Source organism: Pseudomonas sp. ES3-33 (genome assembly GCF_000952175.1).
In the GTDB taxonomy this organism is placed as follows: Bacteria; Pseudomonadota; Gammaproteobacteria; order Pseudomonadales; family Pseudomonadaceae; genus Aquipseudomonas; species Aquipseudomonas gregormendelii.
Genome location: NZ_JZRI01000158.1, coordinates 1 through 57,671, shown reverse-complemented (window position 1 = coordinate 57,671; position 57,671 = coordinate 1). Strand labels below are relative to the sequence as shown.

Genomic DNA, 57,671 nt, shown 5'->3' with positions numbered 1-57,671 from the left:
GAGGGTTTTCTGATCGCGCGCGGCGATTTTGCTGCCACGAAAGCTGTCGTAATAGTAAGTCAGCACTTCAGCCTGGGTGCGGTCATCGATCTGCCGCGCCCACTTGAACGACACCTCCTTGCGACGTCCAGTGAAGCTGTCGTTGTTGCGGTCGGACTGGAAAGGATTGGCGTCGTACTGCGCCTGGGTCAGACCGCCGGGCATATCGGCACTGGCGTCGTAGTAATGCAGATTGAGGCTGAAATCATCCACATCGGTGGGCGCCCAATGGGTCTTGAGCATCACGTCATCGATGTCGTTGCCATTGTTGCGCTCACGGTAACCGTTGCCGTTGACGCCCGAATACAACAGCGCCACGCCCATGCCGTTGTCCGCCGTACCGCCGAAGAACGCCGTATCGATGTGCTTCCAGCCACCGTGCCGGGAGGCTTCCAGGGTGGTGCCTATCTCGGCGGACGCTTGTTCAGGGATCGCCCGGGTGACGAAGTTGATCACCCCGCCCACGTTCTGCGGTCCATAACGCACCGAGCCGGCGCCACGCACCACGTCGATGCTGTCGAGGTTGCCGGAGGAGATCGGCGCCATCGACAGTTGCGGCTGGCCATAGGGCGCGAAGGCTGCCGGTACGCCGTCAATCAACACGGTGGAGCGTGGCGACAGGCGCGACGTCAGGCCGCGCACGCCGACGTTCAGGGAAATATCGCTGCCACCGGTGCCGTTGGCATCCTGTACCTGCACGCCCGGTACCCGCTTCAACACGTCGCCGACCGTCATTGCGCCTTGCTCGACCATGGCCTCGCGACGGATCACCGTGCGTGCGCCGGCGTGGTTCTGCACCACGGCTGCATCGGCATCGCCGAGCCAATTGCCGACCACCTTGATATCCGTCACGCCGAGCTCCAGCGGCCCTTCCTGGGCGGAAGTCGGTGTGGGGGTCAGGGTCACCGAGCCTGCATCGATCTGATAATCCAGGCCGCTGCCCTGCAGCAGCTGGCGCAAGGCCTGCTCGGGGGAAAGTTTACCGTCTACGGCCGGTGCCTGTTTGCCGGCGACCAGCTCCGGGCTGAAAAAAACCTGCAGCGAAGTCTGCTGGCCCAGCTGACTCAAGGCCTGCCCCAACGGCTGCGCCTCGATGTGGATGGCGTCCGCAGCAAATGCCTGGGGCAGCGCGCAGTTGACGGCCAAGGCCAGGGCCAGCGGCAACCAGGGTGATTTTTTGTTATGGGCGATGGTTTTTTTCACGTCGAAACTTGTCCTGTGAATCGCAAGAGCATGCGTTTGTTAATGCAAACCAGTTGCAGTTGGACAAGAAGACGAAGAACTCGAAAAAAACCTGAATCTATTTTGAAATTATTTCCTGACTGCCGTCATCGAGGGTGCGCACGGCTACCGGGAGAATGCTTGGCAAGGCCTTCAACAGGGCATCGGTGTTGTCAGATTTGAACACGCTGGTCAGGCGTAGATTGGCCACTTTGTCGTTGGCGACCGTGATCGGCTTGTCACGATAACGGGAGGCTTCGGCGGCCACTTCGCTCAGGCTCGCGTTATTGAACACCAGCTTGCCGCTGCGCCAGGCGGTCAGCTGCGCTGCATCCACCGCATACGCCGCGGCGACCTTGCCCTGGAGATCGACACGGGTGCCCATGCCGGCGACGAGGTCGATGGAGGGGCTATCGGCAACGTCCCGTCCCTGGACCTTGACGGTGCCCTGCTCGACCACCACGCGGGTTTCGCCGGCGTCGCGGCGCACATCAAAACGGGTGCCTGTCACCGTGACTCTGCCACTGCCCGACTCCACCACGAACGGACGATCGGCGTCGTGCTCGACGCTGAACATCGCCTCGCCTTCGGTCAGCTCGACGGCGCGACGGTGCTGCGCAAAATGCACTTGAATACGGCTGCGACTGTTGAGGTCGATCGTCGAACCGTCCGGCAACGCCACTTGCTGACGCTCGCCCAGCGCCGTGGAGAACTCGCCAGTGTAGGTAGCCGGCTGATCCATCGTGGTGAACCAGCCCAGCCCCAGAGCCACGGCCAGCACGCTGGCGGCCACGGCATAACGCAAGATTGGCCGACGTGTGCTGCGCGCTGGCGGCACGTCACACAAGGCCTGCAGACGCGCCGCCGGCAGCAGGTCAGCCGCCGACCACATGCCTTCAAGTACCTGGAATTCATAATGGTGCTGCGGGTGCTCGGCCAACCAGGCTGCAAACTGCTGACGCTCCAGGACATCCACCACCGGCTCCTGCAAAACCACGAACCAGCGCGCCGCCTCATCGCGAACCGCCGTGGGTCCGCACGCGCAATCACGAGTATCCATCATGGAAGTTCCTGTTTGGCGGAGAATGGAAAGACGCGACCGATCATGATTGCAACCCATCCAGGCGATCGCGCAGATGCCGCAGCGTGCGGATCATATACTTTTCCACCATGTTCTTGGACAGTCCCAGGCGTTCGGCGATCTCGGCCTGGGTCAGACCTTCGATCTTCTGCCACACGAACACCTTGCGGCAATTGACCGGCAACTCGGCCAGCGCGAGTTCGATGGAATCGGCCAACTGGATCGCCTGCACGAAATGCTCCGGGTCGCCGCACGAGGACACACTGTGATCGATCGCCCCCGACTCCATGGCGCCTCGTCGATCCTCGCGACGATAGCCGTCCACTGCAATATTGCGCGCTGTCTGATGCAGATATGCACGAGGCTGCTCCACCGCCGCCGGATCCGACTCAAGCACCCGCACAAAGGTATCGTGGGCCAGATCCTCGGCCTGCTGACGATTTCTCAGGCGACGGGTCCAGGTGCCAACCAACTCTTCGTAATGCTCGAAAAAGCCGGGCCTGCGGGGCAGCTTGGGGGTCATTGCGGCGTGCTGTGGAGACGGGACGTGAATAGTAATGCTTCCTATTAAACCTAAGCAATGGATTCCCGGCCATTGCCCACGGCGGGCATGGCGAAATGGTGCCGTTGCAGGCGGGCCGTGAGGCGTTTGGCGCGACGGTGAAATGGGGCGATCGTGCAGGGTTAGCCGATCATGTTGGCGGCTGCGATCTTTTGACTTTCAATGCTGGCGCAACCACTCGATAAACAACGCAAACAGCTCTGACTGCGAACCCACCTCCAGCTTCAGATACAAATTCTTGCGATGCATGCGCACTGTCTCCGGCGATATGCCAAGTTCGCTCGCCGTGGACTTTACCGAGTGCCCCCTGAGCACCATGTGCGCCACTTCGCGCTCGCGTTCGGTCAGCACGTTGCCGCCGAAATGCTCGAAGGCCCACTGCACCCGTTGCTTGAGATTGTCTCCTGCTGCAGCATCCTGCGGCCTCTGGACGGCCGTAATCCGCTGCATGCCACGCTGGCTGAACTCACTGATGAACTCACACACCAGCGGCTCGACCGCGCGCAGCAAATTCAACTGTTCGCCCCGCAGGCATTCGCCACCGAAACCCTGGAACAGGCTCACAGAAATCTTCGTGTCATTGCCGGTATCGACAATGTAATAACTGTCTTCCGAGCACCCCGCCTTCAGGTAATAGGTGCGGTAATACTCACTGTCGAAAAAGTCATCCGGTGCGATTTCCTCCAAGTGGTAAAAGCCCTGCGCCAGGCCTTGCTCCACTGCCAGGCAGAAAGGATCAAGCAAATAACCGCCGGAGAAATAGCGATCGAGAATCGACACCTGGTACTGCTGGGCGATGCCGCGCTGATACAACAGCTGCGGTGGCCGATCGCGGTGCTCCAGGCTGATCATCACCGACTCGATACCCACCAGATGCTCCAGGGCAGACGCCAGGTCAGCCAGTGCATCAGGTGCGTCCACATGGGCAAACGCCTCGCGCATTTGCCCGTGCCATTTGTGCAGGGCCCCGAAGGGCAGTGCGATCAGCGTATCGTCGTCTGGTTTGCTCATGCCCCGCAGTCTAGCGGGTGAGCGGGTTCCTGGTAACAGCCTGTTCGACGCAATCATTGGCCCTGGTACTGCCCGCTCGCCTGGAGCTCGGCCGCCACCTCAAGAATACACTCGCGCAGGGTCTCGACGATTTCATCGACCTGGGCGCAGGTCAGGATCAACGGCGGCGACATGACATTGAGGTGCATGATCGGGCGTACCAGCAAGCCCTTCGACTGCGCCCGGGAATGAATCCTCTCGCCAATGTTGATCTCGTCGGCAAACAACGCCTTGCTGCGCTTGTCAGCCACGAACTCGACGCAGGCCATGAACTTCTGGCAGCGCACATCCCCAACCAGCGGCAGCTCGCCGAGGGTCGCCAGGCGTTCTTCCAGATACGCGCCGACTGCATCGACGTGCTCCAGCAGCTGTTCGCGCTCGATGATTTCGATGTTCTTCAGCGCTGCCGTACAGCACACCGGATGCCCGCTGTAAGTGAAACCGTGACTGAAGCAACGGCCCTTGGCCGGCTCGGCGATAACCTTCCAGATGCGCTCGGAAAAAATGCAGGCGCCCAGCGGCAGGTAAGCTGACGTCAGGCCCTTGGCGGTGGTGATGATGTCTGGTTGCACGTCGAACAGATCCCACGAGGCGAAAAACTTGCCCAGCCGTCCGAACGAGGTCACCACTTCGTCGGCGACGAACAGGATGTCGTAGCGTTGGCAGACTTCCCACATACGCTTGAGGTAGCCCTTGGGCGGAATGATCACCCCGCCCGAGCCCATGATGGGCTCGGCGAAAAAACCCGCCACCTGGTCGGCGCCGATGGCGAGGATCTTGTCTTCGAACTCCTTGACCAGGAACTCGAGGAACTGTGCCTCGTCCATGCCGTCAGGTGCGCGGTACGGATTGGGGTTGGACACGTGGTGAATACGCTCGTGGGCGTAGTCGAATTCCGGGACGCGGTCGGCGGCCTTGTTACCGATCGACATGGTCAGGGTGGTCGAGCCGTGATAAGCGTTGTAGCGAGCAATGATGTGCTTTTTTTCCGGCTTGCCACGGCAGTTCTGGTAGTACTGGATCAGCCGGTAGGCGGTGTCCACGGCGGTGGAGCCGCCCGTGGTCAGGAACACGTGGTCGAGATCGCCCGGGGCCAGGCTGGCGAGTTTCTCGCAGAGCTGGATTGCCACGTTGTTGGACATGTCGCAGAACGGGTTTGAATAGGCCAGCTGGCGCACCTGGTCGGCTATTGCCAGGGCCATTTCTTCGCGTCCCAGGCCAATGTTGGTGCACCACATGCCGCCCACTGCATCGAGAAAACGGTTGCCCTGGGTGTCGTAGATATAAGCGCCATCACCGGCGACGATGTTCAGCGAGCCCTGCTCGGCGTGTTCGTCGAACATGTGATAACCGTGCATGTAGTGGGCTTTGTCGGCCTTGACCAGCCGGGACTCTTCAGCAGCGGAAAAAATGTGTTGAGTTTGGGTAGCCATAGGAAAAACCTCGAACCGAATAGTTGAAAGCTCAAATCCCGCTTTTCACCGTGCTCCAGACTCGCGTCATCGCGCGCATGTCCTTGGCGTCCTGGGTCTTCTGTGGAAACAGCCGCGCGCGGGTCTCGTCATCGGGATAAATCGCCAGGTTGTTGCGCACTTCGGCGTTCACCAGGGGCGTGGCAGCCGCGTTGCTGTTGGCGTAGTGGATGTAATCGGTGACATCGGCCATCACCTGAGGCTGCATCAGGTAGTCGAGGAACTTGTGCGCATTGGCGACATGCGGCGCATCGGCCGGGATGTACAGGTTGTCGAACCAGATCAGCGAACCTTCCCTGGGGATGAAGTACGCCAGGTTGATCTTCAGCTTGGCCTCCTCGGCGCGCGCCATGGCCGTGGCATAGTCGCCGGACCAAGTCATGGCCATGCACACATCGCCATTGGGCAGGCTGGTCAGGTAGTTGACCGAGTCGAACTTGCGAATGAAGGGGCGCACCGACAACAGCAGTTCCTGCGCGGCCTTCAGGTCCGCCGGCGCGGCACTGCGCGGGTCGCGGCCGAGGTACTTCAGGGCCAGGGGAATCACTTCGGTCGGGGCATCCACCAGGGTCACGCCGCAGTCGGCGAAGCGCGAGACAATCTTGGGATCGAAGATCATTGCCAGCGAGCCGATCGGCGCATCCGGCATGCGCTCCCTGATCTTGTCGACGTTGTAGGTGATGCCGTTGCTGCCCCAGGTGTAGGGCGCGGAATACTGCGTGCCGGCGTCGAACCCCTGCAGGTCCTGCAGCACCTTGGGGTCAAGGTTGTTCCAGCCCGGCAATAATTTCTTGTCCAGCGGCTGGAATACTTTCGCCTGGATCAGGGGCGGCGCGAGGGACGCGTTGAGCACCACCAGGTCATAGCCGGAGTGCCCGGTGAGCAGCTTTGCCTGGACCGTTTCGTAGGCATCGAAGGTGTCGTATATGACCTTGATGCCGCTGGCTTTTTCGAAGTCGGAAAGGGTTTTCTCGCCAATGTAATCCGCCCAGTTGTACAACCGCAGCGTTTTCGCACCGTCGACTTCGGCGGCGTGCACATTGAGTGACAAAGGAACCAGGATCACACTGAACATCAACTTGAAAGCCTTGCGCATGGCAAATTCACCTTCTCAAGCGTTCTAAATGAGCGGATGCAGCCACTATTGAGCGATCAGGGCGGCGGCACCATACCCCGAATGGGTGTGTCGCCAATCTCACGGCCTTGCAACATGGCAAAAAGAAGCAGGTGCGTTGACCCGTTTTGTCATAGATCCGGTGCAGGTCCCGCGCTTAGAGTGGCCGATGCATCGAACAACAGAGTCGCTTATGAACGATCTGATCAAACAGGACCGCGACGCCGGCGTACTGACGCTGACGTTTGACCGTCCCGACAAGCTCAACGCGCTGAACAACGCCATGTACACGCAGCTCGCCGACCTGTTGCAGGCCGCAGACGAGGACCCGGCTATCGGCGTGGTCATCATCACCGGTGGCGACAACTGTTTCACCAGCGGCAATGACCTGGTGGATTTCCTGCAGTACCCGCCCACTCACCTGGACAGCCCGGCATTTCACCTGATGAAGGTGGTGACCCAGTTGCAAACGCCATTGATCGCGGCGGTGTGTGGCGCGGCCATTGGCATTGGCACGACCTTGCTGCTGCACTGCGATCAGGTGGTCGTCAGCCGTAATGCCAAGTTGCGCATGCCGTTCGTGAACATCGGCCTGTGCCCGGAATTCGGCGCCACCCTGCTGTTGCCGCGGTTGCTTGGCCACGCCCGCGCTGCTCGTTTGCTGCTGCTGGGAGAAACCCTGGGCGGCGCCGACGCCGTGCAGTGGGGCCTGGCCAACGAACTGTGCGAGGACGGCCCGCAATGCCTGACCGCCGCGCGGCAACTGGCCCGACGTCTGCTGGCGTTGCCGCAAGGTGCATTGCGCCAGTCCCGGCAATTGCTCAAGCAGGCCTCGCTGGCGGAACTGCAAGCCACGATCCGCCAGGAAAACCTGCTGTTTATCGAACGCCTGAACACCCAGGAAGCGCAAACAGCGCTGAGCGCCCTGCTCAATCGCAGCACTGAAAAGAATCCGTCGAAAGGAACACCCCCATGAACACTCCAGAAGTTTTTGTCGTCAGCGCCGCCCGCACCGCCATTGGTACTTTTGGCGGTTCGCTCAAGGACGTGCCACCGGCCGATCTGGCGACCACTGCGGTCAAGGCCGCCCTGCAACGCTCCGGCGTCGATCCGGCGCAGGTCGGCCATCTGGTGATGGGTAACGTGATCCCCACCGAAACCCGCGACGCCTACATTTCCCGTGTAGCGGCAATGAACGCCGGCATCCCCAAGGAGACGCCCGCCTACAACGTCAATCGCCTGTGCGGCTCTGGCTTGCAAGCCATCATCAGCGCGGCCCAGACGCTGCTGCTCGGCGATGCCGAAATCGCCATCGGCGCCGGTGCCGAGTCCATGAGCCGCGGGCCATACCTGCTGCCGTCAGCGCGCTGGGGTGCGCGTATGGGCAACGTGCAGGCCGTCGACTACATGCTGGGTATCCTGCATGACCCATTCCACGGCATTCATATGGGCATCACCGCCGAGAACGTCGCGGCGCGCAACGGCATTACCCGCGAAATGCAGGACGCCCTCGCCCTGGAGGATCAAAAGCGCGCAGCCTTTGCCATTGCCAACGGGTATTTCAACGAACAGATCGCGACAGTAGAAATTCAGGGGCGCAAGGAAACCATTCTGTTCAACGTCGACGAACACCCTCGGGCGACCACCCTGGAACAGCTGGCGCAGATGAAGCCGGCGTTCAAGAAGGACGGTTCGGTAACGGCGGGCAACGCTTCGGGGTTGAACGATGGCGCTGCGGCATTGGTGATGGCCACCGGGGACGCGGTGCAGCGCAACAGCCTGCGCCCGCTGGCGCGACTGGTCAGCTATGCCCATGCGGGTGTCGAGCCCGAACTCATGGGCCTGGGCCCCATCCCCGCAACGCGCCTGGCGCTCAAGCGTGCGGGGCTCTCAGTGCAGGATATGGATGTGGTCGAGGCAAACATCGCCTTCGCCGCCCAGGCTTGCGCAGTCAGTCAGGAGCTTGGCCTTGATCCGGCCAAGGTCAATCCAAATGGCTCGGGCATTGCGCTGGGGCACCCTGTAGGCGCGACGGGGGCAATTATTGCGACCAAGGCCATTCATGAGCTGCACCGCATCAACGGCCGGTATGCGCTGGTGACGATGTGCATTGGCGGCGGCCAGGGCATTGCAGCGATATTTGAGCGGGTCTAAGTACCTCTTGCACGGCTCCCACACTGCGCCCGAGCCGGGCGAATATCCAATGTGGGAGCCACTTTCTTCCCCAGTCACATCAATGTTGAATGTGCAGACGCCATCGCGGGCAAGCCCGGCTCCCACAGAGACGCGCGCCGTACGCAAATGCTGCATCCACCACCAATACCCTGTGGGAGGGAGCCTGCTCGCGATGGCAATCTCCCTGCCACATCAATGTCGAATCCGCAGACGCCATCGCGGGCAAGCCCGGCTCCCACAGTGATCTGCGCCGAACACAAATGCTGCGCCTACCACCAATCCCCTGTAGGAGCGAGCTTGCTCGCGATGGTCGTTAACGATGACACTGGTCACCTGACACCCCGCAGCGCCCTCCGGTCTTTCGCGAGCAAGCTCGCTCCTACAAAAGTCCTGACTGCCTGCTTAAGGCGTTGCTCAGTCCTGCGGCATCTTGCGAAAGCCTACCGCCAGGCGGTTCCAGCTGTTGATTGTGGTAATCGCCACAGTCAGGTCGACCATTTCCCTGGCGCTGAACTCGGCGGCCAGTTGTTCGTAGTCTTCATCCGGCGCATGGGTCTGGCTGAGCAGGGTCAGGGACTCGGTCCAGGCCAGTGCGGCGCGTTCGCGCGGGGTGAAGAACGGGGTTTCACGCCAGGCCGACAGCGTGTACAGGCGACGCTCGGCTTCGCCGCCTTTGCGCGCATCGGCGCTGTGCATGTCCAGGCAGAAGGCGCAGCCGTTGATTTGCGAGGTACGTAGCTTGACGAGTTCGATCAGGGTCTTTTCCAGCGGCAGTTTCGAGACGGCGGTTTCCAGCGCGATCATGGCTTTGAGTGCGTCTGGGGAAGCGGTGTAGAAATCGATGCGAGGTTTCATGACGGGCTCCGGGAACAAGTGAAGGTGGAGCTACGTTAAACCCGTCGGTGGGTTGCTCAAATAGCCAATATTTCAGAAGTTGGGTAGGCCATTGGTGAGTGTGCCGTGGCGGTGATGGCCTCATCGCGAGCAGGCTCGCTCCCACAGGAGGGACGGGGTGACGGGAGAAACGCGGTCAACTGTGGGAGTTAGCATCAGTACAGGCACTGAGAGCGCCAGCTAGCTTTCGCTACGGCGCCGCAGCCATTGCAGGAACCCTTTTTTCTCCACCGCCTTGGGCGTTTCCATGGTCAGGGTTCGGGCTTTGTTCAGGCGGTAATCCAGCAGCGCCGTCATGGCCTCGCTGATGTCATGGCGCGCGTCAAGGCAGGGTTTCAGGTAGTCCTTTTCGATGCGGTACAGGCTGCAGAAGGTCTTGGCGGTGAAGTCCGCCGGCAGCGCGGTATCGGAGAGTATCCCGCCTTCGCCGATTACTTCACCCGGCCCCATGCGCCCGGACTCGAACCTGACGCCATCACGGCTCAGCTCGACCGACACCACGCCGGATTCGATGATGAACAGATGATCGCTGACCTCACCCGCCGGAAGGATCAGTTCGCCGGCGCGGAAGTTCTGCAGCTTCATGTTCTGGCTGAAGGTCTCCTTTTCGTCCTGACGCAGGGTCGAGAAGATGCTCGAGCTGTCCAGCAATGCCAGTGGCCGTGACAGGCCGGCAGGCGCATTGGATTCGACGCTCGACAGCAGGCTTACACCCGAGGCCTGCAAATGGCGGAACGCCAGGTCGAACAGCAGATTGCGCACCATGCGCTTGTGCTCCATCGACGCCACGAAGCCGCTGATCTCGTACTCCACGCCGGCGGCACTGGAAACTTTGAGCGCGACGCACGGTGCCGGTTTGGCCAACAAATAGCGGCAGCCCTGCATGGCTCGCTCCAGGGCATCGATGATTTTCTGCGGGCGCGCGTGCGGGCTCAATTGCAGGCTGATGGAGACGCCAAACATGTCAGTGGGCCGGCTGAAATTGATGATCTTGGCCTTGGCCGCCAGCGAATTGGGAATCACCGCCATGCTGCCCTGGGAGGTCTGCAGGCGGGTGGCGCGCCAGTCGATGTCGGTCACCCGGCCTTCGGTGCCGTCAATGGAGATCCAGTCATCGAGTTGATAGGGTTTGGTGGTGTTGAGGACGATCCCGGAGAACACGTCGCTCAGGGTGCTTTGCAACGCCAGGCCGACGATGATCGCCAGGGCGCCGGAGGTGGCCAGTACACCCTTGACCGGCAAATCCAGCACGTAGGCCAGGGCGGCGATGATGGCGATGAGAAAAATCACTGCCCCAAGCAGATCCTGAAGCAGGCGACCGGTGTGCCCGACCCGCTGCATCATCACCGCGCCAATCAATACCGTGAGCGTGCGTGCGCCGAACAGCCACCAACCGATTTGCAAGCCGGTTGCGGCCAGGTGCAAAGGCACATTGTCGGCCCAGGGCGCCGGTTCCAGCGGGTTCAAGCCTTCGTTGAACAGCAGGACGCTGAACAGCGAAAAGATCACCAGCCGCGCCACGAGTTTCCACTGGCTGCCATTGGCACTGATCAGGCGCCACAACCCCAAATCGATGAGGATCAGGGCCAGCGCACAGAACAACGGGTGATCGGTGAGCAATGACAGCATCGAGCGGCTCCGGCAGGGACTCATTTACGCAACCATCGCACGCATTGCAGGAGCTGGCGAAGCTTGCGATCTTTGGGATCTCGAAAGATCAAAAGATCGCAGCCTTCGCCAGCTCCTGCAAGGGGCTATGGGCGCGCTTACTTGCTGTTGGTCAGGGTGTTGTAGCTGGTCATGAGGTTGCGATAGTCCGGGATGTGGTTGGAGAACAGAGTGGCCAGGCCTTCCACGTCGTTGCGCCAGTCGCGATGCAGCTCGCAGGCCAGACCGAACCAGGTCATCAACTGCGCGCCGGAGGACGACATGCGATCCCAGGCCGATTGCCGGGTCAGTTCGTTGAACGTGCCGGAAGCGTCGGTCACTACGAAAACTTCAAAGCCTTCAGCCAGGGCCGACAGCGCCGGGAACGCCACGCAGACTTCGGTCACCACACCGGCGATGATCAACTGCTTCTTGCCGGTCGCCTTGATCGCCTTGACGAAATCTTCATTATCCCAGGCGTTGATCTGGCCAGGACGAGCGATGTAGGGCGCGTCGGGGAACAGTGCCTTGAGCTCTGGCACCAGCGGGCCGTTCGGGCCGGTTTCAAAGCTGGTGGTCAGGATGGTCGGCAGCTTGAAGTACTTGGCCAGGTCGGCCAGGGCCAGCACGTTGTTCTTGAAACGATCCGGATCAATGTCGCGCACCAGCGACAGCAAGCCTGCTTGATGGTCGACCAACAGAACCGCGGCGTTATCCTTGTCGAGACGTTTGTAGGAAGTAGTCATGGGGTAATCCTCGCTATTTATCGATGCCGATCAAGCCGGCGCAGTGATTTCGGTTTTTTTGTTTAAATCGCGGTCAGGCAAGCGTAGTCACACGACCCGGCCGCGCCACAGCGGTGCAGCATTGAGTTCAACCGCTCATCCGGCCGAAGCGGCCCGATTGAAAGTCGGCAAAGGCCTGGTGGATTTCCTGCTCGCTGTTCATCACGAACGGACCCTGGCCAACGACGGGTTCGTCGATGGGCTCGCCGCTGAGCAGCAACACCACCGCGTCGCTATTGGCTTCCAGGCTGAGCTGGTGACCATCGCGGCCAAACAGAACAAGCTGGCCTTCTCGGACCCGTTCCTGGCCGTTGACCTGAACCGTGCCGCGCAACACCACCAGCGCCGTATTGCGGCCTTCGTGCAGGTCCAGGGTCAGCGGCTTGCCCGCCTTGAGGCGCAGGTCCCAGACGTCGATCGGGGTGAAGGTGCGCGCCGGGCCGGTGTGGCCGTCGAATTGCCCGGCGATCAGGCGCAGGCTGCCGGCATCGTTCTTCAGCGCGATGGCCGGGATGTCGCCGTCAAGAATCGTCTGGTAACCGGCGTCGGCCATTTTGTCCCTGGCCGGCAGGTTGACCCACAGCTGCACCATTTCCAGGGTGCCGCCGCTTTTGGCAAAGGCTTGGGAGTGAAACTCTTCGTGGAGAATCCCCGAAGCCGCAGTCATCCATTGCACATCACCCGGGCCGATTTTGCCGCCACTGCCCGTGGAGTCACGGTGTTCCACTTCGCCCTTGTAGACGATCGTCACGGTCTCGAAGCCGCGGTGCGGATGCTGACCAACGCCACGGCGCGCCGTGGTCGGGCTGAATTCAGCAGGACCGGCGTGATCCAGCAGCAGAAACGGGCTGATGTGCTTACCCAGGTTGTCGTAAGAAAACAGCGTGCGGACCGGAAAACCGTCACCGACCCAATGACCGCGCGGGCTGGTGTAAATACCGATGATGTTTTTCATGTGGCCTCCGAATCTGTGGTTTGCTGCGATGGATAAAGCTTAAAACCGAAGCCTTTGGTGCGCTAGACTGCAAAAATCAGTCATAGCGTTCTATTTGGAGAACGATGATGGAAGATCTCAACACCCTTTATTACTTCACCCAGGTGGTGGAGCATGGTGGGTTCGCTGCGGCCGGACGTGCACTGGACATGCCCAAGTCCAAGCTCAGCCGGCGCATCGCCGAGCTTGAAGAGCGCCTGGGTGTGCGCCTGCTGCATCGCACCAGCCGGCATTGTTCGCTGACCGAAATCGGCCAGGCCTATTACCAGCGTTGCCTGGCCATGCGGGTGGAAGCGGAGAGTGCTGCCGAACTGATCGAGCGCAACCGCTCCGAACCCCAGGGCCTGGTGCGCATCAGCTGCCCTACCGCCCTGCTCAACTCCTGGGTCGGGCCGATGCTGACCCGCTACATGCTCAAGTACCCGCTGGTCGAGCTGTTCATCGAAAGCACCAACCGCCGGGTCGACCTGATTCACGAGGGCTTCGACATCGCCCTGCGCGTGCGCTTCCCGCCACTGGAAAACACCGACATGGTGATGAAGGTGCTGGGCAACAGCACTCAGTGCCTGGTGGGCAGCCCGGCCTTCGCCGAACGCCTGTCATCCCCTGCCACCCCGGCGGACCTCAGCGGCTTGCCGAGCGTGCACTGGGGCGCGGCGCAGCGTGATTACCAGTGGGAGCTGTTTGGCGCAGAGGGCGCCAGCGCGTTGATCCGGCATGCGCCGCGCATGGTCACTGACGACTTGTTGGCCTTGCGCCATGCGGTGCTGGCAGGCGTCGGCGTGGCGCATTTGCCCAGCGTGGTGGTGCGCGACGACATTGCTGCCGGGCACCTGATGGAGCTGGTGCCGGGATGGGCGCCGAAGTGCGGAATCGTCCACGCGATTTTTCCGTCACGTCGCGGTTTGCTGCCGTCGGTGCGGGCGTTGATTGATTTTCTTGGGGAGGAGTTCAGTCATGCGGATATTGCTTAGGGGAAAGGCCTTCAAACCTGAGCGAGGCTGATGTCCAGGCGCTGTATGCCTGTTGCCAGGCGACGCCCATGCAGGAAGACGTTCACTCAGATCAGGCGGTTGCGCAGGGCGAAATCCCGCAGGTGGACCGCCGATTTGACGTCGAGCTTTTTAATCAGCCGCGTCTTGTAGGTGCTCACGGTCTTGTGGCTCAGGTGCAGGTTTTCGGCGATCTGCTTGTTTGATATGCCCATGGCCAGGTAGCGACAGATGGTCAGTTCACGACTGGACAGGCCATCTATCCGCTGCTTTTCACTGCATTGCGATGTACTGAGCGAAACCGAGGTCGAGAGCTGGGCAAAATAGGTGTAGCCGACCGTAACCGCGTGTATGGCCTTGTGCAAATGCTGCAAGTCATTCGACTTGGCGACGTAGGCCGCAGCACCGGCGCGAATGCATCGGTCCTGGAAGAGCATCGCCTCGTGGGCGGAAAAGACCACCACCGGGCATCGCTCGCCACTGTCGTGAAGCCTTGCCAGTACTTCCAGCCCGTCGAGCTTGGGCAGGGAAATATCCAGCACCACCACGTCCGGTTGGTGCTCGCGGACCATCGCCATGACCTCGCTACCGCAATTGGCCTCGTAAATCCGCTGAAAACCTTCCTGTTGGAGCACGATTTTGACTGCGGCGCGAACCACCGGATGATCGTCCACAATCAGTGCTGACTTCATCACAACTCCATGTACAAAACACGACGATTGAAACTACCTGACAGAAATGCCTGTCCCGACGGACGGTAGGCGACGATCGATCAGCGACATCAGGCGGCTGATCGAAGCCAGATCCGGCAGGGATGTGTGGCTGACCTGGATGTTCTGCTGATCACCGTCGGAAGTCGGCGGAAGCTCTGCACGCTGGCCTTCATAGATGAAGGCGTGGCGAACCTGGGCATTGTCACGAAAGAAATCCAGCAGGTCCAAGGCATCACCTGCCATCGAAGCGTTGATCACCACCAGGTCGAACGGCTCGCAACCGTACTCGACCAGCGTCAGCAGTTCCTCAAGGCTGTGAACCGGTGCGACCCGGTAATAGTTGAGCTGATTGAACAGCCGTTCGATTCTCATGCGCTGAAAATGCTGCTCGTCGGCAATCAGGATACGCAAGGCTTTGTTCGACAAAGTAGGCCCCCAGCAGGGTGTCAAATTCGAGATGACGCAAGGCTACGCATGCGAGACGGAGCTTTATGTAGGACTTTTCCGAAACTCCCACTCCATTTGTCAGCGCATCGCCATCAGCGACCGCCCGGGAGTTGGCCGCGCAGCTGCAACCAGGCCAGCAAATCCTCGCCACTCATGGGACGGGCAAACCAGTAGCCCTGCCCCTGAACGCAGCCGAGCGACATCAGGTGCAGGCGCTGCGCATCGGTCTCGATGCCTTCGATGACCACCGACATGCCCAGACTGTCCCCCAGCGCCAGGGTGCTGATGATGGCCGCCCGACAGCGCGGCTCATGCGCCAGGCCGCGGACGAATTCGGCGTCGAGCTTGATCTCGTTGAAAGGCATCTGGCACAGGCGCTGCAATGAAGAGAACCCGGCACCGAAGTCGTCGATGGACAGCCGGCAACCCATCATTCGCAGGCGCACCAGGTTCTCCAGGCTGGTGGCAGGGGCCTGCAGCAAACCGCTTTCGGTGAGTTCGAAGGTCAATCCGGAGCCCGGCAGGCCATGGCGGAGCAAGAGACGCCGGATGCTGGCCGTCAGTTCGCTGTCGGCCAGTTGCGTGCTTTGCAGGTTGAACGCCATGTTCAGGGTAAAACCGCGGCTTGCTGCGGCCCGCTGCAGCATCAGCGCCTGTTCCAGCTGGGCGAACAGCAGCCGGTCCATCTGCCCGTTCCGCTCCAGTATCGGCAGGTACACCGCCGGCGACAGTACGCCCCTTTGCGGGTGCAACCAGCGGCTGAGCACCTCGACGCCACAGACCTGGCCAGTGTGCAGATGGAATTTGGGCTGGTACCAGGACTGGATCTGTCCTTGAGCGAGCGCCGCGCCCACCTCCTTCTCGCTGGCCAGCAACAACGGCGTTGCCGGCGCGGATGTCACCGGCAGACGGCTCAGGTGTTTGTCTAGCAACTCGCGCAGCGCCTGGGGGTGCAGTGGTTTGCCGACATCACCCAGCAACTCAAGCCCCAGCAGGGAGACGATCTGGTGCACCGCCCGCCGCAGGTCCGCCGACAGCGAACTGCTGATGATGATCGACCTGACCTGCCCGCTGGCACCCAGGCGGCGAAAGAACTCCAGGCCGTCCATGCCTTCCATCTGCAAATCGCACAGGGCGATGTCGACCGGCCCCACCTCCTGCAGGATGGCCAGCGCCTGCGCTCCGTCGCAAGCTTCGAACACCTCGCGACAGCCTGCCTGCCGGAACATGCTCACGGCCACTGAACGTTGAAAGGCGTGGTCTTCGAGTATCAGAACGCGCGGTGCCGGGCAGGTCATGTCATCTCGACTCGTCTTGGAAGGGAAGACGATTATCCAGCGGATCATATTTAGGAAACGCCCCAAACCTTGTAGGAAATTTCCCAAGTATTGTCTGATGATGTCTGAGTGCGGTCACGCCAACCGCTGCGCCAGCCGCTCCATCGCCTGATGCAACTCGTCAACGGCCTCGGTTAATTGCGCCGGGTTCACCACCTCGCAAGCCGTTTCCAGACGCTCGCATGCGCCGATCAGCCCCTGAGCCTTGATGATTCGCGCACCGCCCTTGATGCGGTGAGCCAGGTTCGCCAGCCCCGGCACGTCGTTTTGCGTGAACAACCGCATCAACCGCGCCATATCGTCATCGTTGCTGGACGCCAGGTCATCCAGCAGGCGCTTGATGGAGGCCTCGTCGCCCCGCGTCAACTGGTGCAGCCCGGCCAAGTCAATCTCGTCCGTGAGCGGGGTGGCTGCCTGCTCGGCACTCGGGATGAGGCTCGACAGCCGGGCGCCGAGGTCCTCGAGGCTGATCGGCTTGAACAGGCAGTCATCCATTCCCGCATCCAGGCAGCGCTGCTTTTCCTCGGCTTGTGCATTGGCGGTAAATCCCAGGATGAGGCTGGGCACGAGGCCCTTGTCGCGCTCTTCCTGGCGGATCACCCGGGCCAGTTCATAGCCTGTCATGACCGGCATGTTGCAGTCGCTGATGACCACATCAAAAGGCTGGCTACGCCATGCGCGCAAACCCTGCGCGCCGTCTTCGGCATCCCGCACCCGATGGCCGAGGTAACTCAGTTGCTGGGACAGCAGCAAGCGGTTCGCCGGGTAATCGTCGACGATCAGGATACTCAACGCACGATGCGCCGGTGCCGGTGCGACCGGCACAGTCGCTGGCTCATGCCGAGGTTGCAGCGTAGGCAGATCGAGGACAACGTCAACCCGGGTGCCCTTCCCCACATGGCTGTGCAACGTCAGCTGGCCGCCCATCATTTCGCACAACGTGCGGCTGATGACCAGCCCGAGGCCCGAGCCGCTGCGCGCCGACTGGCGATTATTGCTGGCCTGGGTGAATGGGCTGAACAACCGTTGCTGATCCTCATCGCTAATGCCGATGCCAGTGTCGGCAACCTGCAGACGCAGCGTCAGGCGCTCGTCTGGACCGGGGTAAACCCTCACTTGCAGATGGACCTCGCCAGCCTCCGTGAACTTGATGGCGTTGCTCAACAAATTGGAGATGATCTGCTTGAAGCGCAGGGGGTCGACCAGCACCTCGCGATGGGCGGCGACATCCAGCTCAAGGCTCAGGCGCAGCTGTTTCTGTCGCGCCAGCCCCTCGAAAATACGCGTGACGGCGATCACCAGCTGACCCAGGTTGGCGCGCTCCGGGGCCAGGCTCAAATGCCCGGATTCAATGCGCGAGACATCCAGGATATCGCCGATCAGATCAAGCAGGCTGCGCGCTGCACCTGAGGCCACTTCGATGGCAAAACGGTCGGTCAGCCCCTGCTCGGCCTTCTTCATCGCCAGTTCCAGCATGCCGATCACGGCGTTCATTGGCGTGCGGATCTCATGGCTCATCGTGGCCAGGAAGGTGGTCTTCGCCCGGTTCGCAGTGTCGGCGTCGTCCTTGGCTTCGCGCAGCGCCTGCACCAGGCGCTGGCGCTCGCTGATATCGATCCAGCCCCCGATCAGACCACTCACTTCACCGTTACTGGCACGGTACGGCAGCATCCAGTGGTAGATGGTCAGCACGTTGGCGCCCAGGGTCAGCTGGCGATCCTGGACCTGGGGCCGGCCGTCCTTCATCACTTGCAGGTAATCTTCATGGCAGGCCGCCGCTTCCTGCACGTTCTTGAACATGCCCTCGATCACGGTCTTGCCGACCACCTCGTCGCGCTCGATGCCAAATACGTCGAGGTAACCCGAATTGCAGATCAGCAGCCGTGCCTGGCGGTCGCGCACGTAGATCGGGTGCGGCGTGCCGTCGATCAGCACGCGCATGAATTCCAGCTGATCGCTGAGGGCCACTTCCGCCTGCTTGCGTTTGGCAATCAGTTGGCGCAGGTAGGCGATCCAGCCCAGTGCCAGCAACAGCAACACGGCCGCCAGGGCGAAGCCTTGAATGATCGCCGCGCGATGCCGTAGCCAATAGCTGTCGTCCACCACCACTTCGCTGCGCCAGCGGTTGGACACTTCGTCCAGTTCCTCCGGGGGAATACTCAGCAGGGTTTTGTCGAGGATCGAATACAGTTCGCCGGCATCGCGGGCGGTCGCAAAGCCCAGGCGCGCGGAGTCGGTGCCGACCGTGCTGGTGATCCGCAGCCGGTCGCGATACTGCCGGGAAATCATGTAGCGCGCAGTGATCAGCGCGCTGACTGCAGCATCGGCCTGACCGTTGGCCACCAGGGTCATGGCGTGCTCGGCGTTGTCGGCATCGATCAATTCAATGCCCGGGTACTGCTCGATCAACTGGTCGCGCATCGGCGTGCCGCGAATCACCGCCAGGCGTTTGCCACCCATCTCGTCCAGGGTCGCGGGACTGCCGCCGGAGGTACGGCTGACCAGCACGTAAGGCGTGCTGAGGTAGGGACGGGTAAACCGCAAGGACTTCTCGCGCTCGGCGCTGGGGGTCAGGCTGATCAGCAGGTCGGCCCGGCCGGATTCGACCTGTCGGATCAGTTTGGGGACGGTGTGCAGGCGCTGAATGTCGAACTTCAACCCGGTGCGCAGCGCGACCTTGGCCAGCACATCGGCACCCAGGCCGCGAAACTTGCCGTCCTGACCGTAAAACGACACCGGCAGGAAACTCTCGTCTATGGCCACCTTGACGTGGGGATGCTGCGCCATCCAGCGCCGTTCCGCGGCGCTGAATTGCAACACTTGCAACCCGCTCATGTTCGCCCCGCCCGCACTCCAGCGTCGCTGGATGCTCACCCGCTCGCTCGCCGGAATCACCGCCAGCGCCGCATTGACGATGCGCAGCAGGCGCGGGTTGTCCCTGGTCACGGCAAAGGCGAAGTCGTTGACGTTGGTGTCGAGAAAAGCCGCCAATTGCACGTTGTTCAGGTAATTTTTGTTGATCAGGTAGTTGGCGCTGATGGAGTCGCCCAGGTAGACGTCAGCCGTGCCGAAGGCTACCGCACCGATCGCGCTCAAGGTCGAGGGATAGAGTTGCAAACGGGCGTTGGGAAAGTGCACCTTGACGGCTTCCGGCGGCAGGTAGTGGTAAAGCATCGCCACCTGTTTTCCAGCCAGGTCCGGCGTGGCGTTCTGGCTATCGCCGATGCGGGTGACGAGGGTCGGCTGGTCTTCGGCGTAGGGGCTGGACATCACCAGCTGCGGGTTCGCCGCCTCGAAGTCGTTGGACGTACCGAGCAGGTCGACTTCGCCCTGCTGGACCGCGTGCACCACATCCGCCCGGGACGGATAACGCCGCACTTCGATGCGCACCTGCAGTAGCTCGGCGAGCAATGCCGCGTAGTCGGCCGTCAGCCCTTCATAGTCACGCCCGGTGCCAGTGATGCCAAAGGGCGGGTAGTCCGGTGCCGAAGCGCCCAACACCAATATGCCCTTGTCACGCAGCCATTGCCGGTCGGGCTCATCGAGCGCCACCTGGTAGCCTTCGACCTGGGAACGCCCCAGCAACCGCAGGTTTTCCACCGGCGCTGCTGCGGCCCATACGCAATGAACGGTGCCCGACAACAGCACCACGGCCAGCCATTTACCCCATGCCCGACTCATTCACACCAACTGATTGCGCTTGGCGAAATCGGCGAGGTACACCACGGACTTCACGTTGAGTTTTTCGATCAGGCGAGTCTTGTAGGTGCTGATGGTCTTGCTGCTCAGCAGCATGGCTTCGCCGATCTCCTTATTGCTCATGCCGTTGGACAGTTGCTGCAAAATCGTCAGTTCTCGATCGGACAGGCTCTGGATCAGTTCAAGGTCAGTGGCCTGGGCATCACTGCGCCGCACTGAGCTGCTCGCCAGGTTTGGAAAGAAGGTGTAGCCGGTCAGGACGGCCTTGATGGCCCTGACCAGTTCGTCGAGGTCGTCATTTTTGGAGATATAGCCGGCGGCACCGGCCTTCATGCAACGCATGGCGTAGAAGATCGGCGATTGCGAGGTCAGTACTACGATTTTGCAATGCGGTTGGTCGGTCATGATCCGGCTGATGACTTGCAGGCCATCAAGCCTGGGCATGGCGATGTCGAGGATGATCAGGTCCGGGGCGAGTTCGCGGGCACGTTGCACGGCGTCCGCGCCGTTGCCGGCCTGGGCGATCACTTCGATATTTTCCTGCTGCAGGAGCATTGAGACTGATGCCCGAATGAACGGGTGATCGTCTACCACCATCGCTTTGACCATAGGCACCTCTGCAAGACATGACGGGCATTGTAGCGAGAGGGCGCGGCGATGGCTGCCTGATGGCGTTTTTTTTGATGGGGTACAGGGTGCAGGCGCACGCTAACCTTGCAGGAGCCCGGCCTGTAGCGATGGTGGTCGATCATTGATGTAGGAGCAAAGCTGGCTCGCGATGGCGGTGTACCCGTCAGCTCAAATGTTGAATGCCTGACAGAAATCGCGAACCAGCTTTGCTCCCACAGAGGTGTTTCGAACTAACCTCGGGAATCTCAGCTAGCCGTCGCCAACAACAAATCCACCACCGAGCGGCTATGCCCACGACTCTTGCCATGCTCATACAACGACCCGGCAATTTCGTCTGCGCGAATCGGCAGGATTGACAGCAAGGTGTCGCTCAGTCCGTGGCTGGCCTGACAAAATCCCTGCATGTAAATGCCCGCTGTGCAGCGCTCGTCGGTGATGAGTTTGTAGTGGCGATCCACCTCGAACTCGCCCAGGTATTGTTCCAGCGGCGCCAGCAGTTTGCGGTGCATCTGGCGTTCGTAACCGGTGGCCAGCACCACGGCGTCGTAGAGGCGAACCGTGACTTCACCGGTGGCGTTGTTGCGCACCGCCAGCTCGATGCCGCGCTCGGTGGCGCTGGCTTTTTCGATGGTGGTCAGGGTGCGGAACGCGTGGCGGGCGATGCCGGAGACTTTCTGGCGATAGAAAATGCCGTAGATGCGCTCGATCAGGTCAATGTCCACCACCGAATAGTTGGTGTTGTGGTACTCGTTCACCAGCCGCTCACGTTCAGTGCTGGCCTGCTGGAACACCAGGTCGGTGAATTCCGGCGAGAACACTTCGTTGACGAAGGGGCTGTCATCCGCCGGTTTCAACGCCGAGCCGCGCAGGATCATGTCCACCTGCACTGACGGGAAGCTGTCGTTCAGATCGATAAAAGCTTCTGCCGCGCTCTGGCCGCCGCCAATGATCGCGATGCTCATTGGCTGGTTGTTCACGCAAGGCTGACGGGCCATGTGCGCCAGGTATTGCGAATGATGGAACACCCGGCTATCGCCCTTGAGTGACTTGAACGCCTCGGGGATGCGCGGGGTACCGCCGGCGCTGACCACCACCGAACGGGTGGTGCGCACGTGCTGCTGGCCCTGTGCGTCACGGGAGATCACTCGCAGCGCCTCGACTTGCTGGTTGTGCAGCACCGGCTCGATGGTCAGCACTTCTTCACCGTAGCGGCTCTGCGCGTCGAACTGCGCGGCGACCCAGCGCAGGTAGTCGTTGTACTCCATGCGGCACGGGTAAAAAGTGCCGAGGTTGATGAAGTCCACCAGGCGCCCGTGGTGCTTGAGGTAATTGACAAACGAGTAAGGGCTGGTGGGGTTGCGCAGGGTCACCAGGTCCTTGAGGAAGGAGATCTGCAGCTCGCTCTGGGTGACCAGGGTATTGCCGTGCCAGCGGTAGTCGGCCTGTTTGTCGAGGAACAGTACATCCAGTTCACCCTGGGTCGGCCCGCGCTCTTGCAGGGCGATGGCCAGTGCCAGGTTCGAAGGGCCGAAACCGACGCCAATCAGGTCGTGAACGATGGGCGATGCAATTGCCTGTGTCATTTCCAGTGTCCTCTGGATGAGCCCCTCAACAGCGGGGAGAAAAAGCTGAGTGACCAAGGCGGCGAGTGCCAGGTCGTCTGTTGATAGGAAACGAGGACAGTGAAACAAAATTTAATACTTACCCTTGACGAGAGCGTCAGGGTCAATGGCCATCCCATTGCCGCATCCGCACCCGGCAATGTTTCATCGCATTGACGATGTGTTTTTCCACCAGGGCTCGGGAAATGCCCAGGTGCTCAGCAATTTCGGGATGGGATAGGCCATCGATCTTGCGCAGCATAAAGCTCTCCCGGCACAGCCGGGGCAGTTCCGACAAGGCGCGCTGGAGCATTTCCAGGCGCTGGCCGTGGTCAAGGCAGTTGTGTGGCGACGGGGAGAAGTAGCGCTCCTCGCTATCGAGCACTTCCAGCGACTCGACCTGGCGCAGGGCATTGCGTCGGTGATCGTCGATCACCAGGTTGAGCGCAGTGCGATAGAGAAAGGCCCGCGGTTGTTCGATCGGTGTGGTGCTGGAGCGTTCAAGTACCCGCAGATAGGCGTCATGCACCACGTCTTCAGCCACCTGACGGTTGCCTAGCTTGGCGTTCAGGAAACACACCAGCTCCCGATAGTAGTTCTCCAACATGACTCCCAGCCGCATGGGTGCGGATTCAATCCTTGAGCCACCCCGCCGAACGCCGAAATAGGCAGTGGCAAGATAGTGGCAGAGCGAGGCGCGTAATTTATAGTAATTCTCATATAGATTTAAAGTATTGCTTGGTCTTGCCCGACAAATTGTCATGGTCTATATGTGTGCCCACATGAGTCCGCGCCTAAATTCGCCGCGGCATTTCTCGTATTAAGGACAGCTCCCCGTCTCTGCCGGCCTGCCGGCAGCGTTCGACTATTGCCGGATATTCCCCGGCAGAGCGCACGACGGGTCGATTTCCATTGGCCGGAACCCTGCATGAAACGTCCCCGACACACCCGACGCGCCCTGCTTGCAGCCCTGTGTCTGATTCCCGTTATCGCCGTCGCCGCCTGGCAGATGATCCCGCCCGGTCGGGACAAGTTCGCCACCGTACAGGTCACCCGGGGTGACATCGAAAGCAGTGTTACCGCGCTGGGCACCCTGCAACCCCGGCGCTATGTCGACGTCGGTGCCCAGGCTTCCGGGCAGATCCAGAAGATCCACGCGGAGGTCGGTGACGTGGTCAAGGAAGGTCAGTTGCTGGTGGAAATTGATCCGTCCACCCAACAGGCCAGACTCGATGCCGGGCGCTTCTCGATTGAAAATCTCAAGGCGCAGCTTGAAGAACAGCGGGCCCAGCACGCGCTGGCGCGGCAAAAATTCCAGCGCCAGCAGCAGCTCAAGGCTGGCGGGGCGACCCGCGAAGAAGACGTGCAAACGGCCCAGGCCGAACTGCGCGCCACCCAGGCACGCATCGACATGTTCCAGGCACAGATTCGCCAGGCACAGGCCAGCCTGCGCAGCGATCAGGCGGAACTTGGCTACACGCGCATCTATGCGCCGATGGCCGGCACCGTCGTCGCCCTGGACGCCCGGGAAGGCCAGACCCTCAACGCCCAACAGCAAACTCCGCTGATTCTGCGCATCGCCAAGTTGTCGCCGATGACGGTCTGGGCCGAAGTTTCGGAGGCCGATATCGGCCACGTCAAACCCGGCATGCAGGCCTGGTTCACCACCTTGAGCGGCGGCAACCGCCGCTGGAGCAGCACCGTACGGCAGATACTTCCGGTGCCGCCCAAACCTCTGGACCAAACCAGCCAGGGCGGCGGCAGCCCGGCCAGTTCGAGCAAGAGCGGCAGCGCGCGAGTGGTCTTGTACACCGTGTTGCTCGACGTCGACAACGCCGACAACGCCCTGATGGCGGAGATGACCACCCAGGTATTTTTCGTCTCCGACCAGGCCAGGAATGTCCTCACCGCCCCCATCGCCGCCCTGCAAGCCGGCACCCAGGCCGACCAGCAGACCGCCCATGTTGTCGCTGAAAATGGCAGCCTGCAGCAACGCATTGTGCGCACTGGCATCAGCGACCGCCTGCGGGTGCAGATCCTCGACGGCCTGGAGGAAGGTGATCACCTGCTCATCGGCACGGCCAGCGGGAGTGGCGGCTGAATGCTGACGCCCCTGATCGACCTGCAGGACATTCGCAAATCCTATGGCGGTGGCGACGCCCCTGAAGTCCACGTGTTGCGCGGTATCGACCTGTCGATCCACGCCGAGGAGTTCGTGGCGATCGTCGGCGCTTCCGGCTCCGGCAAGTCGACCCTGATGAATATCCTCGGCTGCCTCGACCGCCCGACCTCGGGTGAGTACCGCTTCGCCGGAGTAAATGTCGCCGGCCTCGACAGCGACGAGCTGGCCTGGCTGCGCCGTGAAGCCTTCGGGTTTGTCTTCCAGGGTTACCACCTGATTCCGTCTGGTTCCGCCCAGGAAAACGTCGAGATGCCGGCCATTTATGCCGGCACGCCAGCGGCTGAAAGGCACGCACGCGCCGCCGCCCTGCTCGACCGCCTGGGCCTGGCCTCACGCACCGGCAATCGTCCGCACCAGCTTTCCGGCGGCCAGCAACAACGGGTGTCGATTGCCCGCGCCTTGATGAACGGCGGCCATATCATCCTCGCCGACGAACCCACTGGCGCCCTCGACAGCCACAGCGGCGCCGAGGTCATGACCTTGCTCGACGAACTGGCGAGCCAGGGCCACGTGGTCATCCTGATCACCCACGACCGCGAAGTGGCGGCGCGGGCCAAGCGCATCATTGAGATTCGCGACGGGCTGATCATCAGCGACAGCGCCCTGGACAACCCCCAGGTGCAGACCTCGGCCAATCCTGGCGCGCTGCAGGCGGTGGATCTGCGCAAGCGCCTGGCCGAGGGCGCCGAAGCCACTGGCGCCTGGAAAGGTGAACTGGTGGACGCGGTGCAAGCCGCCTGGCGAGTGATGTGGATCAACCGCTTTCGCACCGCGCTGACCCTGCTGGGGATCATCATCGGCGTTGCGTCGGTGGTGGTGATGCTGGCTGTTGGGGAAGGCAGCAAACGCCAGGTCATGGCGCAGATGGGTGCATTCGGTTCCAATATCATTTACCTCAGCGGTTCATCGCCGAACCCGCGAACCCCCTTGGGCATCGTCACCCTGGACGAGGTCAAGGCGGTCGGCAGCCTGCCGCAGGTGACCCGCATCATGCCGGTCAACGGCCAGGAAGCCGGGGTGCGTTTTGGCAACCTGGACCACCTCAGCTACGTCGGTGGCAACGACACCAACTTCCCGGCGATCTTCAACTGGCCCGTGGTCGAAGGCAGCTACTTTACCGAGGCGGACGAACAGAACGCTGCGGCGGTCGCGGTGATTGGCCACAAGGTGCGGCACAAGCTGCTGAAGAATGTCGCCAACCCGATCGGCCAGTACATCCTCATCGAAAACGTGCCGTTCCAGGTGGTCGGCGTGCTCGCGGAAAAAGGCGCCAGCTCCGGCGATTCCGACAGCGACGACCGCATTGCCATTCCGTATTCAGCGGCGAGTGTGCGCCTGTTCGGCACCCAGAACCCGGAGTACATCGCCATCGCCGCGGCTGATGCGCGCAAGGTCAAGGAAACCGAACAGGCCATCGAGCAGTTGATGTTGCGCCTGCATAACGGCAAGAAAGATTTCGAACTGACCAACAACGCGGCGATGATCCAGGCCGAAGCACGCACGCAAAATACCCTGTCGCTGATGCTCGGTTCGATTGCCGCGATCTCCTTGCTGGTGGGCGGGATTGGCGTGATGAACATCATGCTCATGACTGTCCGCGAGCGCACCCGCGAGATCGGTATCCGCATGGCCACCGGTGCCCGTCAGCGCGACATTCTGCGCCAGTTCCTGACTGAGGCCGTGATGCTCTCGGTGGTCGGTGGGCTCGCCGGCATCGCCCTGGCGCTGATCGTCGGCGGCGTGCTGATTCTGAGTGAAGTGGCGGTCGCGTTCTCCTTGATAGCGGTGCTCGGCGCCTTTGGCTGCGCCCTGGTCACCGGTGTTGTCTTCGGCTTCATGCCGGCCCGCAAAGCTGCCCGACTCGACCCGGTCACGGCCCTTACCAGTGAATGATCGATTTATGAAGCCGCCACTCAGCCTGTTGACCCTCTGCCTGTTGCTCAGCGCCTGCGGCACTCCCGCCCAGCGTCCGGACAGTGGCCTGCAGACCCCTGCCGCCTGGCAATCGCCGCACAACACTGGCGCCGCCCGCAGCAATACCCAGTGGTGGTCGCAGTTCGGCAGCCCGCAGCTTGGCCTGCTGGTGGAACAGGCCCGCGTGGGCAGTTTCGACCTGGCGGCGGCGATGGCCCGGGTCCGTCAGGCCCAGGCCGAGACGGTGGTGGCCGGCGGCTCGCAGTTACCTGAGCTCAAGGCCGGCCTGAATGCCAATCGCCAGAAGCTGCTGCGCGGTAATGGTTACAGCCAGCTGGACGCCGACAGCAGTAACAAGGCGGTGGACTACTTCGACGCCAACCTCAGTGCCAGCTACGAAATCGATTTCTGGGGCGGCCAGCGTGCGTCTCGCGACAGTGCGCTATTCGCGCTGCAGGCCAGCGAATTCGATCAGGCCACGGTCGAGTTGACCCTGCAGAGCAGCGTCGCCAATGGTTATGCACAAACCTTGTCTCTGCGCGAACAGCAGCGCATCGCCGAGTTGAACCTGGCCAACGCCCGGAGCGTGCTTAACCTGGTGCAGACCCGTTACGACTCGGGCTCGGCCACGGCCCTGGAACTGGCGCAGCAGAAGAGCCTGGTGGCGGCGCAGCAACGGCAATTGCCGCTGGTGCAGCAGCAGACCCAGGAGGCGCAGGTCAACCTCGCTGCCCTCCTTGGCCAGCCAGTGCAACAGCTGTCGTTGGGCCAGGAGCGCTTCGATCAACTGGTATGGCCCACCATCGCCGCCGGCGTGCCCAGCGAGCTGCTCAGCCGTCGCCCGGACATCGCCAGGGCAGAAGCGCAGCTGGCGGCCGCACAGGCCGACGTGACCGTCGCCCGGGCGGCCATGCTGCCCACGGTAACCCTGAGTGCCGACCTGGGTTCAGGCGCCGATCGCGCGGCGGATATCCTGCGCAGCCCGTTCTACAACCTCACCGCAGGATTGCTCGCACCGGTGTTCAACAATGGGCGCCTGGGCGCCGAACGTGACAAGGCCACGGCTCGCCAGGAAGAGCTCCTGGAGAACTATCGCGGGGCGATCATCAATGGTTTCGCCGACGTGGAAAAAGCCCTGAACAGCATTCGCGGGCTGGATCAGCAGCGGCAGTGGCAAGGGGAGGAGCTGAACCAGGCCCAGACGGCGTTCAACATCGCGCAGAATCGCTATCAGGCCGGGGCCGAGGACTTGCTGACGGTGCTGGAGACCCAGCGCACCTTGTATGCGGCGCAAGACCTGAATGTACAGCTGCGGCTGGCGCGGTTGCAGGCCAGTGTGGCGCTGTACAAGGCGTTGGGTGGAGGGTGGCGAGCGCTGTGATGGGCGTGTCCATGAGTACCCCTTCGCGGGCAAGCCCGCTCCCACTTTAGCCTTGTGAACACAGGACCATTGTGGGAGCAACTGTCTTCCCCCTGCCACATCAGTATCGAATGTGCAGACGCCATCGCGGGCAAGCCCGGCTCCCACAGTGATCTGCGCCGAACACAAATGCTGCGTCCACCACCAATACCTGTGGGAGCGGCGGTGCGACGATTCGACTTGCCCGCGATGAACGATAACGCGGCCTTCAAGCCTGGCTTTGCCTGGCCTTCAAATGCCGCGCATACCAGGGCCGCTGCGGTACCTTGCGCAACAGCCCGGCCAGTTTCTGCTCATCCTCACCAAAAGTAATGCGCAGCGCCAGCTTCATGGTTTCCGGGTCCATCTCCATTGACTTGCCCGCCTGCAAACCCGGGGTAGTGCTGCAACCATGAGTCCCCGGCCCCAGCCACGGGTCATCCACCTCAACCCAGCGCCCCGGCGCAAACCACGCCACGCCATTGACCTCCAGGCGACTGACCTGCCCCGGATGAAAACGCTCGTGGGCGCGGAACCAGTCTTCCAGTCGATCATCGATCCAGCCGTGAAAATGCCAGAATACCGGGCTCACATGGGAGGAAAAGGGGTCGCCGAGAAAATCGTTCTCTGCGGCAAACCAGCGCGCGGAAAAGTCCGAGGGGTCACGGGAAAACGGCACCGGCTGGCCATTGGACGGATCGCGCGGCACCGAGGCCCAGCGCATGTGCAGCCAGTCGTGCAGGCCCAACTCGACCTCGGAACCGAACTGCCCCAGCGTCAGCTTCGACAGGTAACGTGGATCACGATAACGCGACTCCCACACCTGGAAATTGCTGTGGTAGGTCTCGGCCGTCTTGATGTCGGCCACCCACTGCGAGTACTCGGCATCGTCGTCGGCCAGCCAGGTGGGCGGCAAAGACGTGCCATCGTGATTGTCGAAGTAGCGGGCGAAGCCGACTCGATCCCGCGCCAGTTCCGGCTGCGGCAGGGGAAAATGCGGCCACGACGGCAGATCCTGCATGGAGCGCGCCGTACCGAGCATGTGCCGGTGCATAAAGAAAAAATCCACCCCGGAGCCATTGCGATCCTTGCGCGTGCCCCGGGCATCGCGCTCCTTGTCCCGCGGTCCGGGCTGCCAGCCGATGCCGCGCAGGGCGTTGCGCTTGTCTTCGGGCAAGGTATGCCACTTGTCCCGGGAGGCGTGCCACAGCTGGTGGAACAGCCGATGCTCCGGCGAAATCAGCCAGGCCAGCAGCGTCGGGTTGAGGCCCGTGCGCTCACGCGCTTCGGGAAACACCCGCTTGAGCGCGATAAAACGATTGTCCTGGGCAGTCATCATCAAGGGCCGATCCAGGTTCAATACCCGGCCGCTGAGCGTCGCGCTGCCGGCGTTGCCGAAACCCGCCCAGACTTCATCCAGGGACATGCTGAATTCGTAATCCGGGGTGTCGTGCAGTGCATCGGCGCTGATCAAGCGCCAGCTGAGCTCGGCGGGTTTGGCATCCGCCAGGTCACCCAGCACCCGGTAGCGCGGGGCTGCAGTGGCGCGCAAGCGCTCGGCGGTGTCGAGGTAACCGGTGAGGCCGCGGCCCTTGTGGCCGATGTCGAGAAACAGTTCCAGGCCATCCCGGGGCAAGCCTTCGATACCGGCATCATGCCCCTCGAAGCGGATCTGCCAGACGCCGCGCAGGGTATTCGCCAGGTGCTGGCCAACAACATCCGCCACGTCGAACGTCGCTTCGCCGGGGGTGATCGTCGGGTCCGGGCGGGTCCATTCACGATGCCCGTAAAAAGCCGCAGGCACGGCGGCACCGGTCAGCGCCAGGCCTGCCATGAACCATCGTCGAGAAATCGTCATTGCCCTACCTGTGTCAGCCATGAAGCAGGCTTTATCCAGCTAGAACGTTTGTTGTGCCGACAAATTTATGGTGCCCCTGAAAGATCGCAGCCTTTTGTAGGAGCTGCCGGAGGCTGCGATCTTTTGCCGGCAACCTAAATTTCATGCCCCATCACACGTTCTTCCCAGATAACCAAGGCCCCTGCGGCCGGCGAACCTGACTGAGATGGCAATGACAAAACCACGTTCAAAAAAGGCGCTCTATATCGGTCTGCCGCTGGTGCTGGCCATCAGCGCCGGAGCCGGCTTTGCGGCCTGGGGCTACTGGTTCAAGGACAACCCCGGCTACCCGGTCAAGGTGATGAAGCAAGCCGATGAACTGCAAGAGCGCATCCTCTCCTTCGACAGCCACGTCACCCTACCGCTCGACTTCGGTACCGCCGGCAATGAGGCCGACAAGGATGGCAGCGGCCAGTTCGACCTGGTCAAGACCGCACGCGGACGCCTGTCCGGCGCAGCCCTGACCATTTTCGGCTGGCCGGAAATCTGGAATGGCGAAAACGCTCCGCACCGCCCCACTGCGGGGTTTGTCGACGAGGCGCGATTCGAGCAGGAAACCCGCTACAAGATCATCAGCACCCTGGTGCGCGACTTTCCCAACCAGGTCGGCATCGCCTACACCCCGGACGACTTCCGGCGCCTGCATGGCGAAGGCAAGTTCGCCATCTTCATGAGCATGCTCAACGCCTACCCGCTGGGCAACGACCTCAACGCCCTGGACAAGTGGGCCGCGCGCGGCATGCGCATGTTTGGCTTCAGCTACGTGGGCAACAACGCCTGGGCTGACTCCTCGCGGCCGCTACCGTTTTTCAACGACTCGCGCGACGCCCTCGGCGGCCTGTCGGAGACCGGCAAGCAGGCCGTGCACCGGCTCAACGACCTCGGGGTGATCATCGACGTGTCGCAAATGTCGACCAAAGCCCTGGAGCAGGTCGCGCAACTAAGCCGCACACCGATGGTGGCCTCGCACTCGGCGCCACGGGCGCTGGTGGACATTCCGCGCAACCTCAGCGACGCGGAGATGCAGCTGATCAAGCAGAGCGGCGGCGTGGTCCAGATCGTTGGCTTCCCGACCTACATCCGCCCGCTCAGCCAGGCGACCCAGGACAAGCTCAACGCCTTGCGCGCACGCTTCGACCTGCAACCGCTGCAGGGGCTGGAGATGGCCTTGATGCCCGGCGACCCGATCATCACCGTCTGGCCGCAGCAACGCTTCGGCGAGTACGCCAGCCAGCTGTACGCAATAGTCGACGAAGAGCCCAAAGCCACCCTCAAGGACTACGGCGACGCCATCGACTACGCCGTGAAAAAAATCGGCATCGACCATGTCGGCATCAGCTCGGACTTCAACGACGGCGGCGGTCTGGACGGCTGGAAAGATGTCAGCGAAGCCCGCAACGTGACGGCGGAGCTGATCAGTCGCGGTTACAGCGAAGCCGACATCGCCAAACTCTGGGGGGGCAATTTCCTGCGGGTGTGGGCCCAGGTACAGCAGTCGTCGAAACCGCTGGCGAACAACTGATGCCCACTTTGCAAAAGCGAACCTGACCCATGACCAACCGTCGATCATTCCTCAAGCAGGCCGGCATCCTCGCGGCGGGCCTGCCCCTGGGTGCCGCTGCAGGCCTGCCGGCCCTGGCGGCTAATCCGGCGCCATTGCCGAAAGACAAATGGGCGCAGTTGCGCCAGCTGTTCAACCAGGACCCCGACTACCTGCACTTCGCCAACTTCCTGGTGACTTCGCACCCAAGGCCTGTGCGCGAGGCTATCGAGAGGCATCGCGCCCACCTTGATCGCAACCCCGGCCGGGCCATGGACTGGGACCTGGGGGAAACCGAGAAGCGCGAACAGCAAGTGCGCGAATGGGCCGCACGCTACCTCAACGCCAGGCCCGAACAGATCGCCCTCACCGGCAGTACCACCGAAGGCTTGTCGCTGATCTACGGCGGCATCCATGTGCGTGCGGATCAGGAAATCCTCACCACCGAGCACGAGCACTACGCAACCCACTACGCGCTGGACTACCGCCAGCAGAAAGACGGCGTGAAAGTGCGCAAGCTCAAGCTGTTCGAGAACAGCCGCGAGGTGTCGGTGGATGAAGTGCTGGGCTCGATTGCCAAGGGCATACGCCCCAACACCCGGGTACTGGGCATGACCTGGGTGCAATCAGGTTCCGGCGTGAAACTGCCCATTGCTGAAATCGGCAAGCTGGTGGAAGAACATAACCGCAACCGTACGGACCAGGATCGCATCCTGTATGTGGTCGACGGCGTGCATGGTTTTGGCGTCGACGATCTGGATTTTCCCGACATGCGCTGCGACTTCTTTATTGCCGGCACCCATAAATGGATGTTCGGCCCGCGCGGCACCGGGATCATCTGCGCCCGCTCGGCCGAGCTCAAGGACGTGACGCCGACCATTCCGACCTTTTCCGAAGCTACCGCTTTCTCGACCATCATGACCCCCGGTGGCTACCACAGCTTTGAACATCGCTGGGCGCTGGATGAGGCGTTCAAGCTGCACCTGGAACTGGGCAAGGCCCAGGTGCAGGCACGCATCCATGGGCTGAACACCTATGCCAAGAATCGCCTGCTGGAGCACCCGCAGATGGAACTGGTCACCCCCTTGAGCCCGGACCTGTCGGCCGGCTTCAGCTTCTTCCGGGTCAAGGGGCGCGACTGCGAAACGGTCGCCGCACAGCTGATGAAGAACCGGGTGGTGTGCGACTCGGTGGACCGCGATGTCGGCCCGGTCATTCGCATTGCGCCAGGCCTGCTCAACAGCGAACACGAGATCGACCGCTTCATGGCCTTGCTGGGCAACACCGTCTGATGCCTGCCCCCCGGTATGACACGTACCCCTTGTGGGAGCGCGCTTGCTCGCTCCCAAAAGGGAATGTCCACGCCCTCAGTTTTTCTTTCGACGAGACACCCATGAAAAGCAATCTGATAGTCCTGCCGCTCAAGGCGCTCGCCCTCACCGCACTCATCGCCGCACTGGCCCCAACCACCGCCCAGGCGGCCGCCGCGCCGCAACCGGGCAACGTATTCAAGGACTGCCGCGACTGCCCGGAAATGGTCGTGCTGCCCGCCGGCACTTTCACCATGGGCACGCCGGAAGACGAAGTCGGCCGCGAACCCGACGAGGGCCCGATGCACGAGGTGACCTTCGCCAAGCCATTCGCCATGAGCCGCTTCCAGGCCACCGCCGGCGAGTGGGACAGCTACGTGCGCGAAAGTGGCGTGACCATCGCCAATGGCGACACCCGCCCCGGACGCGAATGCATTGCCAGCAAGCCACGCTATCCCCAGGGCGCGCGTCAGCCGGCGGTGTGCATGAACTTCGATGACGTGAAGAACTACGTCGCCTGGCTGTCGAAAAAGACCGGCCAGACCTACCACATGGTCAGCGAGGCCCAACGCGAATACGCCGCCCGCGGTGGCAGCCAGGGCCCCTTCCCTTTTCCGTTCGACGAGGGCAAGGCGTACAGCATCGCCAAACACGCCAACACCTATGGCCCGGCCGACGGCTACAGCTACAGCTCGCCGGTGGGCAGCTACCCGGCCAATGCCTTCGGCATGTACGACATGCACGGCAATGTCTATGAGTGGGTGCAGGACTGCGAACACCCCAACTACGTCGGCGCGCCTGCCGATGGCAGCGCCTGGCTCGAAGCCAATTGCGAGGCCGTACGGATTCGCGGCAACGACTGGGGCGAAGCACCGGTGTTTTCACGCTCGGGCAATCGCAACAGCCAATACCCGCAAGAGCGTGGGGACTGGATCGGGTTTCGCGTAGTGCGCGATCTGTAGGAGCTGCCGAAGGCTGCGATCTTTTGATTTTGATTTTGATTTTTAAGAGCAAGATCAAAAGATCGCAGCCTTCGGCAGCTCCTACGGGAGGTTTGGGCGTTCTGGAGATCGCTATCTCGACAGGCATTGATTCTCTGCCGCCAGTCGCCACCCTGCTAAATTAACCCCCGCACCAGACGTTCTACTGGGTATCTGCCTTTACCCCAAGGAACCGTCTTCCATGACCCAGCCTCCCCGTGGCGCCATCGGCGAGTTGTTCGCCCTGTTGAAACCCTTTCGGCTGATCGTCGCCGCCTCCATCTTCCTGGGCATGGTTGGCGGCCTGAGCGTCACGGTGTTGCTGGCGACCATCAACAACGCGCTGCACTCCGAAACCGGTTTGACCCAGGGCGTGGTCGCGCTGTTCGCCGGCCTGTGCCTGCTGGCGCTGGCCAGTTCGATCTGCTCGGACATCGGCACCAACTACGTCGGCCAGCACATCATCGCCAAGCTGCGCAAACAGCTGGGCGAGAAGGTCCTCTCGGCCCCCATCGAGCAGATCGAGCGCTACCGCAGCCATCGCCTGATCCCGGTGCTGACCCATGACGTCGACACCATCAGCGACTTCGCCTTCGCCTTCGCACCACTGGCGATTTCGCTCACGGTCACCCTGGGCTGCATGGGCTACCTCGCCATCCTGTCGTGGCCGATGTTCCTGATCATGGTTGCCGCGATCCTGATCGGCACGGCGATCCAGGCCTATGCCCAAAGCAAGGGTGTGCAAGGGTTCATGGCCGCCCGCGATGCCGAGGACGAGCTGCAAAAGCACTACAACGCGATCGCCGAAGGCGCCAAGGAGCTGCGCATCCATCGCCCCCGCCGCCAGCGCATGTACGTCTCGGGCATCAAGGCCACCGCCGAATTCATCTGCAACACCCAGGTGCGCTCGATCAACACCTTCGTCATCGCCAAGACCTTCGGCTCCATGCTGTTCTTCGTGGTCATCGGCCTGGCCCTGGCGCTGCAAACCTACTGGCCCAGCGCCGACAAGACCGTGATGAGCGGCTTTGTGCTGGTGCTGCTGTACATGAAAGGCCCTCTGGAGCACCTGATCAGCACCCTGCCGATCGTCAGTCGCGCGCAAATCGCGTTCCGCCGGATCGCCGAGCTGTCCGAGCAATTTTCCACCCCTGAGCCGCACTTGCTCCTCAGCGATCAGGGCCAGGTCAAACAGGCGGTGCATGAGCTGAAACTGGCTGATGTGCGGTTCACTTTCCCAGCCGCCGAAGATGCCGCGCCGTTCCAGCTGGGCCCGGTGAGCCTGACGATCAAGCAAGGCGACATCACCTTTATCGTCGGCGAAAACGGTTGTGGCAAGACCACGCTGATCAAGTTGCTGCTGGGCCTGTACACCCCGCAACAGGGCGAAATCCGCGTCAACGGCGAGGCGATTGACTCGCACAATCGCGACGACTATCGCCAGCTGTTCACCACCATTTTTGCCGACTACTACCTGTTCGACGACGTGATCCAGGGCGACCAGCACATCCCCGAAGACGCCAACCAATACCTGCAGCGCCTGGAGATCGCCCACAAGGTCAGCGTCAAGGATGGCAACTTCACCACCACCGACCTGTCCACCGGCCAGCGCAAACGCCTGGCACTGGTCAATGCCTGGCTCGAAGAGCGCCCGGTGCTGGTGTTCGATGAATGGGCTGCCGATCAGGACCCGACCTTCCGCCGCATCTTCTACACCGAACTGCTACCGGACCTGAAACGCCTGGGCAAGACCATCATCGTGATCTCCCACGACGACCGTTACTTCGACGTCGCCGACCAGTTGGTGCGCATGGAAAGCGGCCGGGTGGTTACCGAACCCGTCAGTGCCTGAAAACCGGCTGCACACACCTGTGGGAGCGGGCTTGCTCGCGAAAGGGCCAGCACATTCTGCATGAGTGTTATCTGACCCACTGCTTTGGCGACCAAGCCCGCGTCCACAGGTAGTGCTTTATCGGGTCCGGCGAATTTTATTTGCACGTTTCTTTCCGGTTTTACCTGCGCGCCCCGTCTTAATAATCATTCTTATTCACAAAAAACTGCACAACACTTTTCAGGAGCTCAGGTAAGTAATGCGACCTCTCACCCGCCGCACACCTCTCGCACTGGCCGTACAGCGCCCGACGCTGCATCGCAGCCTGTTTACCAGCGTACTGCTGACCGCCACCTTGCTGGGGAGCTCGATGGCCAATGCGGCACCTGTAAAAGTGAGTATCCCGGTGCAGCCGCTGTCCAGCGCGCTGACCGAGTTGGGCATGCAGACCAACCTGCAGATCCTCTACAGCCCTGACCAGGTCGCCGGGATCAAGTCCCGCGCAGTCTCCGGTTCGCTGGAGCCGTCCCAGGCCCTGGCGGAACTGCTCAAGGGCAGCGGCATCTCTTTCCAGATCAACGGCAACACCGTGACGCTGGTGTCCGGTGGCAGCTCGAGCCTGCAACTGGGCGCTACCACCATTTCCGGCCAGGCGCTGGGCCTGACCACCGAAGACACCGGCTCCTACACCACCGGTGCAACGACCACGGCGACCAAGCTGCCATTGACCCTGCGCGAGACCCCACAATCGGTGACCGTGGTGACTCGCCAGCAGATGGATGATCGCGGCGCGCAGAGCGTCGGCGACGTGCTGCGCAACACCCCCGGGGTGACCACGCAAAAGTACGACAGTGACCGTACCGAGTTCTCCGCCCGTGGCTTTGCGATCACCAACTTTCAGTACGATGGCGTCAACCAGCCGTACGACGGTGTCTACGGCGAAAACCCCAACAACAGCGACGACTCGGCCAGCCTCGATCGCGTCGAAGTCATCAAGGGTGCTACCGGCCTGATGACCGGCGCGGGCGACCCGTCCGCCACCGTCAACCTGGTGCGCAAGAAGCCGACCAAGGATTTCAAGGCATCGGTCAGCGCCACCGCAGGCTCCTGGGATAACTACCGCACCGAAGGCGACATTTCCGGCTCGTTGAACGACTCCGGCACTGTGCGTGGGCGCTTCGTCGGCGCTCTTCAGGACAAAGATTCGTACATCGACCACTACAGCCAGAAGAAAGACCTGTTCTACGGCGTCCTCGAAGCCGACCTGACCGACGATACCTTGCTGACCCTGGGCGTCGACAAGTCCAGCGCGACGCCGCGCGGCAGTTCCTGGACCGGTAATGCGCCCTACTTCACCGATGGCGGCCGCACCGATTTCTCCCGCAGTTTCAACCCGGGCGCAGACTGGAGCCGTCGTGATTTCGACAGCGTCACCTACTTTGCCTCGCTGGAACAGGCGCTGGCCAATGACTGGAAATTCAAAGCCAGCTTCGACCAGAAAACCACCGATCACGACACCCAGCTGGCCTCTGCCAGCGGTGGCTACGCCGACCGTGCCACGGGCGAAGGTAACTTTCTGTACTGGGGACGCTGGGAAGGCCATCGCGTACAAAACACCGCTGACGTGAGCGTTTCCGGTCCTTTTACCCTGGGTGGCCGCGAGCATGAATTGGTCGCCGGCTTCATGGCAGCCCACTCGCGCCAGACCGGGGCAACCTACGACACCAGCGCCTTTGAGCTGGTCCCGGGCAGCATCTACGACTGGAACGGCACCCTGCCCAAGCAGGAGTTTCCGAAAAACGGCAAGTACGAACGCACCCAAAGCCAAAACGGCCTGTACCTGGCCACCCGCCTGCGGCCGACCGACGACCTGTCGTTCATCCTCGGCAGCCGGCTGAGCACGTTCAAGTACAACGAAGATTACTCCTACTACCCAGGTGGCAGCCTGACCGACACCCATGCCAGCTACAAGGAACACGGGGTCGTCACGCCCTACGCCGGTGTGGTCTACGACCTGAACGAGACCTACTCGGTCTACGGCAGCTACACCAAGATCTACCAGCCGCAGATCAACAAGGACATCAACGGCTCGACCCTGGCACCGGTTGAAGGCGACAGCTACGAAACCGGTCTGAAAGCCGCCTACCTCGACGGTCAACTGAACGCCAGCCTGGCCTTCTTCCGCATCGAGCAGGATAACGTCGCGCAATCGGTCGGTACCGATCTGAACACCGGCGATGGCATCTTCGAAGCCACCGACGGCGCCACCACCAATGGCGTGGAACTGGAAATGGCCGGCGAACTGGCCCCGGACTGGAACGTTTCGGCCGGCTACACCTACGCCCGCACCCGCGACAAGGACCATCAGCGCATCTACGGTTTCCCGCTGGCCACCAGCAAGCCGGAACACGTGATCCGCACGTTCACCACCTACCGCCTGCCCGGCGCGCTTAACCAGGTCACCGTCGGCGGTGGCATCAGCTGGCAGAGCGCGTTCTACGGCCTGAGCTACAGCCCGGACGTGGGCGGCGGCGAAGGCGGCGAGACCTCACTCAAGCAAGGCGGCTACACCCTCGTCGACCTGATGACCCGCTACAACTACGACGATCACCTGAGCTTCACCGTCAATGCCAACAACGTCTTCGACAAGAAATACCTGTCGGGCCTTGGCAACTTCGGCACCACGTTCTACGGCGAGCCGCGCAACCTGCAGCTGACCGCGAAGTATGATTTCTGAGCGATAGGCTGAAATGAAAATGCCCGCTTCTTTCGACGCGGGCATTTTTTTTGGAAGAAGGTTGAACGGCAAGATCAAAAGATCGCAGCCTTCGGCAGCTCCTACGGGTGTACCCACCATCCTGTAGGAGCTGCCGAAGGCTGCGATCTTTTGACTCTAGTTACTCAGAACATCCAAGCTGATCCAATGCCCGGTTCACCGCCAATTCCCCCAGCATGATCACCTGCGCAATCCCTAATAAGGCATTGCGCGAACTGCCCTCCAGTTGATCCACCAGGTCGGTGGCCATGACATTGGCCGACGCCAGCGACTCGCAGGCATAGGCCAGCAAGGTTTCGGTGTCGAGCTCGGGGTTGACGGTGAACAGCGTGCAGAGTTTGCGCGGGGTGGCTTTGATGTCGGCGATCGAGGGCCGGGGTGCGGCAGTTTGGTGGGGGCCAGGTGAATCGGAATTATCAGGGGCTGTTGTCGGATCAGTGTCCGGCGGGTTGGGCGTTACCTTGAACATAGATGAAACTCCATATGTGACTAAAGGAGCCCTCACCCTCGCTACCAAACGAAGGTGGCGGCCATACGGAGGTTGGTAGACCGGTACATATGGCAAAACCGGCGCGCTCGAAAGCGCCCTGCGCACGGCCACCATATTTCAAATGCCAGAAGCACCTTGATCAGGTGACGTTATGCGTCATATGTACGAGGGCTACCAAACCCGATCGCTGTTTTCCAGCGACCACGCAACGATAGAGCCCGCACCCAAGGCGCACAAGTCGGCGGATTCTGACGTACCTGTAGGCAATGGCGCAAGGCGTTGTAGCCTGCAGGAAGTAATCATGGGCACGATTAAACACACAGCATCAATCGCTGTTTAAAGAAAAAAACTCTATTGGGTTGTGTCCTCAAGACATGCGAAATTTTGCCGCCACCATCGCACCACACAAACTTGCCCGGAAAATCGTAATCCCCGTTTGAGGGATCGCGAGTGTTGTCGCTGCAGATCACAATCTTGCCCGCACCCACCCCGCCACTTGCGCGTGAATCCCTTCCACTTCGCTCAACAACCCACCCATGCGCATGAAGTCATGGGTCATCCCCGGTTGTTCCAGCAGCGTCATTTCATTCCCCGCCTCGCGCAGTCGTTCGGCGTATGCCAGCCCTTCGTCGTGCAACGGATCGTGCCCGGCCAGGTAGACCAGTGCCGGTGCGAGTCCTGCCAGGTCTTGTGCCAGTAATGGCGAGCAGCGCCAGTCCGCGAGGTCGGCGGGGGTGCGGCTGTAGTGGCTGTAGAACCAGTCCAGTGTTGGGGTTTCGAGCAGGTAGCCTTCGGCGAAATCCCGGTGGGAGGGGCGTTTGGTGGTGGCGTCGGTGACGGGGTAGACCAGTACCTGGGCCTTGGGTTTGAGTTGCAGTTCTGCGGGGGTTTGTATCGCGATAATCGAGAGGACGGTGGCCAGGGTTGCACCGACGCTGTCGCCGGCCAAGGCTGCGCGGGTGGCGTCCAGGCCCTGGGCGGCGCCTTCTCGGGCCAGCCAGTTGGCGGCATCGCAGGCGTCCTGGATCGGGGTTGGGAATTGCCATTCAGGGGCCAGGCGGTAATCGACCGTCAGGAGGTCGAAGCCGCCTTGGGCAACGAGGCGCCGGCACAGGGCGTCGTGGGAGTCGAGGCTGCCGACGACGTAGCCGCCGCCGTGGAAGTACAGGATGACGGGTTGCAAGCCTTCGACCGGGTTGGCGTCGCGGTACAGGCGGGCCGGAAGGTTGTGGCCGTCTCTTGCGCGGAGGGTGAAGTGTTCGCAGTTGATGTGGGTCAGTGGGGTGTCGAGGAAGCTTGAGGAGGCTTCGAAATCGCTGCGGGCCTGTTCCGGGGTGAGGTCGTGCATGGGGCGGCTTTTGCCGGTGAGACGGCCGAATTCGGCGAGTTCAAGGAAGGCTTCGAGTTCGGGCAGGACGGGCATGGGGGGATCCTTTTACACAATAATCGGTGGGGAACGCAGAATGTGAAAACACCGGTATCCCCGTAGGAGCTGCCGCAGGCTGCGATCTTTTAGCGGTGTTCGATGCACCGATAAGATCAAGATCAAAAGATCGCAGCCTGCGGCAGCTCCTACAGGGGGCCGTGTTGTCAGACGAAGGCCAGGGTGCGCTCCACGTGTCGTCAGGCGATGGCCAGGGTGCACTCCAATAGCAGTTCGAGGTCGTCGAGCAATTCGTCACCGCGTAGCAGCTCGTAGTGCCCGCCGACCAGCAGACGGTCCACACCGTGATGGCCGACCTGGGCCTCGAACACTCGACGCTCATCGTCACGCCCGGCTACCCACCAGCGGTGCGCCGTGACTTTGATCGCGGGCAGTTGGAGCTGGGCCAGGGCCAATGCCTTGAGGCGTGAACCGCTGTTGAAGATTTGCGTGAGCTCTCCAGCGCCCAGTGCGGCTTGTTCATTGGAGCCATGCAGCGCGGCTTCGATGACGGCGGCGGCCTGATGCTCAGGCAGATCTGCGGCGTGCAACGCCATTAACGCCTGTGCTTCTTCAGACGAATGACCGAGGACAAACTTCAGGAAATCCCCCAGGTCCTCGCGCCAGTCCCCCGCTTCGGCGGTGCCGGCCACGTAGCTGTCGACCAGGCCGGCGAACGCGACGGTCTCGCCTTGTTGTTCCAGCTCGTGGGCGACCAGTTGCGTCAACGCACCACCCAGCGACCAGCCCAACAGGTAATACGGCCCCTTGGCCTGTTGGGCACGAATGCGCTGGGTGTAGGCCTGGGCCATGGCCAGCAGCGACTGATCCTGCCAGTGCGGATCGAGCAGCATGCGGCATTGCAGGCCGTAGACCGTGCGCCGCCCTTCCAGGCGTCGCGCGAGCGGTTCGTAGTCGAATACCGTGCCAAAACCGGCGTGCAGGCAGAACAGCGCCGGCCCGTGCGCCAGCCGCGAGTTCAGTGCCAGCAACGGGTCAGGCGCGGCGGTAGCCGGCTCGGCTGGCTGGTAAACACTGAGTTCGGCAATGCAGGGTTTTTGCATCAGGTCGCGCAGTTTCAGTTCGAAGCCCAATTCGGGTTGGCTGCGCACCCGCGAGATGACTTTGAGCACTTGCAACGAATCGCCACCCAGCTCAAAGAAGTTGTCGTCGATACCCACCTGCGGCATGCCGAGCACTTCCTGCCAGATCCCGGTCAACGCGCGCTCCAAAGCATTGCGCGGTGCGCGATAACCGCCCAGGGCCCACTCCGGCACCGGCAATGCACGACGATAGAGCTTGCCGTTGGCCGACAGCGGGAAGCGTTCCAGGACCAGGATCCGTGCGAGCACCATGTAGTCCGGCAGTTGCGCCTGCAGTTGCGATTTCAGGCGCCGATCAAGTCCGACCGTGCCGAGCGCCACCACGTAGCCCACCAGCTGTTTGCCCGTTGGCGTGTCGTGCACCACCACGGCTGCATCCTGCACCCCTGCGCACTCACGCAGGCGAGCTTCAATCTCGCCCAGCTCGATGCGGAAACCGCGGATCTTCACTTGCTGGTCCAGCCGCCCCAGGTAGTCGATCAAGCCGCAGTCGCGCTGGCGCACCAGGTCGCCGGTGCGATACATGCGCCCGCCCGCTGCAAATGGATCGGGAATGAAGCGTTCGGCGCTCATGCCCGGGCGCTGGTGGTAGCCCCGCGCCAGGCATTCACCGCCCAGGTACAGCTCCCCGCTGACGCCCACCGGCAGAGGGTTGAGGTCGGCGTCGAGCACATACAGGCCTCGCCCGGCCACACCGCGCCCGATCGGCGCATAGGCCGCGTCGCAGGTTTCGCTGACCTCGGCACGCCACAACAAAGGCGTGACCACGGTTTCGGTCGGGCCATAGCCATTGACCAGCCGCTGCGGGCGCAAGGCGCGCTTGACCTGCTCGAAACTGGCTTCGGGCACGGCATCGCCGCCGAAGCAGTACACCTCGACCGCTGGCGGATTGCCCAGGCGTTCGGCGACTTCGGCCATCTGTTGCAGGTATGCCGGCGGGAAGCAGGCGACGGTGACGCCATGACGCTGCAGCACTTCCAGGGTTTGTTCCGGGGTCCACAGATTGTCATCGCGAATCACCAGACTGCCACCGGCCAACATCACACTCAGCCAGCGCTCCTGCGCACCGTCGAAGGCGAACGACATGAAGTGCAACTCCCGGCTGCGCGGTGCCAGTTCATAGAGCTCGACGATGCTGCGGCAATGCCGCGCAATCGGTCCGCGCGCCACGGCCACGCCTTTCGGTTGGCCCGTGGAGCCGGAGGTGTAAATCAGGTACGCCAGGTGCCCCGGCAACGGATGGGAAACCGGGCACGCCACGTTGTCGGCAACGCTCAATTGATCCAGCAGCAGACGTGGCGGGCTGTCGGCCAAGGTCAGTCGATCCCCCAGGTTGCTGTCACACAGCAACAGGCTGGCTGCCGAATCGCTCAACATGTACGCCAGTCGTTCGGTCGGGTACGCCAGGTCCAAAGGCAGGTAAGCAGCCCCCGCCTTGAGCACCGCGAGGAACGCGACGATGGTGCGTTCAGAACGCGGCAACGCTACCGCCACCAAGGTCTCCGGGCCAATACCGCGAACGATCAGTTGCTGCGCCAGCCCATTGGCCTGCGCCTCAAGTTCGGCGTAACTGACTTGTCGATCCTCACAGATCAAGGCGATTTTCTGCGGCTGCGCTGTGGCGTGTTGATTGAACGACTGCAGCAAATCAGCGGTGTCGTCGGACACCTGCGGCAGGCTCATGCGTGCTTGCGGCAAGCCGATATTGCCGAGCAGGCACGAAGCGTCCTCCGGCAACGCACGCAGCAATCCTTCCAGCTGCGCACGAATCCGCTCAACTTCAACGTCACTGAAACGATCGCGCAGGAACAGGTATTCGACTTCCAGCCCTTCCTCGTTGGCGCTGACCATCAGGTCCATCGGGAAGTTGGTGACCCCGCCGCTGCCGACTTCGGCAAAGCGTAGCTCGCCCTCCTCGCCGCCTTTCAAGGCGCGGTCCACCGGGTGGTTTTCGAACACGATGATGCTGTCGAACAAGCCCTGGCCACCCTGCCCGGCCCAGCGCTGAATGTCGGACAACGGCGTGTGCTCGTAGTCGCGCACCATCAGGTTGTAATCCTGCAAGTCCCGCAGCCACTCGCCCAACGGCTGTTGCGGATCGAGGGTCTGGATCACCGGCAAGGTGTTGATGAACAGGCCAAGCATGTCCTGGGCACCGGCCAGCCCGGTCGGGCGGCCCGCCACCGTGGCGCCGAACGCGACGCTGCGCTGACCGCTGTGGCGTTGCAGCAACAGCAGCCACGCGCCCTGCACCAAGGTATTGAGCGTCACGCGCTGACGCTTGGCAAAGGTGTGCAGTTTGCGCGTCGCTTCGGCGTCAAGGTTGCTGTACATCACGCCGTGCCCGGAGCCTGCGGCACCCGAAGCCTTGGCCAGAATGGTCGGCTCCTCAAGCAACGCCAGGCGCTCGCGCCAGAAGCCTTCGGCCTGCGCCCCGTCCTGACGTTGCAGCCAGGCGATGTAGTCAGCGTAGCGCCCGGTCAGGGGCGCCAGGCTGTCGTTGTGATACAGGCGCAGCATTTCACCCAGCAACCGTGAGGCGCTCCAGCCATCGAGCAACAGGTGATGATAGATCCAGATCATCTGGTAGCGATCCTCGCCCAGGCGCACCAGGATGAATCGCATCAACGGCGGGCAGCTCAGGTCGAAGCCCTTGGCCTGTTCCGCAGCCGCCAGTTCGCCCAGGGCCTTTTCGGTATCGCTGCGTTCACGCCAGTCGAGCTCTTCGATCGGCAGTTCGACCTCAGCGCATACCGCCTGCAGCGGATCGGCCAGGCCGTCGCGCCAGCGGAACGCCGCCCGCAGCACTTCATGGCGCTCGACCAGCGCCTGCCAGGCGGCACGGAAGCGTGGCACCTGCAAACCCTCCACCGCCACGCTCAACTGGTTGACGTAGGGGTTGAGTTCCGGCGAGTCGAGGCAGTGGAACAGCATGCCTTGTTGCATTGGCGACAGCGGATACAAGTCTTGCAGACCGACCCGGGCCGCAAGATCAATGTGCGGCACCAGGGCAAACGCCTCGACTGTCGGCGCGTCGACCAACGCTGCTTGAGGACGGGTAGCCACCGCCGCGAGGGCGCGAATGGTCTGACGTTCGAACAGCTGCCTGGGACTGAACACCAGCCCACGCTGCCCGGCACGGCTGACCGCCTGCAGCGAGATGATCGAATCGCCGCCCAGCTCAAAGAAGTTCTCGGTGACGCCCACTGTGTCCAGGCCGAGCAATGCCTGCCAGATCTCCACCAGCAAGGTTTCGGCAGCTGTCGATGCGGCCACCTGCGCCTGGTGTTGACGGGAAGCCTGTGGCGCCGGCAGGCCCTGGCGGTCGAGCTTGCCGTTGGGTGTCAGCGGCAGCGCGGCCAGGCACATCAGGTGCGCCGGCAGCATGTGCGCCGGCAGACGGCTGCGCAGATGCGCGCTCAGCGCTGCCTGCAGATCCTGCTCGTCGGCCAACGGATCCCGGGGCACCACGTAGCCGACCAGTTGGCGACTCACCGGGCCTTCGCGATCGATCACAAGGGCTTCGCGCACAGCCGGGTGTTCCATCAGGCAGGCTTCGATTTCGCCAAGCTCGATGCGGAACCCGCGAATCTTCACCTGCTGGTCGATACGGCCGAGGTATTCAACCACGCCGTCGGCCCGGAACCGCGCCAGGTCGCCACTGCGATACAAGCGCCCGCCCGGCACGAACGGGTCCGGCACGAAACGCTCGGCGGTGAGGTCCGGCCGCTGATGGTAACCCCGGGCAACGCCCTCGCCGCCCAGGTACAACTCGCCCGCCACGCCGACCGGCAATGGCTGCAGGCCGCCGTCGAGAATATAGGCACTGCGGTTACCGACCGGTCGCCCGATCGGCATGAATGCCGAGTCGAATTCAGTATCCGGATAGGCCAGCCAGATCAGCGGCGTGATCACGGTTTCGGTTGGCCCGTAGCCGTTGATCAGGCGCTTGGGTTGCAGCACCTGCTGGACCTCATCGAACGCATGCTTGGCCATGCCTTCACCGCATGGCGTGTAGGAGCGGATGGGCAAGTCACGGCCCGCTTCGCCCATGAAGTCGGCGATCTGCGCCAGGTAGCTGGGCGTGAAGCAGGCGATGGTGATGCGGTGTTTTTCGATCTCGGCGCAGGTGCGTTCCACGCTCCACAACTCGTCGTCCCGGGGCATCACGGCCGAGCCGAACACCAGGGGTGTCAGCCAGCGCTCGTGGGCACCGTCGAAGCTGATGGAGGCAAATTGCAGTTCGCGATCCTGCGGGGTCATGCCGTACAACTCGCCGATTGCCAGACAATGCATGGCCAGCGGGCCATGGGCCACGCTCACGCCTTTGGGGCGACCGGTGGAACCGGAGGTGTAGATCAGGTAGGCGAGGTTCTCGCCGCCCGTCAGGTTGCGCGGGTTGCTTTCAGGCATAAGGGCCAGCGGTTCGTGGTCGATGTCCAGCACCGCCAAACCTTCGGGCGACGGCAACTTCTCACGAAGCCACGACTGGCTGATCAGCAGCGCGATGCCGCTGTCTTGCATCAGGTAACGCAGGCGCTCTGCCGGGTAGGCCGGGTCCAGCGGCACGTAGGCGCCGCCAGCCTTGAGGATCGCCAGCAAGCCGATGATCATCGCGGGCGAGCGCTGCATGGCCAGGCCCACCCGGACTTCCGGGCCGATGCCCAGCTCGCGCAGGCGATGGGCCAACTGGTTGGCGCGGCGGTTGAGCTGGTCGAAGCTCAGTTCCAGATCGTTGAAGATCAGCGCCGTGGCGTGCGGTCGAATGTCGGCCTGGGCCTCGATCAGCTGGTGCACGCACAGCGGGTTTTGGACCACGGTAAACGCCGGGTTCCACTCGACTAACTGTTGCCCGCGTTCCGCTGCGGTCAGCAGCTGCAGCTCACTCAAGGCGACTTGCGGCGCAGCGACCATGGCGGCCAGCAGCCGCGCCAGGTGCTCGCTCATGCGGGCAATTGCGGCGCTGCTGAAGTGGCTGCACTGGTAGCTCCAATGGATGCTCAGCTGATGCTCGGCGGTGGCAGCCAGGGTCAGCGGGAAGTTGGTGCGCTCGTGGTTCTGGGGAATCAGGAAACTCAATCCCGCCGGCGCACCCTGTTGCAGCGCGGCGGCCACCGGGAAGTTTTCGAACACCAGCAGGCTGTCGAACAGCGGTTCACCGCTGCGTCCGGCCCAGCGCTGAATGTCGCCCAGGGCGGTGAATTCGTGCTCGCGCAGTTCCAGGTTTTGCGCCTGCAAACGGCCCAGCCACTGCCCGACACTTTCAACGGAGTCGGGGCTGCTGATCACCGGCAAGGTGTTGATGAACAGGCCAAGCTGGCTTTCGGCTCCCGGCAGGTCCACCGGCCGACCGGCCACGGTGGCGCCGAATGCGACGCTGCGCTGACCACTGTAGCGTTGCAGCAGGATGGCCCAGGCGCCTTGCAGCAAGGTGTTAAGGGTGACTTTCTGTTGTCGGGCGAACTCGCTGAAGCGCTGGCTGGTGGTGACATCGAAGCGCTGGTGATGGTCTGCGAACACGCCCGGGGTCCCCTGCCCGCCATTGCCATGGGCCAGGCTTTGCGCCAGCAGGGTCGGGTTGTCGAGGCTGGCCAGTTGTTCGCGCCAGAACAACTCATCGGCCTGGGCATCCTGGCGTTGCAGCCAGCCGATGTAGTCCGCAAAACGCCCGGTCGGCGCCTGCACGTCCTGGCCGGCGTAACGCTGCAGGACTTCGCTCAACAGCAGGGAATGACTCCAGCCATCGAGTAACAGGTGATGGTGGGTGTAGATCAGCTGCTGGCGCTCATCGTCGAGACGCACCAGGGTCAGGCGCATCAAAGGTGCGCGGGTTGCGTCGAGCTGCAGGCGTTCACTGTCGAGCAGCTGCGCCAGCGCTGCGGCCTGATCATTGCGGCCGCGCCAGTCGAGACAGGTCATCGGCAACTGCAGATGACGATGGACCAATTGCACCGGCGCATCGAACCCCTCGGGGAAATGGAAGCTGCTGCGCAGGATCCCATGGTTGTCGAGCACCGCTTGCCAGGCGCGGCCCAGCCGCTCGGCGTCGAGGCCATGGGCTTCGACGCTGAGCTGGTTGACGTAGGCGCCGCTGTCGGATTCGTAGAGGCTATGGAACAGCAAGCCGGCCTGCATGGGCGACAGCGGATACAGGTCCTCGATCTGCGCCGGTGGCACCGGCAGGCCGTCGAGTTGCGCCTGGTTCAAGCGCGCCAGGGGGAAGTCCGCCGGGGTCACGCCGCCTGCGCCATCGCTCAGGCAATGGTCAATCAGGTCTAACAGCTCTTCACGGAAATTCGCCGCGAGGGTTTCGATTTCGTGCAGGTCGAAGCATTCGCGACTGAAGGTCCAGTCCAGTTTCAGTTCGCCGCCATACACCTGGCCATCCACCGACAGCCAATTGGGCAGCGGCGCATCCGCCGCCTGCGCAGCGCCGCTGGATTCACGAGCCGGTGTGAACAGTGCGTCTTCGGCAAAGCTCTGGTCAAACTGGCCAAGGTAGTTGAAGGTGACGCGCGCTTGCGGCAACGCGGCCAGCGCGGCTTGTGCCGAGGCATCGCCCATATAGCGCAGCAGGCCGTAGCCCATGCCTTTGCCGGGAATTTCGCGCAACTGCTGCTTGATGGCCTTGATCGAACCCGGCAGGTCGGGGGTTGGGGTCAGGCACACCGGGAACAGGCTGGAGAACCAGCCCACGGTGCGGGTCAGGTCGATGTCGTCGAACAGCTCTTCGCGGCCATGGCCTTCGAGCTGGATCAGCGCCGAGGGGTGACCGGTCCAGCGACTGAGGGTGCGGGCCAGTGCGGTCAGCAGCAGGTCGTTGACCTGGGTGCGGTAAGTCGCCGGTGCCAGCTGCAGCAGCTGGCGAGTGTGCTCGCGGTCCAGGCCGATGCTGACGCCCTGGCGCAGATGCCCGGCCTGGCTGGCCTGCGGGTTGGCGGCTGGCAGCAAATCGTTGCCGAGGCTGAGTTGCGCCTGCCACCAGTCCAGCTCGCTGGCAGCCGCTTTGGAACGTGCGTAGGTGTCGAGCTGATCAGCCCAGGCCTGGAAGGAGCTGGTCTTCGCCGGTAGCTCCTGGCCTTGATAAGCCGCTTGCAAGTCCTCCAGCAACACCCGCCACGACACGCCGTCCACCGCCAGATGGTGAATGACCAGCAGCAGGCGCTGGGTGCCATCCGCCTGTGCGATCAATGCGACTCGCAGCAGCGGGCCGTCTTGCAGGCTGAGGCTGCGCTGGGCTTCATCGCACACCGACTCCAGGGATGCATCGCTGGCCACGCGCGCGGTCCAGAGCATGTCGACGACATCGGCGCTGTCCGCGCCAACATAGCGCGCAGACCACTCTGTGGCAGCGAGCCTGCTCGCGATGAGCTCAGCACCGGCAACATGGAGGTCGCCTGCCCCACCGCCATCGCGAGCAGGCTCGCTCCCACAGGGATTTGTGGCGTCGCTCACACGCGGGACCTGCTGGCTGAAGCGCAAGCGCAGGGCGTCGTGTTGCTTGAGCAAGCGCTGCAGCGCGGCCTGCAGGCGCGGCAGTTCGAGGGGCTCGCGGGGGGTCAGCAAGAGGGCCTGGTTCCAGTGCGCGCGTTGCGCGATTGGCTCGTCGAAGAACCAGCGCTGGATGGGAGTGAGTTTTTGCAGGCCGTACACCGGTCCTTGCTGGGCCAGCGGAGCGGCCTGTTCCTTGACCACGGCGGCCAGCGCCTGGAGGGTTTGCTGCTGGAACAAATCCCGCGGTTGCAGGCTCAAGCCGGCGCGACGGGCACGGCTGACCACCTGGATCGAAATGATCGAGTCGCCACCCAGCTCGAAGAAATTGTCCTGGCGGCCGACCTGCTCAACGCCCAGCACCTCCTGCCAGATCTGCGCCAGCACCTGTTCGTGCTCGCTGCGCGGCGCTTCGAAGGCGCGCTGGGTGACCTGCGCGGTTGGCGCCGGCAGGCGTTTGCGCTCGAGTTTGCCGTTGGGGCTCAAGGGCATTTGCTCGATCATTACGGTCTGCGCGGGCACCATGTAGTCCGGCAGGCTGGTGAGCAGATGGGCCTTGAGCGCTTCGCGCCAGGCACCTTGTTGCGCGGCATTGGCGCTGATCAGGGCGCGTTCCCGGGGCACGATGTAGGCCACCAGTTGCTTGCCGCCCGGGCCATCGACGGCCAGCACCACGGCTTCCTGCACCTGGGCATGTTCTTGCAGGCGCGCCTCGATTTCGCCCAGCTCGATGCGCAGGCCGCGAATTTTCACTTGATGGTCGATGCGCCCGCAATACTCGATGGCGCCATCGGTGCGATAGCGTGCCAGGTCGCCAGTGCGGTACAGGCGCTCGCCGCTGCCGAACGGGTCGACCACAAAACGTTCGGCGGTCAGCGCACCTCGACGGTGATAACCCCGCGCCAGGCCGACCCCGCCCAGGTACAACTCGCCCACGGCGCCCAGGGGCAAGGGCTGCAGTTCGCTGTCCAGGACACAGGTACGCAGGTTGGCAATCGGCCGGCCGATCGGCACGCTGTCGCGGCCTTCTTCCACGCACGTCCAGTGGGTCACGTCGATGGCCGCTTCGGTGGGGCCATACAGGTTATACAGATTGGCTTGCGGCAGGCTGCGCAAGGTCTGGCGTTGCAGCTCCATCGGCAGCGCTTCGCCGCTGCAGATGATCCGCTGCAACGAGGTGCAGGCCCGCGCTTCGTCGGCACCGATAAACGCCGCGAGCATCGATGGCACGAAGTGCAGCGTGGTGATCGCCTGCTCGACGATCAACCTGGCCAGGCCTTGCGGATCGCGATGTTCGCCGGGGGCGGCGATGACCAGGGTGGCGCCCTTCATCAGCGGCCAGAAAAACTCCCACACCGACACGTCGAAACTGAACGGCGTCTTTTGCAACACGCGGTCCGCCGGTTGCAAGTCGTAGGCTTGCTGCATCCATTGCAGACGGTTGTGCAGCGCCACATGACGGTTGCCCGCGCCCTTGGGTTTGCCGGTTGAGCCTGAAGTGTAAATCACGTAGGCGAGGTTTTCCGCGACCGCAAGGTTCGGCAGATCGGTACCGGGCAACTCCCCGAGCCAATCGCCTGCGGCCTGCAGGCACAGGGTGCGCACGCTGTCCGGGGTCGGCAGTTGTTCCAGCAAATGTTCCTCAGTCAGCAGCAAGGCGATGCCACTGTCTTCGATCATGTAGCTGAGGCGATCAAGCGGGTATTCAGGGTCCAGCGGCACATAGGCGCCGCCAGCCTTGAGAATCGCCAGCAGGCCGATGACCATCTCGAACGAACGGTCGCAGGCGATTCCCACCAGCACTTCCGGACCGACGCCCTGGGCGCGCAGGTGATGGGCCAGGCGGTTGGCGCGCTGGTTCAGCTCGGCGTAACTCAGGGACTGGCCCTGGAACACCAACGCCGTGGCCTCGCCGTTTTCAACCACGCGTTGCTCGAAATGCCGCTGCACGCAGACTTCGCCCGGATAGGCCTGAGCGGTGTGGTTGAGGTCGTCGAGAATGCGCAGACGCTCGTCGGCGTCCAGCAATGGCAACTCGGCAAGCGGGCATTGTGGGTTGGCCACCACACCGGCCAACAGGTTGCGCCAGTGATGCGCAAAGTGCTCGATGCGTTCGGCGTCGAACAGATCGGTGGCATAGGTCAGGCTGGCAAACAGCAGGTCGCCCTGTTCCTGGGTGTCCAGTTGCAGGTCGAACTGGGTGGTGTGCGCGGTGGCATGCAGTGGCTCGACGCGCAGGCCAGCAAGTACACCGCTGGCGCCAGCCGGCTTGGCTTGCTGGTGATTGAACATGACCTGGAACAACGGGCTGTGGCTGAGGCTGCGTTCGCCCTGCAGCGCTTGCACCAGTCGCTCGAATGGCAGGTCCTGATAGTCTTGGGCATCCAGCGCTGCGGCGCGAGTCTGGTCGAGCAACTGGATGAACGGCTGACGTCCATCGAGCTCGGCGCGCATCACCTGGGTGTTGACGAAGAAGCCGATCAGGCCACGGGTTTCCGCGCGATTGCGGTGGGCAATCGGCACCCCGACCCGCAGGTCCGACTGGCCGCTATAGCGATAAAGCAGCGCCTGGAAACTCGCCAGCAATAGCATGAAGGGAGTCACGCCGTGCTGTCTGGCCAGGGTCATCAGGCCGCTGGCCAAGGTGGCATCGAGGGCGAAGTCCAACCGTGCACCGCGTTGGCTCGGTTGCGCAGGACGTGGACGATCCGTCGGCAATTCGAGTAGCGGCTGCTCGCTGCCTAATGTGTCACGCCACCAGTTGAGTTGGCGCTCCAGCTCACCCGCTTCCATCCAGCGACGTTGCCACAGCGCATAGTCTGAATACTGGATCGGCAAGGCTTCAAGCACAGCTTCCTGGCCCTGGCAAAGCGCGGCGTAAAGCCGGGAAAACTCTTCAACCAGCACGCCCATCGACCAGCCATCGGTGACGATGTGGTGCAGGGTCAGCAGCAGTACGTGGTCTTCGGCGTCGAGCTGCAACAGGCTGACCCGCAACAACGGCCCCTGTTGCAGATCGAACGGCCGGGCGATTTCCTGCTCGACGCTGTGCATTGCAAGATCGAGGCGCAGGGACTCGGGCTCGCCGCGCAGGTCGATACGCTCGATCGGCAGTGAGGTGCACGGCGCCAGCGTCTGCAGCACCTTCCCGTCGTCCTCGACGAAACGGCTGCGCAAACTTTGATGCCGCTGCAGCAGCACGTCAAAACTCTGCTGCAACGCCGCGACATTCAGCGGCCCGTACAAGCGCAGCGCCGCTGGAATGTTGTACGCCGAACTGTGCGGATCAAGCTGCCAGAGAAACCATTGACGCTGCTGCGCGTAGGACAGTTCGAAGCTTGTTCGCGCCTCAAGGGCAGGCGGAATCGGCAGCTGGCCAAAGCTCACGCCCTGCTCCTGCATGCGGCTCAGAAACTCGCGGCGCTTGGCGGCTGGCAGGCCGGCGAAGCGGCTGGCGATACGCTGGGCAGTGGTGTGTTCCATCAGTTGATCTCCATCTCGTCCAGAAGCGACTCAAGCGCATCCAGGCGTGCATCGTTGTCAGCCGGGGCGTGTTGCCCGGCCATGGCGGCATAAGCCTGAAGGTCGGTGGACTCGAACAGCGCACGCAGCGGCAGCTCGATGCCCAGGTCCAGTTCCACCCGGGCGCTGGCCTGGGCGGCGAGCAGCGAATGCCCACCCGATTCGAAGAAGTTGTCGCGCCGACCGATCTGCGCCACGCCCAGCACCTCGGCCCAGATCGCCGCCAGTTGCTGTTCGAGCTCACCTTCAGGGGCTTCGAACGGTCGTTGCCAATCCTCGGCATCCGGCAGCGGCAGGGCCTGGCGATCGAGCTTGCCGTTGCCGGTCAGCGGCAAGGCGTCCAGCAGCAGCCAGTGACTGGGTACCATGTAGTCCGGCAGGCCGACCTTGAGCGCGGCGCGCAGTTGATCGCGCCAGGCGATCGGGTCGAGTGGGGTTTGCGCAGGCACCACGTAGGCACACAGCTGCGGGCCGCCCTCACCGGCGTGCACACTCAGCACCGCGTGGCGCACGCCTGGCAGGGCCAGCAATGCAGCCTCGATCTCGCCCAGTTCGATGCGAAACCCGCGGATCTTCACTTGCTGGTCGATCCGCCCCAGGTAATCAATGCTGCCGTCGGCGCGCTGGCGGGCGAGGTCGCCACTGCGATACAGACGCTGTGACGCGTCGAACGGGCTTGGCACGAAGCGCTCGGCGGTCAGGCCGAAGCGGCCGTGATAACCCCGCGCCAGGCCAGGACCGGCGATATACAGCTCGCCCGCCACGCCCACCGGTACCGGGTGCAACTGGCTGTCGAGCAGGTACCAGCGCAGATCGCGAAGCGGCAGGCCGATCGGACTTTGCGCCTTGCCTTCGAGGTCGGCCAGGCGGATGGCGCGGCAGGTCACGTGTACCGTGGTTTCGGTGATGCCGTACATATTCACCAGGCTCGGCCGCTGGTCGCCGAACCGTTCGAGCCAGGGGCGCAGGCTCGCGACTTCCAGCGCTTCACCGCCGAAAATCACCTGACGTAGCGCCAGGGTGCGCGGGCTGGCGCAGGCGATCGGCAGCAACTGGCGGAACGCCGTGGGGGTCTGGTTCAACACAGTCACGCCTTCGTCGCACAGCAAGCGGTGCAATTGCTGCGGATCGCGGCTGATGTCATACGGCACTATCACCAGGCGCCCACCCATGCACAGTGAACCAAACAGTTCCCATACCGAGAAGTCGAACGCGTAGGAATGGAACAGGGTCCACACATCGTGCGGGCCGAAGTTGAACTCGCCAGCGGTGGCCGTGAGCAGCCGGCCGACGTTGCCATGGCTGAGCAAAGCGCCCTTTGGCCGCCCCGTGGAACCGGAGGTGTAGATCACGTAGGCGAGGTTGTCGGGTGCCGCCAGTGGCGGCAGGTTAGCGTTGCTGAAACCCTCCAGTTGCAGTGATTCGAGGCTTAGGACTCGCACGCCATCCCGGGCTGGCAAGCCTTTGACGAGGTGTTGTTGCGTGAGCAGCAACCGGATGCCGCTGTCTTCGATCATGTAGCTCAGACGCTCGGCCGGGTACTGCGGATCGAGCGGCACATAGGCGCCACCGGCCTTGAGAATCGCCAGTAAGCCGATCACCAGTGGCATCGCCCGCTCGGTCGCAATACCGACCCGCACCTCGGGGCCCACGCCTTGCTTGCGCAGGTGGTGCGCCAGGCGGTTGGCCTGGGCGTTGAGCGCGGCGTAGGTCAGTTGTTCGCTTTCACAGACCAGCGCCACGGCGTTCGGGGCCAGCTGGGCCTGTGCTTCGAACAGCTGATGCAAGGTGGGCGACAGCGGCTGTGCCTGGAACGCCGGATTCCAGTGCTGCACCAGTTCGTCGCGCTGTGACTGGCCAATAAGCGGCATTTCGGCGACGCGTTGCTGCGGGTCCGCGACCACGGCACGCAACAGGTTCAGCCATTGCTCGGCGAGTCGCTGCATCGACGCCTGGTCGTACAGATCGGTGGCGTAAGTCAGGCTGGCATCGAGTTCCTCGCCATGCTCCTGGGTATCGAGCACCAGGTCGAATTGCGTGGTGAGCTGCGACCAGTGCAGACGCTCGACCTGCAGGCCGGCCACCGTGCGTTCGACGCTCGCGCCCAGTTGCTGCTGATGGTTGTACAGCACCTGGAACAGCGGGCTGTGATTGAGGCTGCGATCCGGCTGCAAGGCATCGACCAGTTGCTCGAACGGCAGGTCCTGATGGGCCTGGGCAGCCAATGCCGTCTGCTTGACCTGTTGCAACAAGCCACTAAATGGCTGCTGCCCGTCGATCTCGGCGCGCAGCACTTGAGTGTTGATGAAGAAGCCGATCAGGCCTTCGGTCTCAAGACGCGAACGGCCGGCGCTCGGCACTCCCACGCTGATGCTCGACTGCCCGCTCTGGCGATGCAGCAACGTCTGGAAGCTCGCCAGCAGCAACATGAACAGCGTCACCTGTTGGTCCTGGGCGCATTGGCGCAAACCGGCCAGCAAGTCGCGATCCACGTTCAGCATCAAACTGGCACCGCGCTCGCTGCGGCGTGCCGGCCGGCTCAGCTCGCTTGGCAACTCCAGCGGCGCCTGGCTGCCAGCCAGTTGCTCGCGCCACCAGGTCAGTTGTCGTGCGCCCTCGCCCGCGTCCAGCCAGTCGCGCTGCCAACGGGCGTAGTCGCTGTAGTGCACCGCCAGCTCAGCCAGGCCGGCTTCGCTACCGCAGGCGGCCGCCTGATACAGTGCGCTGAACTCATCGACCATGACCTGCATCGACCAGCCATCAGCGGCAATGTGGTGCACGGTCAGCACCAGCACGTGTTCGTCGGTGTTCAATTGCAGCAGCAGTACGCGCCACAGCGGGCCGTTGCGCAGGTCGAAGGGACGGGAAATTTCCTCAGCCACCGCCTTGTCGACCGACAACGAATCGATTGTGCGATGCTCCAGGCACAACGCCAGGTCATCGTGCAGCACCGGACGCGCCAACTGGCCGTCCTGTGTGAAGGTGGTGCGCAGGGTCTGGTGACGGGCTTGTAAATGGGCGAAGGCTTCGCGCAGGACGTCGCGGTTCAGTGCGCCCCTCAGGCGCAGCGCGGCGGGAATGTTGTAGGCCGGGCTCTGGGGGGCCAGCTGCCACAGGATCCATTGACGCTGCTGGGCGTATGACAGCACCGGCGGCTGATCGAGCGGTGCCTGCTGCAGGACGGGTTGGACGCTGGCCTGCGCCCGCGCCACTCGTTGGGCGAACTGTGCCAGGTTCGCGGCACTGAACAGGCTGCTCACCGACAGTTCGAGCCGCCACTGCTGACGCACACGGGAGATGACCTGCAGCACCAGCAACGAGTGCCCGCCCAGTTCGAAGAAGTTGTCGTCGCGAGCTACGCGCTCGACCTGCAGCACGTCCTGCCAGATCAGCGCCAACAGCGCTTGCAACCCTTCGCCAGGCGCTATGAATGGGCGTTGCGCATCGCCGGCTTCGACCCGTGGCAGCGCTTTGCGGTCAAGTTTGCCGTTGGTGTTCAGCGGCAGTCCCGGCAGCAGAATCAGCTCAGTGGGCACCATGTAGTCCGGCAACGACTGGCGCAAGGCCGCTTTGAGTGTCTTCAGGTAATCAACCGCAGAATCGACCTCGGCGCTGGCCACGATGTACGCCACCAGTCGCGTGCCGTCCTGGGCGATGACGGCCGCTTCGCGCACCTCATCCCGGGCTTGCAGGCAGGCTTCGATTTCGCCCATCTCGATGCGCATGCCGCGAATCTTTACTTGATGGTCGATGCGCCCGACGTACTCCAGGTTGCCGGCAGCGTTGCAGCGCGCCAGGTCGCCGCTGCGGTACAGGCGGGCGCCGGGTTCGCGGGCGAACGGGTCCGGCAGGAAACGCTCGGCGGTCAGCGCCGGGCGGTCGAAATAGCTTTGCGCCAGGCTGGCCTGGGCGCCGATAAACAGTTCACCCACGCCGCCATCGGGCAGCAGGTGCCCGGCACTGTCGAGCACATACAGCGCCCGGCCGGCGATGGCGCGACCGATGGGGATGCCAGACACGTCGCTGGCATCTTCCAGGCGGCAGTCATGGATGCTCGATACCACGGTCGCTTCGGTAGGGCCGTAGGTGTTGAGCAGTCGCACCTGAGCCAGCCCGGCTTGATGCCACAGGCGCAGGCCTTCCACCGACATGGCTTCGCCGCCCACGTGCACCTGGCGCAGAGCACCGAGATTGCGGATGACGCCGCTGGCGCATTCCCGGGCCAGCAGGTACCAGTACGCAGCCGGCAAGTCGGCCACGGTCACGCCCTGCCGGACGATTTCGGCGGCCAGGCGCCCGGCGTCCCACAGCTCATCACCGCGCATGATCAACGCGGCGCCCACGCACAGCGCCGGGAAGCACTGCTCGACGAAGCCATCGAAGCTGAAGGTGGCGAACTGCAGCACGCGGTCTGATGCTGACAGGCCCGAATAGTCGGCAGCGGTCTGGCAGAACTCGCGGAGGGCGGCGTGGGTGATGGCTACGCCTTTGGGTTGGCCGGTGGAGCCGGAGGTGTAGATGATGTAGGCCAGGTTTGCGGCGTCTGGGAGGGCGCTTTCGCGAGCAAGCTTTGCTCCTACAGGGTTTGGTCCTACCGGCTCTGCTCCTGCAGCCGCAGTGGTGGTGGTTTTGTTCAGGGTCAGGCGCGGGATGTTTTTGATGTTTTGCAGCAGGCCGGGTTCGCAGAGCAGTTGGTCGAGGCGGCTGTCTTCGATCATGTACGTCAGGCGTTCGACGGGGTATTGGGGGTCCAGTGGCACGTAGGCCGCGCCGGTTTTCAGCACGGCGAGCAGGCTGACGATCAGTTGCGGGCCACGGTGCAGCGCCAGGCCGACACGGGTACCTGGGCCGGCACCGTTGGCGAGCAGGCGCTGGGCCAGGTCGTTGGCCTGGGCATTCAACTCGCCGTAGCTCAAGGACTGACCGTCAACCTGCAACGCCAGCGCGTCGGGATTGGCCGCAGCCTGGGCAGCGATCTGCTGGTGGGCGAAAAGTGTTGCGGATAACTCGACGGCAGATGATCGATTGGCCGCGATCGCCGCACGGGTTTCGACCTCGTCGAGCAGCTGCAGCGCGCCCAGCGGCGCATCCGGCAACGCTGCAAACTGCACCAGCAGATGCTGCAGATTGGCGGCCAGCTGAACAATGTGCGCCGCACTGAAGCGCGCCGAGTCGTAGCTGAAATCCAGGCTCAGGCCGTCGCCCAGCTCGATGCCCAGGGTCAATGGATAGTGGGTGCGTTCGTGGTTGTGCAAGTTGCTGAACGACAACCCGGCCGGAGCACCTTGCTTGAGCGCTGCCGCTACCGGGAAGTTCTCGAACACCAGCAGGCTGTCGAACAGCGCGGCCCCCTGCTGCCC

33 protein-coding genes (1 of these 33 running past the window's edge) are annotated in these 57,671 nt (G+C 62.7%); 11 read left to right on the top strand and 22 right to left on the bottom strand.

Going from position 1 to position 57,671, the window contains the following annotated elements:
- The 6 genes from UB23_RS27360 to UB23_RS27335 form a co-directional block, all read right to left on the bottom strand.
- A protein-coding gene (locus UB23_RS27360; protein ID WP_045062648.1) for a TonB-dependent siderophore receptor crosses the window boundary here: on the bottom strand, positions 1-1,242 show its 5' portion. Its footprint begins 1,185 nt before the window's first position; 1,242 of the gene's 2,427 nt are visible here — the first part of the coding sequence; it begins with the start codon at positions 1,240-1,242; its stop codon lies beyond the left edge, outside the window.
- Between the two features lie 97 nt (positions 1,243-1,339).
- A complete protein-coding gene (locus UB23_RS27355; RefSeq protein ID WP_045062646.1) occupies positions 1,340-2,323 on the bottom strand; it encodes a FecR family protein in 984 nt (327 codons plus the stop codon).
- Between the two features lie 40 nt (positions 2,324-2,363).
- Complete coding sequence (locus tag UB23_RS27350; RefSeq protein ID WP_045062644.1) at positions 2,364-2,864, bottom strand: sigma-70 family RNA polymerase sigma factor; 501 nt, start codon at positions 2,862-2,864, stop codon at positions 2,364-2,366.
- 198 nt (positions 2,865-3,062) lie between these two features.
- Positions 3,063-3,971, bottom strand: coding sequence for a LuxR C-terminal-related transcriptional regulator (locus UB23_RS27345; protein ID WP_045062642.1), 909 nt, complete (start codon positions 3,969-3,971; stop codon positions 3,063-3,065).
- The gene (locus UB23_RS27340; RefSeq protein WP_045062639.1) at positions 3,968-5,386 is read right to left on the bottom strand and encodes an aminotransferase; all 1,419 of its coding nucleotides are present in this window, start codon (positions 5,384-5,386) and stop codon (positions 3,968-3,970) included. Before UB23_RS27340 ends, UB23_RS27345 begins: the two co-directional genes overlap by 4 nt.
- Positions 5,387-5,417: 31 nt before the next feature.
- Entirely contained in the window at positions 5,418-6,521 is a 1,104-nt protein-coding gene (locus UB23_RS27335) for a polyamine ABC transporter substrate-binding protein (RefSeq protein WP_045062637.1), read from the bottom strand.
- A 211-nt stretch (positions 6,522-6,732) separates the two neighbouring features.
- Here UB23_RS27335 and UB23_RS27330 point away from each other — a divergent pair, with 211 nt between their 5' ends.
- Positions 6,733-7,515 carry an enoyl-CoA hydratase-related protein gene (locus UB23_RS27330; RefSeq protein WP_045062636.1) on the top strand — a complete coding sequence of 261 codons (783 nt, stop codon included), beginning with the start codon at positions 6,733-6,735 and terminating at the stop codon, positions 7,513-7,515.
- Positions 7,512-8,693 carry an acetyl-CoA C-acyltransferase family protein gene (locus UB23_RS27325; RefSeq protein WP_045062634.1) on the top strand — a complete coding sequence of 394 codons (1,182 nt, stop codon included), beginning with the start codon at positions 7,512-7,514 and terminating at the stop codon, positions 8,691-8,693. Before UB23_RS27330 ends, UB23_RS27325 begins: the two co-directional genes overlap by 4 nt.
- Positions 8,694-9,128: 435 nt before the next feature.
- On the opposite strand, the gene UB23_RS27320 is transcribed toward UB23_RS27325, so the two are convergent.
- The 4 genes from UB23_RS27320 to UB23_RS27305 all read right to left on the bottom strand — a co-directional run bounded on the left by UB23_RS27320 (position 9,129) and on the right by UB23_RS27305 (position 12,995).
- Positions 9,129-9,569 (bottom strand): carboxymuconolactone decarboxylase family protein, encoded by a 441-nt coding sequence (locus UB23_RS27320; RefSeq protein WP_045062631.1) that lies wholly within the window; start codon positions 9,567-9,569, stop codon positions 9,129-9,131.
- A 219-nt stretch (positions 9,570-9,788) separates the two neighbouring features.
- Positions 9,789-11,237, bottom strand: coding sequence for a mechanosensitive ion channel domain-containing protein (locus UB23_RS27315; RefSeq protein WP_045062629.1), 1,449 nt, complete (start codon positions 11,235-11,237; stop codon positions 9,789-9,791).
- Between the two features lie 137 nt (positions 11,238-11,374).
- Positions 11,375-12,001 carry an isochorismate family cysteine hydrolase YcaC gene (gene ycaC / locus UB23_RS27310; protein WP_008011497.1) on the bottom strand — a complete coding sequence of 209 codons (627 nt, stop codon included), beginning with the start codon at positions 11,999-12,001 and terminating at the stop codon, positions 11,375-11,377.
- 127 nt (positions 12,002-12,128) lie between these two features.
- Complete coding sequence (locus UB23_RS27305) at positions 12,129-12,995, bottom strand: pirin family protein (RefSeq protein ID WP_045062626.1); 867 nt, start codon at positions 12,993-12,995, stop codon at positions 12,129-12,131.
- A 104-nt stretch (positions 12,996-13,099) separates the two neighbouring features.
- Between UB23_RS27305 and UB23_RS27300 the strand changes: the two genes are divergently transcribed.
- Positions 13,100-14,008 (top strand): LysR family transcriptional regulator, encoded by a 909-nt coding sequence (locus tag UB23_RS27300; protein ID WP_045062623.1) that lies wholly within the window; start codon positions 13,100-13,102, stop codon positions 14,006-14,008.
- An 86-nt stretch (positions 14,009-14,094) separates the two neighbouring features.
- On the opposite strand, the gene UB23_RS27295 is transcribed toward UB23_RS27300, so the two are convergent.
- From UB23_RS27295 to UB23_RS27265, 7 genes are all read right to left on the bottom strand, one after another.
- Positions 14,095-14,718: a response regulator transcription factor gene (locus tag UB23_RS27295; RefSeq protein WP_045062620.1), complete on the bottom strand. Its 624-nt coding sequence runs from the start codon at positions 14,716-14,718 to the stop codon at positions 14,095-14,097.
- A gap of 33 nt (positions 14,719-14,751) precedes the next feature.
- Complete coding sequence (locus UB23_RS27290; RefSeq protein WP_045062618.1) at positions 14,752-15,165, bottom strand: chemotaxis protein CheY; 414 nt, start codon at positions 15,163-15,165, stop codon at positions 14,752-14,754.
- 113 nt (positions 15,166-15,278) lie between these two features.
- Positions 15,279-16,484: an EAL domain-containing response regulator gene (locus UB23_RS27285; protein ID WP_045062615.1), complete on the bottom strand. Its 1,206-nt coding sequence runs from the start codon at positions 16,482-16,484 to the stop codon at positions 15,279-15,281.
- Positions 16,485-16,598: 114 nt separating this feature from the next.
- Positions 16,599-20,204: a transporter substrate-binding domain-containing protein gene (locus tag UB23_RS27280; RefSeq protein ID WP_052673024.1), complete on the bottom strand. Its 3,606-nt coding sequence runs from the start codon at positions 20,202-20,204 to the stop codon at positions 16,599-16,601.
- Complete coding sequence (locus UB23_RS27275; protein WP_045062614.1) at positions 20,205-20,831, bottom strand: response regulator transcription factor; 627 nt, start codon at positions 20,829-20,831, stop codon at positions 20,205-20,207. It abuts the gene before it with no gap.
- Between the two features lie 266 nt (positions 20,832-21,097).
- Positions 21,098-22,435 carry a lysine N(6)-hydroxylase/L-ornithine N(5)-oxygenase family protein gene (locus tag UB23_RS27270; protein ID WP_045062613.1) on the bottom strand — a complete coding sequence of 446 codons (1,338 nt, stop codon included), beginning with the start codon at positions 22,433-22,435 and terminating at the stop codon, positions 21,098-21,100.
- Between the two features lie 142 nt (positions 22,436-22,577).
- Positions 22,578-23,060 (bottom strand): sigma-70 family RNA polymerase sigma factor, encoded by a 483-nt coding sequence (locus tag UB23_RS27265; RefSeq protein WP_045062649.1) that lies wholly within the window; start codon positions 23,058-23,060, stop codon positions 22,578-22,580.
- A 321-nt stretch (positions 23,061-23,381) separates the two neighbouring features.
- On the opposite strand from UB23_RS27265, the gene UB23_RS27260 reads away from it, so the two are divergent.
- Genes UB23_RS27260 through UB23_RS27250 form a run of 3 tightly spaced genes read left to right on the top strand, consistent with a single transcriptional unit; the run spans position 23,382 to position 27,930 of the window.
- The gene (locus tag UB23_RS27260; protein WP_045062611.1) at positions 23,382-24,554 is read left to right on the top strand and encodes an efflux RND transporter periplasmic adaptor subunit; all 1,173 of its coding nucleotides are present in this window, start codon (positions 23,382-23,384) and stop codon (positions 24,552-24,554) included.
- Positions 24,555-26,528, top strand: coding sequence for a MacB family efflux pump subunit (locus UB23_RS27255; protein ID WP_045062610.1), 1,974 nt, complete (start codon positions 24,555-24,557; stop codon positions 26,526-26,528).
- 7 nt (positions 26,529-26,535) lie between these two features.
- Positions 26,536-27,930 carry an efflux transporter outer membrane subunit gene (locus tag UB23_RS27250; protein ID WP_045062609.1) on the top strand — a complete coding sequence of 465 codons (1,395 nt, stop codon included), beginning with the start codon at positions 26,536-26,538 and terminating at the stop codon, positions 27,928-27,930.
- Between the two features lie 247 nt (positions 27,931-28,177).
- On the opposite strand, the gene pvdP is transcribed toward UB23_RS27250, so the two are convergent.
- Positions 28,178-29,806 carry a pyoverdine maturation tyrosinase PvdP gene (gene pvdP / locus UB23_RS27245; protein ID WP_045062607.1) on the bottom strand — a complete coding sequence of 543 codons (1,629 nt, stop codon included), beginning with the start codon at positions 29,804-29,806 and terminating at the stop codon, positions 28,178-28,180.
- 211 nt (positions 29,807-30,017) lie between these two features.
- Here pvdP and pvdM point away from each other — a divergent pair, with 211 nt between their 5' ends.
- From pvdM to UB23_RS27220, 5 genes are all read left to right on the top strand, one after another.
- Positions 30,018-31,367 (top strand): pyoverdine-tailoring dipeptidase-like protein PvdM, encoded by a 1,350-nt coding sequence (pvdM, locus tag UB23_RS27240; protein ID WP_045062604.1) that lies wholly within the window; start codon positions 30,018-30,020, stop codon positions 31,365-31,367.
- A gap of 29 nt (positions 31,368-31,396) precedes the next feature.
- On the top strand, positions 31,397-32,677 hold the full coding sequence (pvdN, locus tag UB23_RS27235; protein ID WP_045062603.1) for a pyoverdine-tailoring periplasmic protein PvdN: 1,281 nt from the start codon (positions 31,397-31,399) through the stop codon (positions 32,675-32,677).
- A 101-nt stretch (positions 32,678-32,778) separates the two neighbouring features.
- Positions 32,779-33,657 (top strand): dihydropyoverdine dehydrogenase, encoded by an 879-nt coding sequence (pvdO, locus tag UB23_RS27230; protein ID WP_045062601.1) that lies wholly within the window; start codon positions 32,779-32,781, stop codon positions 33,655-33,657.
- A gap of 220 nt (positions 33,658-33,877) precedes the next feature.
- Entirely contained in the window at positions 33,878-35,527 is a 1,650-nt protein-coding gene (locus UB23_RS27225; RefSeq protein WP_045062599.1) for a cyclic peptide export ABC transporter, read from the top strand.
- Positions 35,528-35,765: 238 nt separating this feature from the next.
- Positions 35,766-38,243, top strand: coding sequence for a TonB-dependent siderophore receptor (locus UB23_RS27220; RefSeq protein ID WP_045062597.1), 2,478 nt, complete (start codon positions 35,766-35,768; stop codon positions 38,241-38,243).
- A gap of 160 nt (positions 38,244-38,403) precedes the next feature.
- On the opposite strand, the gene UB23_RS27215 is transcribed toward UB23_RS27220, so the two are convergent.
- The 4 genes from UB23_RS27215 to UB23_RS27200 form a co-directional block, all read right to left on the bottom strand.
- Entirely contained in the window at positions 38,404-38,751 is a 348-nt protein-coding gene (locus UB23_RS27215; protein ID WP_045062594.1) for a DUF6124 family protein, read from the bottom strand.
- Positions 38,752-39,238: 487 nt separating this feature from the next.
- Positions 39,239-40,195, bottom strand: coding sequence for an alpha/beta hydrolase (locus tag UB23_RS27210; protein ID WP_045062591.1), 957 nt, complete (start codon positions 40,193-40,195; stop codon positions 39,239-39,241).
- A gap of 200 nt (positions 40,196-40,395) precedes the next feature.
- The gene (locus UB23_RS27205) at positions 40,396-52,272 is read right to left on the bottom strand and encodes a non-ribosomal peptide synthase/polyketide synthase (protein ID WP_045062590.1); all 11,877 of its coding nucleotides are present in this window, start codon (positions 52,270-52,272) and stop codon (positions 40,396-40,398) included.
- On the bottom strand, positions 52,272-57,671 hold a 5,400-nt coding region (locus UB23_RS27200; protein WP_045062589.1), incomplete at its 5' end, for a non-ribosomal peptide synthetase. The genes UB23_RS27205 and UB23_RS27200, both read right to left, overlap by 1 nt.

Bases quoted from the DNA above. Each gene is read 5' to 3' on its own strand.
- UB23_RS27355 (WP_045062646.1), bottom strand. From the start codon at position 2,323: ATGATGGATACTCGTGATTGCGCGTGCGGACCCACGGCGGTTCGCGAT.
- UB23_RS27350 (WP_045062644.1), bottom strand. From the start codon at position 2,864: ATGACCCCCAAGCTGCCCCGCAGGCCCGGCTTTTTCGAGCATTACGAA.
- UB23_RS27345 (WP_045062642.1), bottom strand. From the start codon at position 3,971: ATGATTGCGTCGAACAGGCTGTTACCAGGAACCCGCTCACCCGCTAGA.
- UB23_RS27340 (WP_045062639.1), bottom strand. From the start codon at position 5,386: ATGGCTACCCAAACTCAACACATTTTTTCCGCTGCTGAAGAGTCCCGG.
- UB23_RS27335 (WP_045062637.1), bottom strand. From the start codon at position 6,521: ATGCGCAAGGCTTTCAAGTTGATGTTCAGTGTGATCCTGGTTCCTTTG.
- UB23_RS27330 (WP_045062636.1), top strand. From the start codon at position 6,733: ATGAACGATCTGATCAAACAGGACCGCGACGCCGGCGTACTGACGCTG.
- UB23_RS27325 (WP_045062634.1), top strand. From the start codon at position 7,512: ATGAACACTCCAGAAGTTTTTGTCGTCAGCGCCGCCCGCACCGCCATT.
- UB23_RS27320 (WP_045062631.1), bottom strand. From the start codon at position 9,569: ATGAAACCTCGCATCGATTTCTACACCGCTTCCCCAGACGCACTCAAA.
- UB23_RS27315 (WP_045062629.1), bottom strand. From the start codon at position 11,237: ATGCTGTCATTGCTCACCGATCACCCGTTGTTCTGTGCGCTGGCCCTG.
- ycaC (WP_008011497.1), bottom strand. From the start codon at position 12,001: ATGACTACTTCCTACAAACGTCTCGACAAGGATAACGCCGCGGTTCTG.
- UB23_RS27305 (WP_045062626.1), bottom strand. From the start codon at position 12,995: ATGAAAAACATCATCGGTATTTACACCAGCCCGCGCGGTCATTGGGTC.
- UB23_RS27300 (WP_045062623.1), top strand. From the start codon at position 13,100: ATGATGGAAGATCTCAACACCCTTTATTACTTCACCCAGGTGGTGGAG.
- UB23_RS27295 (WP_045062620.1), bottom strand. From the start codon at position 14,718: ATGAAGTCAGCACTGATTGTGGACGATCATCCGGTGGTTCGCGCCGCA.
- UB23_RS27285 (WP_045062615.1), bottom strand. From the start codon at position 16,484: ATGACCTGCCCGGCACCGCGCGTTCTGATACTCGAAGACCACGCCTTT.
- UB23_RS27280 (WP_052673024.1), bottom strand. From the start codon at position 20,204: ATGAGTCGGGCATGGGGTAAATGGCTGGCCGTGGTGCTGTTGTCGGGC.
- UB23_RS27275 (WP_045062614.1), bottom strand. From the start codon at position 20,831: ATGGTCAAAGCGATGGTGGTAGACGATCACCCGTTCATTCGGGCATCA.
- UB23_RS27270 (WP_045062613.1), bottom strand. From the start codon at position 22,435: ATGACACAGGCAATTGCATCGCCCATCGTTCACGACCTGATTGGCGTC.
- UB23_RS27265 (WP_045062649.1), bottom strand. From the start codon at position 23,060: ATGTTGGAGAACTACTATCGGGAGCTGGTGTGTTTCCTGAACGCCAAG.
- UB23_RS27260 (WP_045062611.1), top strand. From the start codon at position 23,382: ATGAAACGTCCCCGACACACCCGACGCGCCCTGCTTGCAGCCCTGTGT.
- UB23_RS27255 (WP_045062610.1), top strand. From the start codon at position 24,555: ATGCTGACGCCCCTGATCGACCTGCAGGACATTCGCAAATCCTATGGC.
- UB23_RS27250 (WP_045062609.1), top strand. From the start codon at position 26,536: ATGAAGCCGCCACTCAGCCTGTTGACCCTCTGCCTGTTGCTCAGCGCC.
- pvdP (WP_045062607.1), bottom strand. From the start codon at position 29,806: ATGACGATTTCTCGACGATGGTTCATGGCAGGCCTGGCGCTGACCGGT.
- pvdM (WP_045062604.1), top strand. From the start codon at position 30,018: ATGACAAAACCACGTTCAAAAAAGGCGCTCTATATCGGTCTGCCGCTG.
- pvdN (WP_045062603.1), top strand. From the start codon at position 31,397: ATGACCAACCGTCGATCATTCCTCAAGCAGGCCGGCATCCTCGCGGCG.
- pvdO (WP_045062601.1), top strand. From the start codon at position 32,779: ATGAAAAGCAATCTGATAGTCCTGCCGCTCAAGGCGCTCGCCCTCACC.
- UB23_RS27225 (WP_045062599.1), top strand. From the start codon at position 33,878: ATGACCCAGCCTCCCCGTGGCGCCATCGGCGAGTTGTTCGCCCTGTTG.
- UB23_RS27220 (WP_045062597.1), top strand. From the start codon at position 35,766: ATGCGACCTCTCACCCGCCGCACACCTCTCGCACTGGCCGTACAGCGC.
- UB23_RS27215 (WP_045062594.1), bottom strand. From the start codon at position 38,751: ATGTTCAAGGTAACGCCCAACCCGCCGGACACTGATCCGACAACAGCC.
- UB23_RS27210 (WP_045062591.1), bottom strand. From the start codon at position 40,195: ATGCCCGTCCTGCCCGAACTCGAAGCCTTCCTTGAACTCGCCGAATTC.
- UB23_RS27205 (WP_045062590.1), bottom strand. From the start codon at position 52,272: ATGGAACACACCACTGCCCAGCGTATCGCCAGCCGCTTCGCCGGCCTG.